At 72.8% G+C, this 56,309-nt stretch carries 59 protein-coding genes (2 of these 59 only partly in view); 28 read left to right on the forward strand and 31 right to left on the reverse strand.

Translation table 11 applies throughout. From position 1 onward, the window contains the following. The 5 genes from OG494_RS21970 to OG494_RS21990 all read right to left on the reverse strand — a co-directional run. Positions 1-252 carry the 5' portion of a DUF948 domain-containing protein gene (locus OG494_RS21970; protein ID WP_328458559.1) on the reverse strand. Its footprint begins 135 nt before the window's first position, so only the first 252 of its 387 coding nucleotides appear in the window; the start codon lies at positions 250-252; the stop codon falls past the left edge of the window. Between the two features lie 297 nt (positions 253-549). Further along, positions 550-1,395 carry an NAD(P)-dependent oxidoreductase gene (locus tag OG494_RS21975; RefSeq protein ID WP_328458560.1) on the reverse strand — a complete coding sequence of 282 codons (846 nt, stop codon included), beginning with the start codon at positions 1,393-1,395 and terminating at the stop codon, positions 550-552. A gap of 169 nt (positions 1,396-1,564) precedes the next feature. Next, entirely contained in the window at positions 1,565-1,942 is a 378-nt protein-coding gene (locus OG494_RS21980; protein WP_328458562.1) for a VOC family protein, read from the reverse strand. 148 nt (positions 1,943-2,090) lie between these two features. Continuing rightward, positions 2,091-3,764 carry a purple acid phosphatase family protein gene (locus OG494_RS21985; RefSeq protein ID WP_328458563.1) on the reverse strand — a complete coding sequence of 558 codons (1,674 nt, stop codon included), beginning with the start codon at positions 3,762-3,764 and terminating at the stop codon, positions 2,091-2,093. Between the two features lie 101 nt (positions 3,765-3,865). Then, positions 3,866-5,242, reverse strand: a complete 1,377-nt coding sequence (locus OG494_RS21990; RefSeq protein ID WP_328458565.1) for a replication-associated recombination protein A — start codon at positions 5,240-5,242, stop codon at positions 3,866-3,868. Between the two features lie 130 nt (positions 5,243-5,372). Between OG494_RS21990 and OG494_RS21995 the strand changes: the two genes are divergently transcribed. From OG494_RS21995 to OG494_RS22005, 3 genes are all read left to right on the forward strand, one after another. Then, positions 5,373-6,068, forward strand: a complete 696-nt coding sequence (locus tag OG494_RS21995) for a TetR/AcrR family transcriptional regulator (RefSeq protein WP_328458567.1) — start codon at positions 5,373-5,375, stop codon at positions 6,066-6,068. 31 nt (positions 6,069-6,099) lie between these two features. Beyond that, a complete protein-coding gene (locus OG494_RS22000; protein WP_328458569.1) occupies positions 6,100-7,311 on the forward strand; it encodes a cytochrome P450 in 1,212 nt (403 codons plus the stop codon). 62 nt (positions 7,312-7,373) lie between these two features. After that, a complete protein-coding gene (locus OG494_RS22005) occupies positions 7,374-8,108 on the forward strand; it encodes a metallophosphoesterase family protein (protein WP_328458571.1) in 735 nt (244 codons plus the stop codon). Here OG494_RS22005 and OG494_RS22010 read toward each other — a convergent pair. The 18 genes from OG494_RS22010 to OG494_RS22090 form a co-directional block, all read right to left on the reverse strand. Continuing rightward, positions 8,074-8,745: an SGNH/GDSL hydrolase family protein gene (locus OG494_RS22010; protein ID WP_442874487.1), complete on the reverse strand. Its 672-nt coding sequence runs from the start codon at positions 8,743-8,745 to the stop codon at positions 8,074-8,076. The genes OG494_RS22005 and OG494_RS22010 overlap by 35 nt on opposite strands. Before the next feature lie 15 nt (positions 8,746-8,760). After that, entirely contained in the window at positions 8,761-8,952 is a 192-nt protein-coding gene (locus OG494_RS48420; RefSeq protein WP_442874451.1) for a hypothetical protein, read from the reverse strand. 421 nt (positions 8,953-9,373) lie between these two features. Further along, complete coding sequence (locus tag OG494_RS22015; protein WP_328458573.1) at positions 9,374-10,558, reverse strand: phosphotransferase; 1,185 nt, start codon at positions 10,556-10,558, stop codon at positions 9,374-9,376. Positions 10,559-10,637: 79 nt separating this feature from the next. Beyond that, complete coding sequence (locus OG494_RS22020; RefSeq protein ID WP_328458575.1) at positions 10,638-11,585, reverse strand: DUF389 domain-containing protein; 948 nt, start codon at positions 11,583-11,585, stop codon at positions 10,638-10,640. Next, the gene (gene aspS / locus OG494_RS22025; RefSeq protein ID WP_328458577.1) at positions 11,585-13,363 is read right to left on the reverse strand and encodes an aspartate--tRNA ligase; all 1,779 of its coding nucleotides are present in this window, start codon (positions 13,361-13,363) and stop codon (positions 11,585-11,587) included. The genes OG494_RS22020 and aspS overlap by 1 nt, the downstream gene beginning before the upstream one ends. A gap of 165 nt (positions 13,364-13,528) precedes the next feature. Next, positions 13,529-14,131 carry an organomercurial lyase gene (merB, locus tag OG494_RS22030; protein ID WP_328458579.1) on the reverse strand — a complete coding sequence of 201 codons (603 nt, stop codon included), beginning with the start codon at positions 14,129-14,131 and terminating at the stop codon, positions 13,529-13,531. Positions 14,132-14,489: 358 nt separating this feature from the next. Beyond that, the gene (locus OG494_RS22035) at positions 14,490-16,409 is read right to left on the reverse strand and encodes an intein-containing Rv2578c family radical SAM protein (RefSeq protein WP_328458581.1); all 1,920 of its coding nucleotides are present in this window, start codon (positions 16,407-16,409) and stop codon (positions 14,490-14,492) included. A gap of 59 nt (positions 16,410-16,468) precedes the next feature. After that, positions 16,469-17,881, reverse strand: coding sequence for a Si-specific NAD(P)(+) transhydrogenase (gene sthA, locus OG494_RS22040; RefSeq protein WP_328458583.1), 1,413 nt, complete (start codon positions 17,879-17,881; stop codon positions 16,469-16,471). A gap of 64 nt (positions 17,882-17,945) precedes the next feature. After that, positions 17,946-19,271, reverse strand: coding sequence for a glutamine synthetase (locus OG494_RS22045; RefSeq protein WP_328458992.1), 1,326 nt, complete (start codon positions 19,269-19,271; stop codon positions 17,946-17,948). Further along, complete coding sequence (locus OG494_RS22050; protein WP_328458584.1) at positions 19,268-21,007, reverse strand: IucA/IucC family protein; 1,740 nt, start codon at positions 21,005-21,007, stop codon at positions 19,268-19,270. The genes OG494_RS22045 and OG494_RS22050 overlap by 4 nt, the downstream gene beginning before the upstream one ends. Continuing rightward, positions 21,004-22,290, reverse strand: coding sequence for a lysine N(6)-hydroxylase/L-ornithine N(5)-oxygenase family protein (locus OG494_RS22055; RefSeq protein ID WP_328458585.1), 1,287 nt, complete (start codon positions 22,288-22,290; stop codon positions 21,004-21,006). Before OG494_RS22055 ends, OG494_RS22050 begins: the two co-directional genes overlap by 4 nt. After that, positions 22,287-23,732 (reverse strand): pyridoxal phosphate-dependent decarboxylase family protein, encoded by a 1,446-nt coding sequence (locus OG494_RS22060; protein WP_328458587.1) that lies wholly within the window; start codon positions 23,730-23,732, stop codon positions 22,287-22,289. Before OG494_RS22060 ends, OG494_RS22055 begins: the two co-directional genes overlap by 4 nt. A gap of 296 nt (positions 23,733-24,028) precedes the next feature. Further along, the gene (locus OG494_RS22065) at positions 24,029-24,409 is read right to left on the reverse strand and encodes a hypothetical protein (protein WP_328458589.1); all 381 of its coding nucleotides are present in this window, start codon (positions 24,407-24,409) and stop codon (positions 24,029-24,031) included. Positions 24,410-24,471: 62 nt separating this feature from the next. Beyond that, positions 24,472-25,422 (reverse strand): LLM class F420-dependent oxidoreductase, encoded by a 951-nt coding sequence (locus tag OG494_RS22070; RefSeq protein WP_328458591.1) that lies wholly within the window; start codon positions 25,420-25,422, stop codon positions 24,472-24,474. Next, the gene (locus tag OG494_RS22075) at positions 25,419-27,518 is read right to left on the reverse strand and encodes a S9 family peptidase (RefSeq protein ID WP_328458593.1); all 2,100 of its coding nucleotides are present in this window, start codon (positions 27,516-27,518) and stop codon (positions 25,419-25,421) included. Before OG494_RS22075 ends, OG494_RS22070 begins: the two co-directional genes overlap by 4 nt. A 20-nt stretch (positions 27,519-27,538) precedes the next feature. Next, positions 27,539-28,393 (reverse strand): PPK2 family polyphosphate kinase, encoded by an 855-nt coding sequence (locus tag OG494_RS22080; RefSeq protein WP_328458595.1) that lies wholly within the window; start codon positions 28,391-28,393, stop codon positions 27,539-27,541. Positions 28,394-28,410: 17 nt separating this feature from the next. Further along, positions 28,411-28,878, reverse strand: a complete 468-nt coding sequence (locus OG494_RS22085; RefSeq protein ID WP_328458597.1) for an SRPBCC family protein — start codon at positions 28,876-28,878, stop codon at positions 28,411-28,413. Beyond that, a complete protein-coding gene (locus tag OG494_RS22090; RefSeq protein ID WP_328458599.1) occupies positions 28,875-29,204 on the reverse strand; it encodes an ArsR/SmtB family transcription factor in 330 nt (109 codons plus the stop codon). Before OG494_RS22090 ends, OG494_RS22085 begins: the two co-directional genes overlap by 4 nt. Before the next feature lie 144 nt (positions 29,205-29,348). On the opposite strand from OG494_RS22090, the gene rocD reads away from it, so the two are divergent. The 3 genes from rocD to OG494_RS22105 all read left to right on the forward strand — a co-directional run bounded on the left by rocD (position 29,349) and on the right by OG494_RS22105 (position 32,693). After that, positions 29,349-30,584, forward strand: a complete 1,236-nt coding sequence (gene rocD, locus OG494_RS22095) for an ornithine--oxo-acid transaminase (RefSeq protein ID WP_328458601.1) — start codon at positions 29,349-29,351, stop codon at positions 30,582-30,584. Positions 30,585-30,688: 104 nt separating this feature from the next. Continuing rightward, positions 30,689-32,059, forward strand: coding sequence for a DUF2252 domain-containing protein (locus tag OG494_RS22100; protein ID WP_328458603.1), 1,371 nt, complete (start codon positions 30,689-30,691; stop codon positions 32,057-32,059). Positions 32,060-32,135: 76 nt separating this feature from the next. Then, the gene (locus tag OG494_RS22105; RefSeq protein ID WP_442874489.1) at positions 32,136-32,693 is read left to right on the forward strand and encodes a phosphatase PAP2 family protein; all 558 of its coding nucleotides are present in this window, start codon (positions 32,136-32,138) and stop codon (positions 32,691-32,693) included. Here the strand turns inward: OG494_RS22105 and zapE are convergent. After that, a complete protein-coding gene (gene zapE / locus OG494_RS22110; protein WP_328458605.1) occupies positions 32,647-33,666 on the reverse strand; it encodes a cell division protein ZapE in 1,020 nt (339 codons plus the stop codon). The genes OG494_RS22105 and zapE overlap by 47 nt on opposite strands. 100 nt (positions 33,667-33,766) lie before the next feature. Between zapE and OG494_RS22115 the strand changes: the two genes are divergently transcribed. From OG494_RS22115 to OG494_RS22165, 11 genes are all read left to right on the forward strand, one after another. Beyond that, complete coding sequence (locus OG494_RS22115; protein WP_328458607.1) at positions 33,767-34,501, forward strand: pyrimidine reductase family protein; 735 nt, start codon at positions 33,767-33,769, stop codon at positions 34,499-34,501. Continuing rightward, positions 34,498-35,058, forward strand: a complete 561-nt coding sequence (locus tag OG494_RS22120) for an RNA polymerase sigma factor (protein WP_328458609.1) — start codon at positions 34,498-34,500, stop codon at positions 35,056-35,058. Before OG494_RS22115 ends, OG494_RS22120 begins: the two co-directional genes overlap by 4 nt. Further along, complete coding sequence (locus tag OG494_RS22125) at positions 35,058-35,459, forward strand: Asp23/Gls24 family envelope stress response protein (protein WP_328458611.1); 402 nt, start codon at positions 35,058-35,060, stop codon at positions 35,457-35,459. The genes OG494_RS22120 and OG494_RS22125 overlap by 1 nt, the downstream gene beginning before the upstream one ends. Positions 35,460-35,550: 91 nt before the next feature. After that, a complete protein-coding gene (locus OG494_RS22130; RefSeq protein ID WP_328458613.1) occupies positions 35,551-35,988 on the forward strand; it encodes an Asp23/Gls24 family envelope stress response protein in 438 nt (145 codons plus the stop codon). Beyond that, positions 35,985-36,236, forward strand: a complete 252-nt coding sequence (locus OG494_RS22135) for a hypothetical protein (RefSeq protein ID WP_328458615.1) — start codon at positions 35,985-35,987, stop codon at positions 36,234-36,236. Before OG494_RS22130 ends, OG494_RS22135 begins: the two co-directional genes overlap by 4 nt. A 99-nt stretch (positions 36,237-36,335) precedes the next feature. Further along, positions 36,336-36,512 (forward strand): hypothetical protein, encoded by a 177-nt coding sequence (locus tag OG494_RS22140; RefSeq protein ID WP_013224542.1) that lies wholly within the window; start codon positions 36,336-36,338, stop codon positions 36,510-36,512. Next, positions 36,509-36,859, forward strand: a complete 351-nt coding sequence (locus tag OG494_RS22145; protein ID WP_328458623.1) for a hypothetical protein — start codon at positions 36,509-36,511, stop codon at positions 36,857-36,859. The genes OG494_RS22140 and OG494_RS22145 overlap by 4 nt, the downstream gene beginning before the upstream one ends. Before the next feature lie 2 nt (positions 36,860-36,861). Continuing rightward, positions 36,862-37,398 carry a DUF6286 domain-containing protein gene (locus OG494_RS22150; RefSeq protein WP_328458625.1) on the forward strand — a complete coding sequence of 179 codons (537 nt, stop codon included), beginning with the start codon at positions 36,862-36,864 and terminating at the stop codon, positions 37,396-37,398. Then, entirely contained in the window at positions 37,395-38,003 is a 609-nt protein-coding gene (locus tag OG494_RS22155) for an alkaline shock response membrane anchor protein AmaP (RefSeq protein WP_328458627.1), read from the forward strand. Before OG494_RS22150 ends, OG494_RS22155 begins: the two co-directional genes overlap by 4 nt. A gap of 26 nt (positions 38,004-38,029) precedes the next feature. Beyond that, positions 38,030-39,109: an ATP-dependent DNA ligase gene (locus OG494_RS22160; RefSeq protein ID WP_328458629.1), complete on the forward strand. Its 1,080-nt coding sequence runs from the start codon at positions 38,030-38,032 to the stop codon at positions 39,107-39,109. A 68-nt stretch (positions 39,110-39,177) separates the two neighbouring features. Then, a complete protein-coding gene (locus tag OG494_RS22165) occupies positions 39,178-40,722 on the forward strand; it encodes an alpha/beta hydrolase (protein ID WP_442874452.1) in 1,545 nt (514 codons plus the stop codon). 133 nt (positions 40,723-40,855) lie between these two features. Here the strand turns inward: OG494_RS22165 and OG494_RS22170 are convergent, their stop codons facing one another. Further along, complete coding sequence (locus OG494_RS22170; protein ID WP_328458633.1) at positions 40,856-41,098, reverse strand: DUF2630 family protein; 243 nt, start codon at positions 41,096-41,098, stop codon at positions 40,856-40,858. Positions 41,099-41,188: 90 nt separating this feature from the next. Here OG494_RS22170 and OG494_RS22175 point away from each other — a divergent pair, with 90 nt between their 5' ends. Next, positions 41,189-41,563 carry a thioredoxin family protein gene (locus tag OG494_RS22175; RefSeq protein WP_328458635.1) on the forward strand — a complete coding sequence of 125 codons (375 nt, stop codon included), beginning with the start codon at positions 41,189-41,191 and terminating at the stop codon, positions 41,561-41,563. Positions 41,564-41,627: 64 nt separating this feature from the next. Here OG494_RS22175 and OG494_RS22180 read toward each other — a convergent pair whose 3' ends face one another. Together OG494_RS22180 and pruA are read right to left on the reverse strand one after the other, a co-directional pair. Continuing rightward, a complete protein-coding gene (locus OG494_RS22180; RefSeq protein WP_328458637.1) occupies positions 41,628-42,557 on the reverse strand; it encodes a proline dehydrogenase family protein in 930 nt (309 codons plus the stop codon). Positions 42,558-42,570: 13 nt separating this feature from the next. Next, the gene (gene pruA / locus OG494_RS22185) at positions 42,571-44,199 is read right to left on the reverse strand and encodes an L-glutamate gamma-semialdehyde dehydrogenase (RefSeq protein WP_328458639.1); all 1,629 of its coding nucleotides are present in this window, start codon (positions 44,197-44,199) and stop codon (positions 42,571-42,573) included. Positions 44,200-44,324: 125 nt separating this feature from the next. Here pruA and OG494_RS22190 point away from each other — a divergent pair, with 125 nt between their 5' ends. Beyond that, on the forward strand, positions 44,325-45,893 hold the full coding sequence (locus OG494_RS22190) for a PucR family transcriptional regulator (RefSeq protein ID WP_328458641.1): 1,569 nt from the start codon (positions 44,325-44,327) through the stop codon (positions 45,891-45,893). An 18-nt stretch (positions 45,894-45,911) separates the two neighbouring features. Further along, complete coding sequence (locus tag OG494_RS22195) at positions 45,912-46,550, forward strand: maleylpyruvate isomerase N-terminal domain-containing protein (protein WP_328458643.1); 639 nt, start codon at positions 45,912-45,914, stop codon at positions 46,548-46,550. 45 nt (positions 46,551-46,595) lie between these two features. Here the strand turns inward: OG494_RS22195 and OG494_RS22200 are convergent, their stop codons facing one another. The 3 genes from OG494_RS22200 to OG494_RS22210 all read right to left on the reverse strand — a co-directional run bounded on the left by OG494_RS22200 (position 46,596) and on the right by OG494_RS22210 (position 48,493). Next, a complete protein-coding gene (locus tag OG494_RS22200) occupies positions 46,596-46,814 on the reverse strand; it encodes a S1 RNA-binding domain-containing protein (protein WP_328458645.1) in 219 nt (72 codons plus the stop codon). Between the two features lie 257 nt (positions 46,815-47,071). After that, positions 47,072-48,052, reverse strand: coding sequence for an LLM class flavin-dependent oxidoreductase (locus OG494_RS22205; RefSeq protein ID WP_328458647.1), 981 nt, complete (start codon positions 48,050-48,052; stop codon positions 47,072-47,074). Between the two features lie 48 nt (positions 48,053-48,100). Continuing rightward, positions 48,101-48,493 carry a DUF6221 family protein gene (locus tag OG494_RS22210; RefSeq protein ID WP_328458649.1) on the reverse strand — a complete coding sequence of 131 codons (393 nt, stop codon included), beginning with the start codon at positions 48,491-48,493 and terminating at the stop codon, positions 48,101-48,103. Between the two features lie 195 nt (positions 48,494-48,688). On the opposite strand from OG494_RS22210, the gene OG494_RS22215 reads away from it, so the two are divergent. Beyond that, positions 48,689-49,336: a hypothetical protein gene (locus OG494_RS22215; protein ID WP_328458651.1), complete on the forward strand. Its 648-nt coding sequence runs from the start codon at positions 48,689-48,691 to the stop codon at positions 49,334-49,336. 1 nt (position 49,337) lies between these two features. Here OG494_RS22215 and ligD read toward each other — a convergent pair whose 3' ends face one another. After that, positions 49,338-50,363, reverse strand: coding sequence for a non-homologous end-joining DNA ligase (gene ligD / locus OG494_RS22220; RefSeq protein ID WP_328458653.1), 1,026 nt, complete (start codon positions 50,361-50,363; stop codon positions 49,338-49,340). A 100-nt stretch (positions 50,364-50,463) separates the two neighbouring features. Here ligD and OG494_RS22225 point away from each other — a divergent pair, with 100 nt between their 5' ends. The 7 genes from OG494_RS22225 to OG494_RS22255 all read left to right on the forward strand — a co-directional run. Further along, positions 50,464-51,129 carry a TVP38/TMEM64 family protein gene (locus tag OG494_RS22225; RefSeq protein WP_328458655.1) on the forward strand — a complete coding sequence of 222 codons (666 nt, stop codon included), beginning with the start codon at positions 50,464-50,466 and terminating at the stop codon, positions 51,127-51,129. 118 nt (positions 51,130-51,247) lie between these two features. Further along, entirely contained in the window at positions 51,248-52,909 is a 1,662-nt protein-coding gene (locus OG494_RS22230; protein ID WP_328458994.1) for a serine/threonine-protein kinase, read from the forward strand. Positions 52,910-52,962: 53 nt separating this feature from the next. After that, positions 52,963-53,268, forward strand: coding sequence for a hypothetical protein (locus OG494_RS22235; RefSeq protein ID WP_328458657.1), 306 nt, complete (start codon positions 52,963-52,965; stop codon positions 53,266-53,268). 19 nt (positions 53,269-53,287) lie between these two features. Then, positions 53,288-53,710, forward strand: coding sequence for a peptide-methionine (R)-S-oxide reductase MsrB (gene msrB, locus OG494_RS22240; protein WP_328458659.1), 423 nt, complete (start codon positions 53,288-53,290; stop codon positions 53,708-53,710). Positions 53,711-53,812: 102 nt separating this feature from the next. Next, positions 53,813-54,730 (forward strand): TIGR04222 domain-containing membrane protein, encoded by a 918-nt coding sequence (locus tag OG494_RS22245; protein ID WP_328458661.1) that lies wholly within the window; start codon positions 53,813-53,815, stop codon positions 54,728-54,730. A 66-nt stretch (positions 54,731-54,796) separates the two neighbouring features. Next, positions 54,797-55,702, forward strand: coding sequence for a TIGR04222 domain-containing membrane protein (locus OG494_RS22250; RefSeq protein ID WP_328458663.1), 906 nt, complete (start codon positions 54,797-54,799; stop codon positions 55,700-55,702). Continuing rightward, positions 55,695-56,309 carry the 5' portion of a DUF692 domain-containing protein gene (locus tag OG494_RS22255; RefSeq protein WP_328458995.1) on the forward strand. The gene runs 186 nt beyond the window's last position, so 615 of the gene's 801 nt are visible here — the first part of the coding sequence; it begins with the start codon at positions 55,695-55,697; the stop codon falls past the right edge of the window. Before OG494_RS22250 ends, OG494_RS22255 begins: the two co-directional genes overlap by 8 nt.

The raw sequence follows: 56,309 nt of genomic DNA on the forward strand, positions 1-56,309 counted from the left end.
CGCGGAGACGTTCCCGGTGACGGCCTGCGCGTTCGACGTGATCCCGTCCACCCGCTCGAGCTGGGTGTTGACGTGCGTGATCGTCTGGTTCGCGCCGATCAGCAGCGGGTCGGTGTTGCTGTTGGTGCGCTCGATCGCCTCGGTGGCCGCGTCCAGCGTCTTGCCGAGCTTGATCAGCGGGATCGCCAGCAGGACGACCAGCACCACGAATGCTCCTGCGGCGATCAACGCGGCGATCTGCCCTGCCGACACGGGCCCTCCTCGGTTCACGGGTATTGAGTGCTGGTGAGGTTACCGCCTGGCCGGGTCCCCGACCGTGTCACCCCGCGCGGGCCGGAAAACGCCTCGCTCCCGCGACGGGCCACGCGGTGCACCTGGCCGACGGGACACGCCGACGGGCCCGGGCGCCGGGTCCTGTCCGGGCCGGGCCGGGCGGGACGGGCGGCCGACGTACCGGCCGGGCTGCCCGGCGCCGACCCGACCTGGCCGCGACGGCCCGTTTCGAGGCGGTGACGCTCGCGCCGCTCGGTGGTGACCAGGCAAGCCGGGTCAGGTGTCCTTCAGCACCGCGCGGTAGAGCGCCGCCATGTCCTCGTCGCCGTGGCCCGCCTCCACCGCGGCCTCCAGGTGCGCGAGGGTGGCTCGGGCGCCGGCCACGTCGACGTCGTCGCCCGCGGCTTCGACCACCAGGCGGGCGTCCTTCGCCGCCAGGGCCGCCGGGAACGACGGGTCGTAGTCGCCCGACAGCATCGCGGCGCCCTTCACGTGCGCGTAGCCGACGTCGAGTCCGCCGCCCTTGATCGTCTCCAGGAACAGCGCCGGGTCCAGGCCCAGCGCGCGGGCCAGGCCGAGGCTTTCGGCCGTGCCGTTGGTCAGGGTCAGCACCCACGCGTTCATCACCAGCTTCAGCCGGCTGCCCTGGCCGGCCGGGCCGAGCCAGAGCGTGCGGATGCCGACCGCGTCGAACACCGGCGTCGCGGCCGGGCGGGCCTCCTCCGGGCCGGACGCCAGCACCTGCAGCTGGGCCTGCTCCGCCGGCCGGCGGGTGCCGAGGACCGGCGCGTCGACGAACACCACGCCCGCCTTCCCGGCCAGCTCGGCGAGGCGGTCGGTCCAGTCGAGGCCGACCGTGCTCATCTGCAGCCACAACGTGCCCGACGCGGGCGAAGCGGCTTCGAACGCCGACGCGACGGCGGGACCGTCGGCCAGCATCGTCACGAGGATGTCGGCGCCGGCCGCCGCCGCGGCCGCCGAATCGGCCACCGTCGCTACGTCGGCGAGGGGTTCGGCCTTTTCGCGGGTCCGGTTCCAGACCCGGACGTCGAGGCCCGCCTTCGCGATGTTGGCCGCCATCGCGGCGCCCATGATCCCGGTACCGAGGAATCCGATGCTCATCCCGCCATCGTGCCGAACCCCCGCCCTTCCCGCAGCCCGCAGGACACCACGGACGGCCGAGTGCCGGGTTCCGCGCCACCGAACGGTTCTCCGGGACGAACGCCGGAAAACGCCGGAACGACGGGGAAAGCCGCACGCCTGCGGTCAGGAGTCAGTGGTCAGTCAGTGGTCAGTAATCACCGAGCAGGCAGAACGGGTGGCCGGCCGGGTCGGCGTAGACGCGCCAGCCGCGGCCGCCCAGGTCGGGGTCGAGCAGCCGGCCGCCGTAGGAGAGGACCTGGTGGTGTGTCTCGGCGAGGTTGTCGACCTCGAAGTCGAGGTGGTACTGCTGCGGGTACGCCGGGTCCGGCCAGCGCGGCGGCCGGTAGTCGAAGGACCGCTGGAACCCGAGGACCACCCCGTTCGCGTGCAACGTCGACCAGTCCGCGTCCACCCGCCAGCGGGGATCCGGACGGTCGACCTCGCCCCCCATGATCGCTTGGTAGAAGTAGGCGAGCTCAGCCGGTTCCGGACAGTCCAGGACGATGCATTGCAGCGTCGCGGGCACGGGATGCCTCCTGCCTTCGCTTGGGCCGCCCCCCTTTGTTCAGGCCGCCCCAAGCCGCGAAGCTTACGAAACCCGATGATCTTGGACTCTCCGGCCCACGATCGGTGCGGGCCCCGGCACTGTCCGTGCGGGGGCCCGCCCGCGGTGCTCAGGCGTCGCCCGGGTCCGCACCCACTCCCGCCTGCGACTTTCCACCGTGGCCACCGGAACCGCCGAAGCCGCCGGTCGCGGTGTGCAGGCCCGCGGTGCGCCGCAGGGTGAACCGGTCGATCTCGGCGCCGTCGTTGCGCAGGGTCCGCACGGTGAGCGTGGTCCTGCGGCCGAACCACGCCGGTTCGACGTCGATCGCGAGGAAGGAGTAGCCGGTGTAGCGCACGCGCGACCAGCCGACGGTCTCCGTCTCCTGTCCGCCGCCCTTCACCCAGTGGTAGCTGGTGAACTCGCCGTCGAAGGTGTCGGGCACCGGAAAGCTGTAGACGCTGCGGCCGCCACCGCCGCAGGTGGCGTAGACCGTGCCGTCGCGGTCCGGGTCGACGGTGTCGCCGATCGCGACCTTCTTGGTGACGCGGCCGCCGCGCAGCGCGTCGGTCCGCTCGTAGATGTGGTTGTGCCCGTTGACGACCAGGTCGACGTGGTACTGGTCGAACAGCGGCACCCACTCCTCCCGCACGCCGCCTTCGGAGGCGTGCTGGTTGGTCGTCGAGTAGGCGCAGTGGTGGAAGAACACCACGATGAAGTCGACGTCCGGTTGCAGGCGCAGGTACCGCAGGCGCCGCTTGAGCCACGCCGTCTGGGAGCCGTGCGAGTAGCCGCGGTTGGCCGGGATCTCGTACGAGACGTCGTTGGCGTCCAAGGAGATCACGCCGACGTTGCCGTAGATGAACGAGTACACGCTCGGGCAGTCGGCCGGGCCGCTGCCGGGGAAGTCCCAGCGCTTGGTCTGGCCGCCGTAACCGTCGGGCGAGTACAGCGCTTCCATGTCGTGGTTGCCGGTGGTGACCATCCACGGCACCGACGCCGCGACGCCCTCGATCTGGTTGTAGTAGGCGTCCCAGACCTTCGGGTCGTACAGGTCGTGGCTGCCGTCGGCGACCGGGCCGGGCGGCAGGCCCGCGCCGCTCGGGTCGGCGTAGGCGATGTCACCGGCGAGGAGGTGGAAGCGCGGGTGCTGCTGGGCGACCGCGCCGTCCTGGGCCAGCGCCGTCGTGGAGACGCCCTGGTCGCCGAAGGCGGTGAAGGTGAACTTCCCCGTCGGGAAGCCGCGCGCGGGCGCGGTGGTGAACGTCGAGAGCGCGGCGGCCCCGCCGTCGCCGTTCGCCGAGTCGTAGCCGTCGTGGCCGACCGCGTAGGTGTAGGTGCGCCCCGGCGTCAGACGGCTCGCTTCGGCGTGCAGGTAGTACTGGTCGTAGGGCGCGATGACCCCGGCGACCTCGGAGTGCAGCGCGCGCGTCTCGGCCGGGATCCGGTGCCCCCACTGGTATCCGTGGCGGTCGTGGTGCTGTGCCGATGGGTTCTCGCCGGGAAAGCGTGGCTCGAACTCTGCGACGCGCAGGAACGGGTTCTTGACGCGCGTCGGGACCTGCCAGGCGACGCGGATGTCCGTGCGCGGGTTGCGGCCGAAGGCGAGGTGACGCCCGGCCGGGGCGACCTTCGCGCCGTCGGCGTAGGCGGTGCCGGGCAGCAGCATCGGGCCGGCGGCGAGCAGGGCGCCGGTGGCGGCGGCGCCCTTGAGCAGGCAACGGCGGGAGAGGTACTCGTGCTGCTCGGCCATGCTCAGGCGGGCAGCCAATGCGTCGGGAACACCGACTCTCGGGATTTCCATGGGCCGGATGCTCGCCGACGCATGTGCCCGGGTCGCGTCGCGCGGGCGAACACCAGCCGTCCACTTCCCCCGGGATGCCCCAAGGGTTTCCCAAACCGCCTTTACCGCTCGCCGCGGATGGTCCGGCGCAGCTTCGGGACGCGCTCGGCGAGCGGGCGTTCCGCGCCGCGCTGGGTCGGCTCGTAGTAGTCCTTGCCGACCAGCTCGTCCGGCGGGTACTGCTGCGCCAGCACGCCTTCCGGCACGTTGTGCGGGTAGCGGTAGCCCTGCGCGTTGCCGAGCTTCTTGGCGCCCGCGTAGTGCCCGTCGCGCAGGTGCGGCGGGACGCTGCCGGCCAGCCCGGCGCGGACGTCGGCGAGCGCGGCGTCGATGCCGGTGACGACCGCGTTCGACTTCGGTGCCGTGGCCAGGTGGATCGTCGCCTGCGCGAGCGCCAGCCGGCCCTCGGGCATGCCGATGAAACCGACGGCGTGCGAGGCCGCGACCGCCGCCTGCAGGGCCGTCGGGTCGGCCATGCCGATGTCCTCGCTGGCGTGCACGACCAGGCGCCGGGCCAGGAACCGCGGGTCCTCCCCCGCCTCGATCATCCGGGCCAGGTAGTGCAGCGCGGCGTCGACGTCGGAGCCGCGGATCGACTTGATGAACGCACTGATGATGTCGTAGTGCTGGTCGCCGTCGCGGTCGTAGCGCACCGCGGCCTTGTCCACAGTGGACTCGACGATGGGCAGGTCGATGGTCTTCGCCTCGGTGGCCGACGCCGCGTCCGCCGCGGCTTCCAGCGCGGTCAGCGCGCGGCGCGCGTCCCCGCCGGCGAGCCGGACGAGGTGGGCGCGGGCGTCCTCGGTCAGCGTCAGCTCGCCGCCGAGGCCGCGTTCGTCGGTCAGCGCGCGCTCGATCAGCCGCGTGATGTCCTCGTCGGTCAGGGGGCGCAGCTGCAGCACCAGCGAGCGCGACAGCAGCGGCGAGACGACGGAGAACGACGGGTTCTCGGTGGTCGCCGCGACCAGCAGCACCGTGCGGTCCTCGACCGCGCCGAGCAGGGCGTCCTGCTGGGTCTTGGAGAACCGGTGCACCTCGTCGATGAACAGCACGGTGTTCTCGGTGTTGTACTGCCGGCGCCGCCGGGCCTCTTCGATGACCCCGCGCACCTCCTTGACGCCCGCCGAGAGCGCCGACATCGCGACGAACCGGCGTCCGGTGGCGATCGAGACCAGGTTGGCCAGCGTCGTCTTCCCGGTGCCGGGCGGGCCGTAGAGCAGCACGGACGCCGGTGCCGCGCCCTCGACCAGCCGGCGCAGCGGGGCGCCTTCGCGCAGCAGGTGCTGCTGGCCGACGACCTCGTCGAGCGACCGCGGCCGCATCCGCACGGCCAGGGGCGAGCTCGCCGGATCCGCCTGCCGCTCGTCCGCATTCGACACGGTGCGTTCGGGTGGGGGCGCCACGTCGGCGTTCACGGTGAAGAGCTCGTCTTGTGCCACCCGGATGACGTTAACCGACGCCACCGACAGAACCCTTGCCCCGGTGTTCGAGGGCGCGCTACCGTCGTCTTGACTGATTGACCGAAAGTGCGAATCCGGTCAACAGGTCACTCTCGACGAAAGAGCGGGTATGAGCCATCCCAACCGCGAGCGCGGCGACCGCATCCTGGACGCGGCCGGCGAACTGCTGCTGCGCATGGGCTACCGCAAGGTGGCCGTCGACGACATCGCGCGCGCGGTCGGCATCGGCAAGGGCACCGTCTACCTGCACTGGCGCAACAAGGAACTGCTGTTCCAGGCGCTGATGATGCGCGAATCGGCCGATCTGACCGAGGTCATCCTGGACGGCATCAAGGCCGACCCGGCGATGATCCTGCCGCACCGGATGATCTCGTCCTCGTTCCTCGCCACCCACCGGCGGCCGCTGGTGATGGCGATGTTCCGCGGCAACGCCGAGATGTTCGGCTCGCTCGGCGACCTCGCGCTGCGCAAGCAGCAGCAGGAGCTGAGCGGGCACTTCGAGGACGCGATGCGCCGGCACGGGCTGGTCCGCACCGACGTCCCGAACCTGGACTACGCGCTCAACGCCACGGCGATCGGCTTCTACTTCACCGACGTGGTGTCCGGGAAGTTCGACGCCATCCCGCTCGAAGAGAGGGCCGACGCCCTCGCGTACACGATCCGCGCCTCGTTCGAGCCGCCCGGGGAACCCGACCCCGCGGCGGTCGCGAAGGTGGCCGCGGAACTCACGGCGGCGCTCGAGGAGCTCGTCTCGGGCTACCGGAAGGGGATCTACGCACACGATCCCACCAAGGATCCCGGCTGATCCCGGGTTCACACAGGGAAAAGGGGCGGACATGACCACCACACTCGCCGACACCTGGGGACTGCACGAATCCCAGTTCTGGCTGCGCGGAAAGCAACCGGCCGAGCGCGTGCGGCACGCGGCCGACCTCGGGTTCTGGAACGTCTACGGGCACCCGGAAGCCGAAGAGATCCTCCGCGACCCGGCGACCTACTCCTCGGACACCACCCGGCTGGTGCCGAAGGAGATGATGCAGGACGCCGACCTGGAGGCGATGTCGGCGGGCAACCTGCTGCAGCTGGATCCGCCGCTGCACAACAAGATGCGCAAGCTCGTCAGCCGCGCGTTCACGCCGAAGGTCGTCGCCGACCTCGAGCCGCGCATCGCCGCGGTGACGAACGAGATGCTCGACGAGGCCGGCGGCTCCGGCCGGCTCGAGCTCGTCGAAGACCTGGCCTACCCGTTGCCGGTGATCGTGATCGCGGAGCTGCTGGGGGTCCCCGCGAGCGACCGGCACCTGTTCAAGGGCTGGGTGGACAAGCTGTTCAGCTCGTCCGAGCAGTTCTCGCTGAAGGAGCAGAGCAAAGCCAACCAGGAGTCGGTCAAGAACTCCCTGGAAGGTCAGAAGCAGCTCATCGAGTACCTGGGCGGGCACGTCGACGAACGTCGCACGCAGCCGCGCGAAGACCTGCTGACCAAGCTCGTCGAGGCGGAACTCGACGGTGAGAAGCTGACGCGCAACGAGGTCGTCAACTTCGCGAACGTGCTGCTGCTGGCCGGGCACATCACCACCACGATGCTGCTCGGCAACGCCGTGCTGTGCCTGGACACGCACCCGGAATGGGACGAGCGGGTGCGCGCCGACCGGTCCCTGGTGCCGCCGCTGATCGAGGAGTCGCTGCGCTACCTCTCGCCGTTCGCGGCGGTCGCCCGCACCACGAACCGCGAGGTCGAACTCGGCGGCGCGACGATCCCGGCCGAGCAGATGCTGATGGTGTGGGTGGCGGCGGCCAACCGGGACGAGCGGGTGTTCGCCGAGCCGGACACGTTCAACCCGCTGCGCGATCCGAACCCGCACCTGGCGTTCGGGCGCGGCATCCACTTCTGCATCGGCGCGCCGCTCGCGCGGCTCGAAGGGCGGGTGGCGCTGGACATCCTGTTCGACCGCTACCCGGCGCTGCGCACGATCCCGGGCGAGCCGCCGAAGTTCCAGGTGAACCCGAACATGACCGGCGTGCGGGAGCTGCCGCTCACCACGGGCTGAACCGGTTGCGCTCTGGGCGAAATCCCTCGCCCGGGGCGCGTCCGTGCGGCGAAGGTGGGCGGATGCGGATCGCGGTGCTGGCGGACATCCACGGCGTGCTGCCGGCGCTGGAAGCCGTGCTGGCCGAGCCGGACGTCGTCGCGGCCGATCGGATCGTGCTCCTGGGCGACATGCTGGCCGGGCCGATGCCCGTCGAGACCCTCGAGCGGCTGGTTTCCCTGGGCGACCGTGCGGTGTGGGTGCGCGGCAACGCCGACCGCGAGCTGGCGGCGTCCGCGCGCGGCGACGGGAAGTTCGTGCCGGACCCGATCTTCCCGTGGGCGGCGCGGCAGCTGCGGCCGGCCGATCTGCCGGTCCTGGACGCGCTCCCGCTGACGGTGACGCTCGACGGCGTGCTGTTCTGCCACGCGACTCCGCGCGACGACACCGAGATCGTCCTCGTCGACAGCCCCCTCGAACGCTGGGCGGAAGTCCTGGAGGGCGTCGTCGCTCCGACGGTGGTGCTCGGGCACACCCACATGCCGTTCACGCGGCTGGCGGACCGGCGGCTGATCGTGAACCCCGGCAGCGTCGGCATGCCTTACGGCACCGGCGGTGCGCACTGGGCGTTGCTCGGCGACGGCGTCGAGCTGCGGCGCACGCGGTACGACGTCGAAGCGGCTTGCCGGTACCTCACGGCACACAGTGCCTACCCGGATGTCGAGGAGTGGGCGGACTTCTTCGTCCGCAACCCGGCTTCGGACGCCGAGGCGTTGCGCGTGTTCAGCGCGTCCGCTCGCGGAACGAGTGCCACATGATGACCGCGGCGTAGGGCAGGAACTCGCGGCCGCGGCGCCACAGCCACGGAATCCCCTTCAGCACCAGCCATCCCACGTGTCCCGTGGTGCTCGGCTCGACCCCGCCGCCGCAGGTGAGGCTCACCGGCTCCGGCACGGCGAACCCGGCGCCGGCGAGCAGCCCGGTGAAGCCGTGGGCGAGCATCCGGTGGCCGAGTTCGGACGGGTGCAGCCGGTCGACGCTCCACGACGGCAGGTCGTACGCGCCGGGCAGCCGGTCGAGGTCCAGGCAGGGCACGCCTTCGCGGGCGACGACCTCGTCGATGGCGGCGTTCAGCTCGGCGACCCGGGCGCTGAGCGCGCGCTTGAGGGCCGGCGGGAGGCGGAACACCTTGCTGTGGTCGTGGAACCGGACCGGGATGACGGTGGTGCCGACCTCGCCGAGCCGGCGGACGACCTCGGTGAGATCGGCGGCGATGCGGGCCGCGTCGAAGTCGGGCCGGAGAGTGTCGTTCATCCCGGCGACGACCAGTGCCACATCGGGCCGGTGGGCCACCGCGGCGGGCACCTGCTCGCTGAGCACGCAGTGCATCCGGGCGCCGGCGAAGGACGGGTTGAGGTAGCCGTCGGTCCCGACGCCGAGCGCCGCCGCGACCAGCGGGCCGACACCACGCTAGCCACCCCGCCGAGGCAAGGGATCACCGAGCCCGACGGCGGTCGAGTCGCCGAGCACCACGAGCCGCCGCGCCCGACGGAGCGCGGGGACGGCCTGCACCACCGGCACGGCCTGCACCACCGGCACCGCCGCGAGCGCCGGCCGGGAGGGTTCGGGAAAGGGAGTGACTTCGAGGCTGGTCACGGTCACGCCTCAGACGATCGGACACGCAAACCCACCTGCGGTGAGGACGAGGTAACGCGGCCGCGACACCGCGCCTAATTCTTGGCACTCCGCTCACGATTGTCCGAAATGTCCGCGCTCATCGCCCCGAAGCAGCCCCCACCCTCCCCGGGGGGCCGGCCCCGCATCCAGCGTATCGACAAGCCCCGACGAAAAGCCGGGAGAAGCCGGGGCCGGGCCGGCTTGTCCACATCACGGCCGAGCTGTGGACAACCGGTCTGCCGCGGCTGGTCGCGAGTGTTTGGCCGGGTTGGAGCGGACCTGCTTTTGGTGACCGCCGGGCCGCGAGCAGCCGCATGCGGACTGCGGGCAGCCGGGCGGGCAGGCAGCGGGACTGCGGACGGCCGGGCCGCGGACAGGCTGGCGGGCGGGTTGTGGAACTGGCGGGTCAGCGGAAGGCCGGGTAGAACGCCAGGTCCGCGTGTGGCCCCAACCTCGCCGCCAGCGCCGCCGCCACCTTCGACGAGAACTCCGAGACCGCCGTCATCCGGACGTAGCCCGCGTGCTTGGCCAGGTCGCGCCACCACGTCACCAAAGCCGCCTCTCGGCTCACCGGGGCCGCGTGGCGGGACAGGTCCAGCGCGCCCAGCTCTTCGCCCGAGATCAGCCAGACCCGCAGCAGCTCGCTCGTCGTCAGGTGCCCGGCCAGGGCTTCGTCGTCGGCGAACGCGGGCCACACGCCCGCCACCTCCGCGCGCCACGCCGCGATCATCGCCTCGCTCATGCCGGCGGGCAGGGCGAGCGCGTCGGGCCAGTTCGCGAACGGCAGGCGCAGGTTCGCGGCGTCGACCAGGGCCGAGCGGACGCAACCGTACTCGAAGTCGAGGAACCGCACGCCCTCGCCCGTGACCAGGTTGTTGTCGGGGCTGAGCTCCACCGGGCTGAACGCGCGGAAGGCCGACGACCGGGACTGCTCGACGGCGTAGGTGACCGCGTCGAGCACCGGGTCCGGCACCGGGATGCCCAGCCGGTCCTGGATCAGCGACGGCACCCGCGCGCAGAGCTCGTCGACGTCGCCGTGATCGCTCTTCGCCGGGCCGCCGAGGCGGCGCAGCAGGGCGTTGAAATCGGCCTCGCGCCCGGCGGTGTTCGCGTGCAGCCGGCCCAGCGACCGGGCCCACGACAGCAGCGCGCGTTCGGCGGCGCGGGAGTCGCGGGCGGAGAGCTTGTCCTCCAGGGTCGCCGTGCGGCCGAGGTCCTCCAGCACGAGCACGCGGTCGCGGCCGTCGTGGGCCAGCAGCTCCGGGCACATCCGCTCGTCCGGCGACAGGGCCGTGAACAGCTGGTAGCTGACGGCCTCCTGGGCGAACGAATCCGGCTCACCCGGCGCCGGCACCTCCGGGTAGTGCTTGATGACCAGCGTGCGCGGCAGCGCGAAGGACGACGACACCACTCTCGCCCGGACGACCGTGGCCGGTCCGCTGCCCGCGAGGTCTTCCGGCGAAACCAGCGTGATCGGACTGCCGAACCGGCGCGAGAGAACGGACTCGCCCGCCGCGACGGCTGCAGCGATGTCCTGCTCGGCTCCTGCCCCGACCCCAGCGTCGCCGGTGGAGGAGGTGTCGACTGTCATTGTCACCGACCCTACTCGTGACTGAGCAACCATGACTACTGACATCCGGACAACAAGGGGCATCCCCGCCGGATCCGGGTCACCCGCGTGAAAGCGGACGAAGCTCCTCCGGGGAACGGTGCCCATTCCGGCGCACGATCAACACAACGGCCGCGGCTGCAACGATTCCGAGAAGGTTCACGAGCAGCTGCCCGATCGACTGGAGACACCTGCTCCACTCCCCCGCCACGGCCGCGACGACCGCGTATCCCGCGGCCGGCACCGTGGTCACCGAGATGAAGACCCCCACGAGCGCGGCCGACTTCGCCGACGTCATGGCGAGCATCCCGGCCGCGCCGGCGAGCATCGCCACGACCAGCGACGGTACGCCCACCGAGAACACGAAGTCGACCTCGCTGTGCCGCTTCAGCTCGAACGCCTGCGCGCCGAAGACGTCCGTCACCCGCACCAGCAGGGCGCCGCCGAGCGTGACGACCATGGCCAGCGGGAAGCCGATCGCGAGCGCCGCGCCCGCCTGCCGGACCAGGTCCCAGCGCCGCAGCACGAGGCCGACCGCGAACGCGGCGAGCGGCCCGAACTCGGGGCCGACGACCATCGCGCCGACGATCGTCACCGCCGAGTCGGTCAGCACGCCGACCGCCGCGAGCAGGCACGCGATGATGAGGAACGCCAGGAACGTCACGTTGAGCCGCGACTCCTCGCCGGTGCGGGACAGCAGCTCCTGCCACACGACGGCGTCGGCGCCCTCCCCCGGCGCGGCTTCCTCCGCCTCGTCGGCGGCGTCGGACAGGGCCGTGTCGAGCGCTTCCAGGGTGATCCCGCCGGTGCGGTCGAGTTCGAGCACGCACAGCGCGTCCACGATCTCGTCCGCCGCTTCGCGCGCGATGTCGGCCTCGAGCAGGTCACCTTCGGGTGACACGGCGGCACCGCGGTGCACGATCAGGTGCGCGGTGCCGGCGTGGACCCGCAGGATTTCGAGCGCCTGGGCGGTCTTGTCCGGCGGGCACACGGCCCTGAGGTGCAGCACTAGTTCTGCGGGGCGGGGGCGGCCGGCTTCGCGTCGATGCCGGCCTCCTTGCGCTGCTGCGCGGTGATCGGCGCGGGCGCCGCGGTCAGCGGGTCGTAGCCGCCGCCGGTCTTCGGGAACGCGATCACGTCACGCAGCGAGTCGGCCTTGGCCAGCAGCATGACGATGCGGTCCCAGCCGAACGCGATGCCGCCGTGCGGCGGCGGGCCGAAGGCGAAGGCGTCGAGCAGGAAGCCGAACTTCTCCTGCGCTTCCTCCTCGCCGAGGCCCATCAGCGCGAAGACGCGCTTCTGCACGTCACCGCGGTGGATACGGATCGAGCCACCGCCGATCTCGTTGCCGTTGCAGACGATGTCGTAGGCGTAGGCCAGGGCGTTGCCCGGGTCCTGCTCGAACTTGTCGATCCACTCCGGGGTCGGCGAGGTGAACGCGTGGTGCACCGCGGTCCACTTGCCGGAGCCGACGGCGACGTCGTCGCCGATGTCCTCGACCGGCGCGAACAGGGGGGCGTCGACGACCCACACGAACGACCAGGCGTCCTCGTCGATCAGGCCGAGGCGCTTGCCGATCTCGTCGCGCGCGGCGCCGAGCAGCGGCTGCGTGCTCGCGGCCTTGCCGGCGGCGAAGAAGACGCAGTCGCCGACCTTGGCGCCCGCCGCGGCGGCGACGTTCTCGCGCTCGGCCTCGGAGAGGTTCTTGGCGACCGGGCCGCCGAGCGTGCCGTCCTCGTTGACGAGGATGTACGCGAGGCCGCGCGCGCCGCGCTGCTTCGCCCACTCCTGCCACGCGTCGAGCTGGCGCCGCGGCTGGCTCGCGCCGCCGGCCATCACGACCGCGCCGACGTAGGGCGCCTGGAACACGCGGAACGGCGTGTCGGCGAAGAACTCCGTCATGTCGGTGATCTCGAGGTCGAAGCGCAGGTCCGGCTTGTCCGAGCCGTACTTGGCCATCGCCTCGTGGTAGGTGATGCGCGGGATCGGCCGCGGGATCTCGTGCCCGATCAGCTTCCACAGCGCGGTGACGATGTCCTCGCCGACCTTGATGACGTCGTCCTGCTCGACGAAGCTCATCTCGATGTCGAGCTGGGTGAACTCCGGCTGGCGGTCGGCGCGGAAGTCCTCGTCCCGGTAGCAGCGCGCGATCTGGTAGTACCGCTCCATGCCGCCGACCATGAGCAGCTGCTTGAACAGCTGCGGCGACTGCGGCAGGGCGTACCAGGAGCCGGGCTTGAGCCGGGCCGGGATCACGAAGTCGCGGGCGCCTTCGGGGGTGGAGCGGGTCATCGTCGGGGTCTCGATCTCGACGAAGTCCTGGTTGTGCAGCACCTCGCGGGCGGCGCGGCTGACCTCGCTGCGCAGCCGCATGGCCGCGGCCGGGCCGCTGCGGCGCAGGTCCAGGTAGCGGTGCTTGAGGCGGATCTCCTCGCCGACGTCGACCCGGTCGTCGATCGGGAACGGCAGCGGCGCGGCCTCGGACAGCACCTCGAGCCCGGTCGCGAGGACCTCGATCTCGCCGGTGGGGATCTCGGCGTTCGCGTTGCCCTCGGGGCGCTTCGCGACCTCACCGACGATCTTGACGCAGAACTCCGAGCGCAGCGCGTGGGCGCGCTCGGCCATCTCGCCTTCGCGGAAGACGACCTGGGCGACCCCGCTCGCGTCGCGGAGGTCGATGAAGATGACGCCGCCGTGATCTCGCCGCCGGGCCACCCATCCGGTGAGGGTGACGGTCTGTCCGGCCTGCTCGGCACGCAAGGTGCCGGCGTTGTGAGTGCGGAGCACTGCGACTGCTCTCCTTCGACATGGGCGGTTCTCGCTGCCCGGAAAGGCTAACGAACCGCCCAGTTCTTTCGGGGGTCCGGGTGGCAGAGCCCCCGGCTCGGGGCGAAGCCCCGCAGGTCACAGCCTACGACGTCGGCAGGCTTGGCTTGCTCCTCGGTCCCCGCGTCAAAGAACGAACTTGGGCCGGGCCTCCAGCGCGGCCACCAACCGGTGGGCCTGGGCCAGGTAGGCGGCGACCTGGTAGATGCGGCCGCCGGGGTGCGCGACCAGCCAGTTCGCGGCCGCCGACGCGGACGCGAAGAACGGCTGCCCGGCGCACGCGACGGCTTCGACGTGGTCGAGGCCGAAGCCGAGGTCGATCGCGGCGACGACGGCGGAGGGCGGGTCGGCCTGCACGATGCCCCGCGACGTGAGCTCGATGCGGATGCGGGTGCCGGTGACCGGGCAGGTCGCGACGGCGTGCACCGGCTCGTTGGTCGCGAGGGCCAGCAGGAACATGTCGACCGAGCCGTCCGGGCCGGCGCCGAGGGTGCCTTCGGCCGGTTCGAGCCGGTGGTGGGCGCCGCGCGGCGCGGGGCCGGTCGAGACGAGGTCGCGGTGCAGGGTGAACCCGATCAGCTCGACGAGCCGCCGCGCTTCGGCGGGGGTGACACCGACGGTCCCGGCGAGGCGGTCGACGCCCACCGGGTGGCGGCCGGCCCGGGTCAGCTTGAGCGCGGCCCAGGCGAGCCGGGCCGCCGCGACACGGTCGGTCTGCGAGGTCGTCAACGTCCGGCTCCTTTCGGATCGATCCCTTCGACGTTAGGCGCCGACGAGGGGGGCCGACAACGACACGATCGGACATTTTCCCGCAAGCACCCGACTCCGCGCGCGCAAGTGCCGCCGGGTTACGGCGAACGGTGCAGCGGCGTGGTGTCCGGGGTGACGGCCTCACTCACACGGCCGCCCGGTGAGGGGATCACGTACTGAAATGGTGGCCCATAAAGGACAATCAAACCAACCGTGGCGGATCTGCGCCACGGGCGTCAGCCTAGCCGGAGTCGCCCCCCGCCCGGGTGGTCGTCCCGCTGGGTGGGCACCGGCGGCTCCCGGCCCGGTGGGTCCCGGCCGCCCCGCGCGGGCACCGTCACAACAGCCGCAGCTGCTCGGCGGGCGCGACGTCGCCCCGCGGCGCGGGCACCGGCGGTTCCGGAAGCCGCGGCTCGTACCCGGTCTTCGGGGCCAGCCCGTGCCGTCGCAGCAGCGGCGCCACGCGCTCCCCGAGCCGCTCGCGGTAGGCCTTCCGGACATAACTCCCCTTCGCGTACAGCTCCCGGTAGCGCGGGACCAGCGCCGGGTACGTCCCCGCCAGCCAGCGGCCGAACCACTCGCGGGCGCCGGGGCGCAGGTGCAGCGGGATGACCGTCACGCTCGACGCGCCCACCTCGGCCAGGCGCGCGAACAGCGCGTCGAGGGCCTCGGCGGAGTCGGTCAGCCACGGCAGCACCGGCGCCACCAGGACCGAGCACGGCAGCCCGGCCTCGCGGGCCTTGCGGACGAGCTCCAGCCGCGCCTGCGGGCTCGGCGTCCCCGGCTCTAGGCGGTGCTGCAGCTCGCGGTCGAACAGCGCGATCGACACGGCGAGGCCGACCGGGACGTCCGCCGCGACGCTCTGCAGCAGCGGCAGGTCCCTGGCCAGCACCGTGCCCTTCGTGAGCACCGACAACGGCGTGCCGGAGCGCGCGAGCACCGTGATGATGCCCGGCATCAGCCCGTAGCGGCCCTCCGCGCGCTGGTACGGGTCGGTGTTGGTGCCCATCGCGACCGGCTCGCGCTGCCAGGACGGCCGTTTCAGCTGCGCGGCCAGCACCTGCGGGGCGTTGATCTTGACGACCACCTGGGTGTCGAAGTCGTGGCCGGCGTCGAAGTCGAGGTAGGTGTGGGTGTTCCGGGCGAAGCAGTTGTGCGACACCATGCCGTCGGCGATGAAGTCGCCGGTGCCGGTGGTGATGTCGAACAGCGGGAGCTGCAGGCCCAGCGCCTCGATCGCCTCGACGCGCCGCCTGCTGGCGCCGATCACCGAACCGTCGAGCGAGCGTTTCCAGCCGACCGCCGGGTTGCTCAGGTGCAGGAACCGGAGGACTTCGCCGGCGCCGCCGAGCAGCCGGACCTCCTGGCGCGTCGGGAACTTCGGCACTTCGTCGAGCTGGTGCGCGAAGTCGAAGGCGGTGAGCGCGGCCGCGAAGGCGTCGGTGATCTCCGGCTCGTCGTGCGCGACGGACAGCAGGCCGCGGCCGTGGCTGCCGGCGAGGTCGAAGACACCGGCCAGGAACCCGCGCCGCCAGTGCGCGTCCGGGTCGGCGGGCACCTTGAGGAAGCCGACCGACGCCCCGAAGTCCGGCAGGTACTCCAGCGCCCGCGCGGCCGCGTCCGGCTCCGCGGCGAACCCGCCGGAGCGCAGCATCCCGCACAGGTAGCCGGCGCGGTACCCGAGCGTCTCGTCCGGCGTCGGCTCGAACCGGCCGACGCCGATCAGCTCCGCGCCGGGGGTCAGGTGCGGCCGCTGGGCGACGCCGAGTCTGCTGCCGGTGACGTGCTTCCAGCCCTTCGAGGTGAGGAACCGGTGATCGCCGCTCGCGACGAGCCGGGTGCCGTCGTCGAGGGTGACGCGGTAGGCGTCGCGCAGCGTCGTCCAGTGCGCGAGCACCTTGGTCGGCACCAGCCGCCGGGCCGCGCCGTGGCCGCGGGTGCCGTAGATCGCGTCGCCGGCCTTCAGCTCCGACAGCGCCCGCGTCCGGCCGTCGGCGAGCAGGATCCGGGTACCGCCCTCCAAGCAGTACGTGCAGGCGTGGGAGCAGCCGCGGTACGGGTTGACCGTCCAGCCGAACGGCACCCCGGAGCCCGCGGGCACCTTGTTCAGCACCGAGCGGGCGTTCACCTCGTGAAAGGTGACGCCGTCGAATTCCGGTGACCGCACGGAACGCACCAGGCCTTCCAGCCCGGGCAGTGCCGGCTCACCCTCCCCTGCTCGCTGCCGATCCCATCGCACTCCGGCAGTCGAACACATGTTCTATTGGGGTGTCAAACGCGTTCGCGGCGGGTGGGACGGGTGGTGCGGATGGGGCGTCAGGAGGTGAACCGGTCCAAGGCGCGGATCTTGTTGGTGGCGTCCAGCGCGGCCACCTTGTAGGCCTCCGAGAGCGTCGGGTAGTTGAAGACCGCGTCGACGAGGTAGTCGACCGTGCCGCCGCAGCCCATCACCGCCTGTCCGATGTGGACCAGGTCGGTCGCGCCCGTGCCGAACACGTGCACGCCCAGCAGCTTCCGGTCCTTCGTGGACACCAGCAGCTTCAGCATGCCGTAGCTGTCGCCGGTGATCTGGCCGCGCGCGAGCTCGCGGTAGCGGGCGATGCCGACCTCGTACGGCACCGACGACGACGTCAGCTGCGCCTCGGTGGCGCCGACGTACGAGATCTCCGGGATCGTGTAGATCCCGATCGGCTGCAGCGCGCCGAGGCCGTTCGCCGGCTCGCCGAAGGCGTGGTACGCCGCGAGCCGCCCCTGGTCCATCGATGTCGCCGCCAGCGCCGGGAAGCCGATCACGTCGCCGACCGCGTAGATGTGCGGGACCTCGGTGCGGTAGTGCTCGTCGACGACGAGCCGGCCGCGCTCGTCCGCGGCCAGCCCGGCTTGGTCCAGCGCGAGCGAGCCGGTCATGCCCTGGCGGCCGGCGGAGTACATCACGCCGTCGGCCGGGATGCGCTTGCCGCTGACCAGGGTCGTGATCGTCGCGTCGTCGGACACCGCGACGTCGGCGACCTTCTCGCCGAACCGGAACGTGACGCCGAGGTCGCGCAGCTGGAACTTCAGCGACTCGACGATCTCGGGGTCGCAGAAGTCCAGCATCTGGTCGCGCTGCTCGACCACGGTGACCCGCGAGCCGAGCGCGGCGAACATCGACGCGTACTCGATGCCGATCACGCCCGCGCCGACCACGACGAGCGACGACGGAATCGACTCGAGCCGCAGGATCTCGTCGGAGTCGAGCACGCGGGCGGCGTCGAAGTCGACGTGCCCGGGCCGCGCGGGCCGGGTGCCGGTGGCGATCACGACGTAGTCGCCGGTCAACGTCCGGCGGTCGCCGGCGTGCTTGCCGTCGACGACGACGGTGTGCGGGTCGGCGAACGAGCCCATGCCGGCGATCAGGTCGACGTGGTTGCGCATCAGCTGGGCGCGCACCACCTGGACCTCGCGCCCGACCACGTGCTGGGTGCGCGCCAGCAGGTCGGCGATGGTGATGTCCTGCTTGACCCGGTAGCTGGCGCCGTACAGCTCGCGCTGGTTCATGCCGGTCAGGTAGAGCACCGCTTCGCGCAGGGTCTTGGACGGGATCGTGCCGGTGTTGACGCACACCCCGCCGACCATGTCGTGCCGGTCGACGACCGCCACCTTCTTGCCCAGTTTCGCCGCCGCGATGGCGGCCTTCTGCCCGCCCGGGCCGGAACCGATGACGATGAGGTCGTACTCGTGCTCGCTCACGGTGTCGAGCCTGCGCACCCGGAGCCCGCCGCGCAACCCCCAGCGGGTGAAGAGGGGCGCACGCTCAGGCCCGGAGGGCGCCCCGGCGCCGCTGCCAGCCGGTCACGGCGTCCAGACCGGACTCGATCTCCTCCGTGAGCAGCGCCGTCAGCTGCGCCGCGACGTCCACGCCGAGCAGCTTGCCGACCCGGCCGTCCGAGAGCAGCGCCAGCGCCTCCCACGGTGAAGTCGCCAGCGAGCCGGCCGAGACCCCCGGGGCCGGCGGTGTCAGGCCCTCCTCCAGCCCGAACCGCCCGGCCGCCAGCAGCGCCGCGAGGACCAGGTGGGGCTGGGCGTCCGCGCCCGGGAACCGGAACTCCAGGCGGCGGTTCTCCGCGGGCCCCGCCACCCGGACCGACGCCGTCCGGTCGTCGTGGCCCCAGCGGACCTCACGCGGCGAGAACGGCGCCGTCCGCAGCCGGACGAAGCCGTTCCACGTCGGCGACCACACCGCCGTCAGCGCCCGCGCGTCGCGCAGGACGCCGGCCAGGAACCCGCCCAGCAGGTCCGGCGGCGAGCCGTCCACTGTGGACAGCGACAGGTGCACGTGCCCCGAGTTCCCCTGTCCCGGCGCGGGCGCGGCCAGGTAATCCGCGGTGACGCCGTGGCGCGCCGCGACCCGGCGGACGATCAGCTGCTGCAGCAGGACGTCGTCGCAGGCGGCGAGCGCGTCGCGGTGGCGCAGCACGATCTCGTACTGGCCCGGGTGGCACTCCGCGCGCGCCGACTCGACGCCCAGCCCGGCCTCGTCGAGCGCCACCCGCAGGTCGCGCAGCAGCGGCGCCAGGCGTTCGGTGCCGCCGACCGCGTAGTCGACGCCGTGCGCGGTGAGCGGCTCGCCGGCCGCGTCGCGGAACACCACCTCGTGCTCGATGCCGACCGACGGCACCAGCCCGAGCCCTTCGAGCGCTTCGAGCTGCCCGCGCAGCACTTCGCGCGGGGCCAGTTCCGCGACCGGCCCGGACGGCCACCCGGCGTCGCACACCACCGCCCACGTCCGGTCGCCGAGCGGGATCGCGCTCGCCGCGTCCGGCCGCATCCGCAGGTCGCCGTACCCCTCCAGGTAGCCATTCAGGTAGCCACCGAGCGCGCCGGACCCGGGCAGCGCCGCGCGCTCGGGCGTCCACGCGAAGACGTAGCTGCAGACGCCGTACCCGTCGGTGAGGACGTCGGCGGCGAACGGCGCGGCCAGCTCGACGGCGGCGAAGCGGGCGTGCGGATCGGGCACCAGCAGGAGCAGGCGCGCGCCGTCCTCGGCGAGCACCCCGCGCAGCACGGCTTCCCCGGTCACGGCCGCCGCGCGCCGGTCGGCCAGCGACCGCGGGCCGACCGGGCGCGCGAACGGCGTCACCACGCGCCGCCGGGATCCGCGGCGTGCAGCGGGTTCGGCACCCGGCCGAAGCGGACGTCGAACTCGTCGTCGCGCTCCACCTTGTCGAAGCCCTGCCCGGCGAAGTGCTCGCGGTTGAGCGTGACGCGCTCGACGTCCGGCGCGAACAGCCGGCACGCGTCGAACCGCGCGGCGACGTCCGGGTTCTCGTCGCGGTAGCGGCCGACGATCTCCCGCACCGGCGCCCAGAACTTCGCCCGCGGCAGGCCCAGCTCGTCGAGCAGCACCTCGGCCCAGAACCGGAACTGCCCGGAGAACACCGAGCTGAACAGCGACTGCGCGAGCAGGTGCGCGGGCCAGCGCAGCATGTCGGCGGCCGCCTCGGGCGGGAGGCTTTCGTAGCTCTCGAGCTGCTCGTCGAGCAGGTCGACGCCCTGGGCGAAGTCCTTGATCAGCGCCCGCTGCGGCACGCCGGCGGCGTCGACGACGAGGATCAGGTTCTGGCCGTGCGGGCAGAAGCCGACACCGTGGCGCAGCAGCCACTGCAGCAACGGCGTGAGCGTCAGGTCGAACAACCGCGTCAGCCACGCCTCCGGGTCACCGCCGCCGATCAGGTGGGCGAGCACGGAGACGCCGTCGGGGCCGCGATAAGGCAGGGCGGCGAACGAAATCGCGCGCTCGCCGTCGCCGAGGTGTGCGGTGAGGGGCTCCCGCCACAAGGCACCCAGGGTCTCGTGGAACCGGTACGGCAGCTCCTCCAGGTGCCCGAACAACGGATGCTTGACCGACACGCTCGCGACCTCGCCGAGCAGCCCGAACCGGTACTTCTCGGCCAGGAGCGGATCGCCGGCGCTGACCCGGCGCAGCCACGACGTCACGGACGGCCCGGCGAGCGTGGCCGCGGAGTTGAGCCCCCGGTAGACGAGTGTGTTCCGCACCGACACCGCGGTCTTGACGTCGTGCCGCCCGGGCGCGCTCACGTTCGCGAGCGTCCGGACCGTCTGGTGCGCGCGGTAGCCGTCGGCGCTCTCGCCGAGGTCGATCATGACACCGGTGGCGAGCTCGGCGGCGTAGAGCGTGCCGAGGATTTCGTCGGCCTGCCACGGGTGCACCGGCACCCACACGTAGTTGTCGGGCGCGCGCCCGGCGAACTCCGCTCGCAGGTCGCCGAGTTCGGCGTCCAGCAACGCGTCCCGGCTCAGTTCGCCGACACTGCGGAACTCGGCGTGGTCGGGGTGGACGGCGAACCAGCGCAGCCGGACGTCGGCCCCGGCCTCCGGCGCGTAGCGGGCGCGGTCGGCCGCCGAGAAGCCGACGCGGCCCTTGTTGAGCACCAGCCGCGGGTGCCCCGTGAGGTGCCCGTCGGCGACGTTGTAGTCCAGTGTGGACAGCTCGGCGGCGGTCGGCGCGCGGCGCAGGCGGGCGGCCTCGTTGGCGACCGTCGCGGTCAGCTCGGCCAGCACGTCGGCCAGGCGCAACCCGCTGAGCCCCAACGTCTTCCGCGCGTCCACGACGAGCGCGCGCGGGTCGGTGACCGGCTCGCCGGACCGGTGCGCGCTGCCCGGCACGACCGTCCAGGCGTCGAACGCGCCGCGCCGGGCGCGGAAGGTGTAGGTGACGTCGTCCGGCAGCTCGAGCCGGTAGCTGTCGCCGTCGGCCACCGGCTCCAGCATGTGCTCGTACGACAGCTCGCCGAGCATCTTGTGCGTGATCAGGGCACCGGCCGCGCGCCAGGCGGCCGCCTCGTCGATGCTCACTTCTCCTCCAGGCCGAACGTGGTGAAAGCGGTGCGGTCGGGCAGCTCGTGCACGGTCTTGCCGCACACGGCGTTGAGGATCACGGCCGCCCGCCAGGCCCCCAGGCCGAGGTCGGGCGCGCCCGGCCCGTGCGTGTGCCGTTCCGCGTTCTGCACGAACAGCGGCCCCGGCACGTCGAGGGCGACCCGGTGGTCGGGGCCGACCACGAGCCGGCCCCGGTCGTCGCGGCGGACGGCGTCACCGAGGCCGGCGAGCAACGGCCCGGTCGGCGTTTCGCGATAGCCGGTGGCGGCGACGACGGCGGCGGTGCGCACGGTCCCGTCGCGGCCCTGCTGCGCGTGCCGCAGTCCCAAGTCGACATAGCCATCCACAGTGGACGCCGAGACGACCTCGACGCCCGGGCTCAGCACCGCGCCGGGCCAGCCGCCGCCGATGCTGCGGCGGTAGAGCTCGTCGTGGATCGCGGCGATCGTCTCGGCGTCGATCCCCTTGTACAGCTGCCACTGTGTGGGCAGCAGCCGGTCGCGGACCGCGCCCGGCAGGCCGTGGAAGTAGGCGGTGTAGTCCGGGGTGAACTGCTCCAGCCCCAGCTTCGAGTACTCCATCGGCGCGAACGCCGGGGTGCGCGCGAGCCAGCGCAAGCCGTCCACAGTGGATCGCGCGCGCAGCAGGTCGAGGACGACCTCGGCGCCCGACTGCCCGGACCCGACCACTGTGACGCTCTCGGCGGCCACCAGCGCGTCGCGGTGGGTGAGGTAGTCCGCGGCGTGCAGCGCGAGGGTGTCCGGGTCCGAGACCAGGTCCCGCAACGGTTCCGGCACCGACGGCACCGAGCCGACGCCGAGCACGACGGCGTCGGCGAGCACCGGTTCGGCGCCGGCGACCGTCAGCTCGAACGCCGCTTCGGCCGCGTTCCAGCGGACGTCGGTGACCTCATGGCCGAACCAGCACGACGGCAGCCGCGCGGCGGCCCAGCGGCCGTAGTCGTCGTATTCGGCGCGCGGCAGGTGGAACCGCTCGGCGAAGTAGAACGGCAGCAGCCGGCCGCGGTCGCGCAGGTAGTTGAGGAACGACAACGGGTTCGTCGGGTCGACCAGCGTCACCAGGTCGGCGAGGAACGGCACCTGCAGGCTCGCGCCCTCGACCAGCAGGCCCGGGTGCCACCGGAACTCCGGGCGGGCGTCGAAGAACACCGCGTCCAGCCCGTCGACCGGGGCGGCGAGCGCCGCGAGCGAGAGGTTGAACGGCCCGATCCCGATGCCCGCCAGGTGGTGGCGCCTCACGAAGCGACCGGGCTTTCCCGGTTCGCGACGAGCTCGGCACCCGCGGTGGCGGCGATCCGGTCCAGCAGCGGGCGGTAGTCCTCGACGGTGGTGCCGGGGTGCAGCAGCGTCAGCTTGAGCCACAGCTGCGGCGCGCCGCCGGGGCCGGTCGGCAGCGCGGCCCGCCCGATCACCGCGGTGCCCGCCTCCAACAGCGCGCGGCGCACCCGGGCGACGAGCTCGTCGGCTTCGGGGTCCGCGAGGTCGTCGGCGACGACCGGGCGCAGGACCACGGTGGACAGCTCCGGCGCGCCCCAGAGCCGCAGGCCGGGGTGGGCGTCGACGACCGCCGCGACGCCCTGGGCGGTGTCGCAGCAGTGCTCGACGAGCGCGCCGAGGCCGTCGGTGCCCAGCGCTCGCACGGTGACGGCCATCCGGAACGCGTCCGGGCGCCGCGACGTCCGGATCGAGCGGCCGAGCAGGTCCGGCAGGCCGGCCTCGGTGTCGTCGTCGGCGTTGAGGTACTCGGCCCGCACGGTCAGCGCGCCGAGGTCGGCGGCCTCACGGGCGGCGAAGAGCCCCGCCGCGACCGGCTGCCAGCCGAACTTGTGCAGGTCGAGCGCGACGGAGTCGGCCAGCTCCAGCCCGGCGAGCCGCTCCCGCAGGCCGGCGCTGCACAGCACCATCCCGCCGTACGCGGCGTCGACGTGCAGACGGGCCCCCGCCCGCCGGCAGACTTCGGCGATCTCCGGCATCGGGTCGATCGTGCCGGTGTTGGTCGTCCCGGCGGTCGCGACGACGACGGCGGACGCGCCCAGCTCGCGGAGGGCGCCGGCGAGCTCCCCGGGCAGCAGGCGGTCGCCCTCACAGGCGACGACGACCGGCGCGGGCAGGCCGAGCAGCCAGGCCGCGCGGGCCACGCTGTGGTGGGCGTTGACGCCGCAGACGGGCCGGACGTGCGGGTCCCGCTCGCGGGCCAGCAGCAGGCCGAGCAGGTTCGATTCGGTGCCGCCGGTGGTCACGACGGCGTCCGGCGCGGCGGCGTCCGGGTAGCAGAGGCGGGCGATGCCGGTGGTGAACTCGCGTTCCAGCTCGCTGGCCACCGGCGCCTGGTCCCAGGAGTCCATCGACGGGTTGAGCGCGCTCGCCACGACGTCGGCGGCGACGGACACCGCGAGCGGCGGGCAGTGCAGGTGCGCCGCGCAGGCCGGATCGGCGGGATCGGCCGAGCCCGCCGCGAGCAGCCGGCTGAGCTCCTCGAGCGCAACCTCGGCGCCGACACCCCGGCGTGGCAGAGCGCCCCCTTCGGCGGCGAGCGCCGCGGCCACCGCCGCGGGTCCACCGGCCGGCACCGGCCCGCCGCGCTCGGCGACGCCGGCCGCCATGCCGCGCAGTGCCGCCGGGATCAGCTCCCCGAGCCGGTCCGCGCCGCCTTCGCCCCCGGCCAGCCCGTCTCCCCGCATGTACCCCGCCTTCCTTAGGGTTGCCTTGCCTACGCTGGGCAACAGTACGGCGACCGAAGGCTGCGTGTCACCCGGCCCCGTTCCAGCATGCGCGACCGACCGGCGGGAACGCGTCGGCCATCGGGAGTAGGTTCGGCCACGAAGGTGATCGACTGTGACGACGGGCTGCGAGTACGGATCGCCCGCCCGTGTGGGCCACTCCGGGCATCGTGTTGGCCGTTCGGGAACGGCCGGGCCGCCCGGCAACGGCCGACACAGTGACCGGAGTGGCCAACACGGCGACCGGAAAGGCCGGGCTAGTCCGAGTCCGGGCGGCCGAGGCGCCGGCGGACGCGGTCGCGGGCCTCGATCAGGCGGGTCGCCCGGCCGTCTTCGCGGCCGGCGCGGCGGTCGAGCTTCCAGTCGAGGTAGTCGGCGAGCGCGCTGTCACCCCACTTGCGCTTCACCCGGCGACGCCGGGAAAGCAGCCGTTGTTCCGCCGCCTCCGCGCGGACGTCGTCGGGGTTGCCGGTCGCCGCGCGCAGGGTGAGGCTTTCGTGCGCGCGGTTGGCCCGCCTCGCGAAAGCCTTGCTGCGCGGCAGGTTCTTGCGCGACGACTTGGCGTTCTCGCCGTAGTCGTCGCGCCGGTCCTTCAGGTAGCTGAGCCGCTTCTTCTCCTGCGGCGTCTTCCGTCTCACCCGCCCAGGGAACACCCGGTCACCGCCGTACGGCAACCGGGTTTCCCCGGGTCGTCAGCGGGTCAGCGCGGCGCCAGCGCCCGGACCTGCTCGAACGGGTCGCCGCCGGTCGGGAGCAGGGCGATGATCGGCGTGGTCAGGCCGTTGTCCACATAGGACTGGACCTGTTCGCGGCACGAGTCGAGGCTGCCGTGGACGATCAGGTCGTCCACCACCGCGTCCGGGATGACCTGGTTGGCCTTCTGCCGGTCGCCCGCCGCCCAGGCCTCGTGCATCGGGGCGAGCGCCTCGCCGCGGCCGAGCCACTCGTGGAACGCCGCGTACACCGGGACCGTCAGGTAGCTCGAGATCAGCATCCGGCCGAGACCCCGCGCCGCCGCGGCGTCCTCGGTGGGGCAGACGAAGATCCGGGCCGCCAGCTCGACGTCCGGGCCGATGACCGAACGCACCTTGGGCACGTCCGTGGGCGCCAGCCAGTTCGTGATGGCGCCGTCCGCCTCGCGGGCCGCCAGCTTCAGCATGCCGGGGCGCAAGGCGGCCAGCATGATCGACGGCGGCGGGTCGGCCGGGCGCTCCAGGCGGAACTTGCTGACGGCGAACGTGTCGTACTTCTCGCTGACCTTCTCCCCCGTCAGCGCCGAGCGCAGGAACCGCAGCGTGTCCCGCGACCGCGCGAACGGCTCTTCGAACGGAGCCGCGTTCCAGTTCTCCACGATCACCGGGGACGACGCGCCGATGCCGAGCACGAACCGGCCCGGCGCCAGCTCGGCGACGGTCGCCGCCTGCATCGCCAGCAGGCCCGGGCCGCGCGTGTAGACCGGCACGATCGCGGTGCCGAGCCGCAGCTGCGGTGCCCACTGCGACGCGAGCACGAGCGGCGTGAACGCGTCCGTGCCCGCGGTCTCCGCCGTCCACGCGTCGGTGTAGCCCAGGTCCGGCAGCTGCTCGACCAGCTCGCGGTGCGCCGTCAACGGCACCCCGGTCAGCGGGATCGTGAGGCCCCAGCGGCTCATGCGTTCTCCTTGTCCACGACGGAAAGCTCACGCAGGATCCAGTCGACCTGGGTGCGCATCAGGTTCTCCGCGACCTCTTCGGCCTGCGGCGTCATGTGGGTGGCCCCGGCCAGCGGCAGGAACACGTGCGAGCGGCCCTTCGCCAGCAGCGCCGACGACAGCCGCAGCGAGTGGGCGACGAACACGTTGTCGTCGGCGAGCCCGTGCACGATCAGCAGCGCGCGGCTCAGCTCGCCGGCGCTCTCGATCAGCGAGTTGTGCGCGTAGCTTTCCGGATCGTCCTGCGGTTTCCCGAGGTAGCGCTCGGTGTAGTGCGTGTCGTACAACGACCAGTCCGTGACGGGCGCGCCCGCGACCGCCGCGTGGAAGACGTCCGGGCGGCGCAGCACGGCCAGCGCGGACAGGTAACCGCCGTAGGACCAGCCGCGGATCGCGACGCGCTCGACGTCCAGCTCCGGGAACCGCGCGGCCGCGGCCTGCAGCGCGTCGACCTGGTCCTGCAGGGTGACGTCGGCGAGGCGCCCGTGGATCTCGCGCTCCCACACCGCGCCGCGCCCGGGCGTGCCGCGGCCGTCGGCGACGAGCACCGCGAAGCCCTGGTCGGCCAGCCACTGCGACGTCAGGAACGCGTTGCGGCTCTGCAGCACACGCTGGGCGTGCGGACCGCCGTACGGGTCGAGCAGCACCGGCAGCCTGCCCTCGCTCGGCTCGTACCCGCGCGGCAGCAGCAGGGCGCCGCGCAGGCCGCGCTCCCCCAGCGTCAGCCAGGTCAGGTTCGGCACGATGTCCGGGTCCACAGTGGACGACTCGATCGACGCCACTTCCGCGCCGTCGCGCAGCACCGAGACGCGCGGGCCGCTGTGCTCCAGGCTCCACGACGACAACACCGTGACGCCGGCGTTTCCGGCACCGTGGTGCACGCCGTCCACAGTGGACAGCCGGTGGATCGACCCGTCTCCGGTGCGGTAGACGTGGATCTGCGTCGAGTCCTCATCCGACGCGCTGAACAGCAGCTCGTCACCGACGTCGAGGACCGCGCGCAGCTGCAGCCCGGCCGGGGTGATCGCCTCGTCGCCGACGTAGAGCCGGTGGTCGCCGTCGACCATCCGCTCGGTGACCAGGCGCCCGTCGGGTGTCCACGCGGGGACGCCGCCGACGATGTCGATCCAGTGCTGGTCGGCGGTGGTGTGCACGACCGACGTCGAGCCGTCGGTGACGTCGAGGGCGAGCACGTCCAACCGCGTCTGGTCGCGCGGCTCGACGGCCAGCAGCGGCGCGCCGCCCGCCGACCAGTGCACCGAGGCGAGGTACTCCCACTCCCCCGGCGCGACGTCGACGCGGGAGCCGTCCAGGCCGAGGATCGCCAGCGTGACGAGGGCGTTCGTGGTGCCCGCGGCCGGGTAGGCGACGACGTTGGCCGGGTTCTGCGGGTTGGCCGGGTCGGCGATGGTCCAGCGCGGCACCGGGCCGCGGTCGGCGCGCTCGGCCAGCAGGGCCGTGCCGTCCGGGGCCCACCAGTAACCCCGGTTGCGGTCCATCTCCTCGGCGGCGATGAACTCCGCGAGACCCCACGTGACGTCTTCGCTGTCCTCCCCGGCCAGCACCCGGTCGTCGCCGGTGGCCAGCTCGATGACGTGCAGCCGCCGGTCCTGCACGTACGCGACGTGCGTGCCGGCCGGGCTCGGCCGCGGGTCGATGACCGCACCGTCGACCCGCAGCGTCACCTCGCCGGACGCGAGGTCCAGGGTGTACAGCTTGCCCGAGAGTGTGAAGGCCGCGACCGTGAAGCCCGCGTCGACGCCGTAGTGGACGACCCCGCCGCCGGTCTCGCGGGCCCGTTCACGCCGCGCCCGCTCCTCGGCGGGCAGCTCCTCCTCGCCGGGCAGCAGCTCGGCAGCGTCGACGACCTTCGTCTCGACGCCGCTCGCGAGGTCGGCCGACCAGAGGCTGTGCCGCGGGTCGGTGCCCGACTCCGCGCGCAGGAACAGCACGCGCGAACCGTCCGGGGCGACCCGGAACGCCTTCGGCGCGCCGAGGGTGAAGCGCTGGGTACGGGCCTGTTTGCGGAGGAACGGGAGATCGTCGACTTCGGTCACGCCCGCACTCTTCCAGACGCTCAGGCCGGTACGCCAACACCCTTCAGCTTCGCCAGCTCGGCGTCGACGTCATAGTCCGGCTGCGGGAACTTCGGGTCCAGCTCGGCGAGCGTCTCGATGAGCAGCTCGGCGACCGCCCAGTTCCGGTACCACTTGTGGTCGGCCGGCACGACGTGCCACGGCGCGTGGTCCGTCGACGTCTTCTTGAAGATGTCGGCGTAGGCCTTCTGGTAGGCGGGCCAGTGCGAGCGCGCCTCGAGGTCGCCCGGGTTGTACTTCCAGTGCTTCTCGGGCGTCTCCAGCCGGGCCTTCAGCCGCTTGAGCTGCTCCTCGGGCGAGATGTGCAGGAACACCTTGACCACGGTCGTGCCGGCGTCGGCCAGCTCCTGCTCGAACGCGTTGATCTCGCTGTAGCGGCGGCGCCGCTCCTCGGCGCTGAGCAGCCCGGACACCCGCGGCACGAGGATGTCCTCGTAGTGCGAGCGGTCGAACACGCCGATCTGGCCGGCCACCGGCAGCTGCTTGCGGATCCGCCAGAGGTAGTGGTGGCGGCGCTCGGCCGCGGTCGGCGCCTTGAACCCCGCGTAGTGGACGCCCATCGGGTTGACCAGGCCCAGCACGTGCGAGACCGTGCCGCCCTTGCCCGAGGTGTCCATGCCCTGCAGCACCAGCAGCACACTGCGGTTCCCGCCGCCGACACCCTCGGCGTAGAGCGCCTCCTGCAGCGCGGACAGCCGCTCGCCCGCGGTGTCGAGCTTGGCGAGGGCCTTGGGCTTCTTGCCGGGCCCGACCGGCGCCGAGCCCGGCTCCGGCAGCTCCCCGGTGATCCGCAGCGCGTCCCGGACCCGGCTTCCCTCGTCCTTCTTCTTGGCCATCCCGCGAGGTTAACGACTCAGGCGGCGGCTTTCTCGGCGAAGCGCTTCAGCAGGCCGCCGTGTCCGCCGTCGGACGAGACGCCGTCACGGACCTTCGCCGCGGTCTCGCCGTGCCGTTCGAACCCGCGGTGCTCCAGCTCGACGCGCGTGCTGCGCGGCCCTTCCTCGACGAAGCGGACGTCGATCTCGCTGGCGTGCGCCGGGTCCGGGTCGATCTTCCAGTCGCCGTCGATCCGCCACGACAGAACCACTCGGGCGGGTGGCTCCCAGACGAGGACCTCGCCCCAGTCGCACTCGGAGCCGTCGGTCAGCCGCTCGTACCAGCGTCCGCCCGGCTTCGGTTCGAGCACGGCTTCGGCGAGGCCGGCGGCGCCGAGGTGGTGCTCGCGCGGCCACCAGCTGTCGAAGGCCTCGGTGTAGGTCCTGAACGCGTGTTCGCGCGAGCACGCGACGGTGATCGTCTTGCGGATGGGCTCCAGCGTCATGGCTGCTCCTCGTGCCGGGACTCGGTGGCCTCCGCCAGGTCGGCGAAGGACTTCAGCGCGTCGGACCACATGCGGTCGAGGTAGGCGCGCACCGCGGCGATGCCGTCGGGTTCGAGGCGGTAGAGCCGCTTCGTACCCGCCGCCCGGTCGGCGACCAGGCCGGCCTCCTTGAGCACCTTGAGGTGCTGGGAGACGGCCGGGCGGCTGATCGGCAGGTCCGCGGCCAAGTCGCCGACCGCGCGCGGCCCGGCCCGGAGCGCTTCGACGATCGCGCGCCGCGACGGGTCGGCCAGCGCGGCCAGCTGGTCGCTTCCGTAAGTCGCCACGAACCGTAAGTTATCACTTACCAAAGTGGACGTCCACCGCGTCGCAGCGATTCGGGGGTCCGAGCCGCGGATTGCGCAACGAACAACGGGTGAAAGCAACGATTCCCGGCTGAACTCCGCGTCCTCGGTCTCTAACCTGAACGCATGACGACGTTCGCCGGCCGGGAAACCGCCGCCCCCTCCGCCGCGACCTTCATCGAGCTCGACGAGCAATGGAGCACGCACAACTACCACCCGCTGCCCGTCGTGATCGCCGAAGCCTCCGGCGCGACGGTCACCGACGTCGAAGGCCGGTCCTACCTGGACTTCCTGTCCGGCTACTCGGCCTTGAACTTCGGCCACCGCCACCCGGACCTGATCGACGCCGCCGTCGCGCAGCTCGGCCGCGTCACGCTCACGTCGCGGGCGTTCCACCACGACCAGCTGGGCCTGTTCTGCCGCGAGCTGGCCGAGCTGACCGGCACCGAGATGGTGCTGCCGATGAACTCGGGCGCCGAGGCCGTCGAGTCCGCCGTCAAGCTCGCCCGCAAGTGGGCGCACAAGGTCAAGGGCGTGCCGGACGGCACGGCCGAGATCATCGTGGCCGGCTCCAACTTCCACGGCCGGACCACCACGATCGTGTCTTTCTCGACCGACGAGACCGCGCGTGCCGACTTCGGCCCGTTCACCCCGGGCTTCGTCACGGTGAAGTACGGCGACGCCGCCGCGTTGCGCGACGCGATCACCCCGCGCACGGCCGCTGTGCTGCTCGAGCCGGTGCAGGGCGAGGCCGGCGTCATCGTGCCGCCGGAGGGCTACTTCGCCGACGTCCGCGCGGCGTGCGACGAGCACAACGTCCTGCTGATCGCCGACGAGATCCAGTCCGGCCTGGCCCGCACCGGCACCGTGCTGGCGCTGGACCACGAGGGCGTCCGCGCGGACGTCTACACCCTGGGCAAGGCCCTCGGCGGCGGCATCCTGCCGGTGTCCGCGGTCGTCGGCAGCCGGGACGTCCTGGGTGTGCTGAAGCCCGGCGAGCACGGCTCGACGTTCGGCGGCAACCCCCTGGCCTGCGCGATCGGGCGCGCGGTGGTCAAGCTCCTGCGGACCGGCGAGTTCCAGCAGCGCTCGGCGGAACTGGGCGCCCACCTGCACGCACGGCTGACCGAGCTGGTCGGGAGCGGGCTGTCCGAGGTCCGCGGCCGCGGCCTGTGGGCGGGCATCGACATCGCCCCCGGCGGCCCGTCGGGACGCGAGGCGTCGGAGGCCCTGGCCGCTCGCGGTGTGCTGTGCAAGGAAACGCACGACCACACGCTGCGCGTCGCCCCGCCGCTGGTGATCACCCGCGAAGAGCTGGACCGCGGCGTCGACGCGATCGCCGAGGTGATCCGCCCCGCCTGACCCGCTCGACTGTCCGTGAAGGCCTCCTTGAGGGACTCTATGTCCGTGAAGGGGGCCTTCACGGCGTTCGGGAGCGTTTGCCCGGGATGGGGCGTTGGGTGGGTATGGGATCAGGGGAATGGGTGGAGCGGCCGCTGGCCGGCGCGGACAGCGTGACGCCGGCCGAGCTGTACGAGCGGGGGAAGCGGCTCCGGGAGAAGACGCCGGTCACCGCGCACGATCACGACGTCGCCGCGGACGACCGGCCGACGCCCGCGCGGTACTTCGAGGCCAGCAACGCCGGGCGGCTGCCCGAGCTGGCCGAGCTGCGCCGGGAACGCATGCTCGCCTCGCCGTTCACCTTCTTCCGCGGCGCCGCCGGGCTGATGGGCGCCGACCTCGCCGGCACGCCGGACTCCGGGCTCACCGCGCAGCTCTGCGGCGACGCGCACGCCGCGAACTTCGGGCTCTACGGCACGCCCGAGGGCAAGATCGTGATGGACATCAACGACTTCGACGAGACCGTGCCCGGCCCGTGGGAGTGGGACCTCAAGCGGCTCGCCGCGAGCCTGGTGCTCGCCGGGCGCGAGGGCGGCATCGGCGAGTCCGGCTGCCGGGAAGCCGCCGAGGACGCGGCGAAGTCGTACCGGCGGACCATCCGCGCGCTCGCCGAACTGCCGTTCCTGCGGAGCTGGAACGCGCTGCCGGACTCGTCGGTGCTGTCGAAGGCCCGCGCGGACGAGCTGATCGACGACTTCGCCGACGCCGCCGAGAAGGCCCGCAAGAACGACAGCGCGAAGGTCGTCGCGAAGTGGACCGAACGCGTCGACGACCACCGGACCGGCTTGGCACGGCACCGGTTCGTCGAAGACCCGCCGGTGCTGACGCACGTCGGCGAGGCGACCGCGGAAGCCGTCGCCGCCGGCCTGACGTCCTATGTGGACACCCTGCGCGAGTCGCGGCGGACGCTGATCTCGCGCTACCGCATCGCCGACGTCGCCTTCCGCGTGGTCGGCACCGGCAGCGTCGGGCTCCGCAGCTACGTCGCACTGTTGCACGGCAACGACGACGAGGACCTGGTCCTGCAGGTGAAACAGGCGGCGTCACCCGCGCTCGGGCCGTACCTCGGCCTGCCCGCCGCCGAGCACGAAGGCCGCCGGATCGTCGACGGCGCCCGGCTGGTGCAGGCCGAGACCGACATCCTGCTCGGCTGGACCACGATCGACGGCGTCCCGTACATCGTCCGCCAGTTCCGCAACCTCAAGGGCGACATCGACCCGGCGGAGCTGGAGAAGGACCACCTCGACGACTACGGCCGGCTCGCCGGCGCGCTGCTCGCCCGCGCCCACACGCGGTCGCTGCACCCGCAACTGCTGTCCGGCTACTTCGCCGACGACTCCGAGCTGGACGAGGCGATCGGCGCGTACGCCGTGCGTTATGCCGACCGCACCGAGGCCGACCACGCGGCGTTCTCGGGTTCGACCACATCCGGATGACGCTGCCGACGGCGACGCGGCATCACCGAAGTCATCGAACCCGCCGGTCACGGCTACCCTCGCACGGGTGAGGACGATGTGGGTGCTCGCCGCGGTCTGCGGCCTGCTGGCCCTGCTACTGGGGCTCCCGTTCGCCGGTGGGGACACGCCCGGCGCGCTCGACTCGGCCGCCGCGGCCGCCGTCGCGCACCTGGGGCCGGGCGCGGCCGCGGTACTGGTGCTGCCGACCGAGCCGTACGTGGTGTTCGCGCTGGCCGCCGTCGCCGTCTTCTATTGCCTGCGCGCCGGGCGGCGGCTGGACGCCGCGCTGGCGCTGGGCGGGCCGGTGCTGGCCATCCTGCTCAACACCTGGCTGCTCAAGCCGCTGTACGACCGGTGGAAGAACGACACGCTGGTCTACCCGAGCGGCCACACCGTCGGCCTGGTCTCGGTGCTGACCGTGCTGGTGCTTCTCACGCGCAAGACCTACGTCGTCGTGCTGAGCGCCCTCGCGTTGCTGGCGGCCACGGCCGGCCTGATCGGCATGGGCTACCACTACCTCACCGACGTCGTCGGCGGCACGCTCTTCGCGGTCGCCGTCGTGCTCGTCACGTGGTCTGTGCCGCGTCGCGTGCCAGTGCCGTCAAGCGGCTGATCGCGCGCAGGTACTTCTTGCGGTAGCCGCCCTCGATCATCTCTTCGGTGAACAGGGACGGCAGCGGGTCGCCCGAGACGACGACCGGGATCGCGCGGTCGTAGAGGCGGTCGGCCAGGGCCACCAGCCGCAGCGCGACGTTCTGGTCCGGCGCCGGGTGGATACCGCGCAGGTGCACCCGCGTCACGCCGTCCAGCAGCCGCCCGTAGCGCGACGGGTGCAGCTCGCCCAGGTGCTCGCACAGCGCGTCGAAGTCGTCCACAGTGGACCCTTCGTGGGCCGCGACGGACTCCTCGAGTTCTTCGGGCGAGACGGGCGGCGGCGCGTCCGGCAGGCCGCGGTGGCGGTAGTCCGGGCCGTCGACGCGTACCACGCCGAACCGGGCCGACAGCGACTGGATCTCGCGCAGGAAGTCCTCGGCGGCGAAGCGGCCTTCGCCGAGCTTCTCCGGCAGGGTGTTCGACGTCGCCGCGATGTGCACCCCGGCGTCCATCAGCTCCTGCAGCAGCCGGGTGACCAGGGTGGTGTCGCCCGGGTCGTCCAGCTCGAACTCGTCGATGGCCAGGATCCGGTGCTCCGAGAGCCGCCGGACGGCCTCGGGGAAGCCGAGCGCGCCGACCAGGTGGGTCAGCTCGACGAACGTGCCGTACGCCTTCGGGGACGGCGCCGCGTGCCACGCCGAGGCCAGCAGGTGGGTCTTGCCGACGCCGAAGCCGCCGTCGAGGTAGAGCCCCATCGGCCCGGACGGCCCGGGCGAGCCGCCGAAGAGCCGGAACTTCTTCTTCTCCGGTCGCGCGCCGATGCGCTCCGCGAACGCCGAGCAGGCCTCGACCGCGGCGGCCTGGCTGGGCTCGTCCGGGTTCGGGAGGTACGTGTCGAACCGCACCGCGCCGAAACGCGGCGGCGGCACCAGCGCCGTGATCAGCTCGTCGGCGCCGAGCACGGGACGGCGGTCGGTCAGGTGCGCGGGCATGGTCGCAGAGCCTATCCGCCGCCCCGGTGGCCCAGGATCACCGGTGAGTAGCCATATCCCCCGGTGGAGAACGGGTTCCGGGGCGTGCTGGGATGGTCGGGTGCGAAGTGTGTGGCCACCATCACCGGGCGAGCTGACCGGGGCCGACCTGGAGGCGATCTACGCCTACCCGGCGACCCTCGAGCGTGCCTGGGTGCAGGTCAACTTCGTCGCCTCCGCCGACGGCGCGGTCGAGGTCGACACGACGTCCGCGGGCCTCTCGCACGCCGCCGACCGCGAGGTCTTCCTGCTCGGGCGCGACCTCTGCGACGTCGTCCTGGTCGGCGCCGGCACCGCCCGCGCCGAGAACTACCGCGGGGTCCGGGCGAGCGCGAAACGGCTGGAGCGGCGTCGCCGCCTGGGGCTGGCGGACGTCCCGCCGATCGCCGTCGTGACCCGCACCGCGGACCTCGACCCGCACTCTCCGTTGTTCACCGACACGGTCGTGGCCCCGATCGTGGTCACCACGACCGGCGCCGACACCGCGCACCTCGACGGCGTCGAGGTCGTGCGCGCCGGCGACGACGACGTCGACCTCGCGCTCGCGCTGCGCCTGCTGGCCGAACGCGGCCTGCGCCGCGTCGACTGCGAAGGCGGGCCGCGCCTGTTCGCCGGGCTGATCGCCGCCGACCTCGTCGACCAGCTCTGCCTGACCGTCGCGCCGCTGCTCGTGGCGGGCGGCGCCGGGCGCATCGCCGCGGGCCCGTCGCCGGTCGCACCGCGGGCGCTGGCGCTGGCCTCCGTGCTCGTCGAGGACGGCTTCACGCTCCTGCGTTACCGCCGGGGTGCCGGATGAGCGACGACGTCACGCTGGTCGAACGGGCCGCGGGCGGCGACGAAGCCGCGTTCGGCGCCCTGGTCCGGCGGCACACGCCCCGGATGTACCGGGTGGCGCTGCGGATCACCGGGAGCGCCGCCGAGGCCGAGGACGTCGTGCAGGAGGCGTGGCTCGCCGCGTGGCGCTCGCTGGGCGGGTTCCGGCACGAGTCGGCCGTCTCGACCTGGCTCTACCGCGTCGTCACCAACGGCGCGCTCGCGATCCTGCGCCGCCGGAAGCCGACGATCTCCCTGGACTCCCCCGAACCCGAGGGGAAGTCCACTCTGGACAGTGCGCTGCTGGCGGCGGCCGAACCCGGGCCGGAGGGCCGCGTCGTGCGCGCCGAGGAGGTCGACGCGGTGCTGCGCGCGATCGGCCGGCTGGAGCTGTCCCAGCGGGTGCCGCTGGTGCTGCGCGAACTCGAAGGGCTGAGTTACGAAGAGGTCGCCGAAGTGCTCGACGTGAACGTCGGCGCCTTGCGCTCCCGCCTGCACCGGGCCAGGGTGGCGCTGCTCGCCGAGCTGAGGGAGCGGTGATGGACCCGGAACAGGACCCCCGCTGGGACGCCGTGCGCGCGGCCGCCCGCCGCCGGGTGCCGACGCCGCCCGGCCTGGTCGAACGCGTGCTGCGCACGGTGGCCCGCGGCCGCCGGACGGCGGTGGACGTGCCCGGCGAGGAAGGCAGCCTGCGTGTCACCGAGCGGGTCGTCGGCCGCCTGGCCTCGGCGATCGCCGAGGCGCGGGCGCCGGCGGGCGTGCGGATCTCGGCCGTCGCGGTCGAGGACGAGGTGGTCCAGGTGCTGGTGTCGGTCCGCTTCGGCATCACCGCCGACGAAGCCGCCGAGACGCTCCGGCGGGAGATCACCGCGGAGCTGTCGCGGCAGCTGGGCGTGGCGACGGCGGTGAACGTGCACGTCGTCGACGTCCACGACGACTGAACCATTCCCCCGAATGGGTGACCTTGCGTGAGAGCCCCGTGGTCGCGGGCATCGTAGGGACGACAAGACCGCTCGAGAGGAGCTTGCAGGCATGCATCCGGAACGGACCGAAAGCCCCGGCACGGTGACCCCGCTCAACGAGGAGGGCGCCGCCGGCCGCACCACGATCTCGTCGCTCGTGGTGCAGAAGGTGGCCGGGATGGCCACCCGCGAGGTCACCGGGGTGTACGCGCTGGGCGGCGGCATGTCACGGGCGTTCAGCGCCCTGCGCGAGCGCATCCCCGGCTCCGGCACGGTCACCACGTCCGGCGTGTCGGTGGAGGTCGGCGAGAAGCAGACCGCGATCGACCTCGACGTCGTCGTCGAGTACGGCGCGCGCATCGCCGACGTCGCCCGCGCGGTGCGGCGCAACGTGATCACCGCCGTCGAGCAGATCACCGGCCTCGAGGTGATCGAGGTCAACATCGCCGTCAACGACATCCACCTGCCGGGCGAGGACGAGCCCGAACTCCCGTCGCGGGTGGAGTGACCGCGCGGGGTGCGCGGGAGGACCCGGAGGCCCGCGCGGCCTTCCGGGAGTTCGTGCGCACCCACCACCCCGACGTCGGCGGCGATCCGGCCGAGTTCGCCGCGGGGCTGGCCCGGTTCCGCGCCGGAAAGTCCGCAGTGGACGACACCCGGTTCGACGCGCCGATCCGCTTCGTGGTGAACCGCCGCGGGGTGGCCGCCGTGCTCGCGAAGTTGCGCAAGCGCCGCCGCCCGCCCCGCGTGCAATGACTCCCGCAGTGCCATCCGGGGCCTGGCCCCGGGCCGGAGGCTCCGCCACCCGGACCCCGTAAGAAGGGGTTTCTCCCCCGCCTGTCCTAGGAGGACGAAGTGAACGCAACGCAGACCGGGCTCCTGGCCGGGCTCATCCTCGGCCTGGCCGCGACCCAGGGGTTCACCGCGTTCCTGGTGACCCTGGCCGTCGGGATCATCGGGCTGGTCGCCGGCCGGGTGCTCGACGGCGAGCTCGACCTCGGCGAGCTGTTCGGGAAGGGCCGCGACAAGTGAGCCGGCTCCTCGACGTGCCGCGCGAGCTCGCCGAACCGGCCGAGCGCGGCACCCTCACCATCGGCCACTCGGTGGTGCGCAAGGTCGCGCAGCACGCGGCCGATCAGGTGCCCGGTACCGCGCGGGCCGGCAAGAAGGGCGCGAACGCGCGGGTCGGCGGCCACGACGACGAGGTGGATCTGGCGCTGGAGCTCGCCCTGAACTACCCGGTGGCGGTGCGCGCGGTCGTCGGCGCCGTCCGCGAGCGGGTCGTCGAAGAGGTCGAGCGGATCACCTCGTACCAAGTGCGGGCCCTGGCCGTGACGGTGTCGGCGCTGCTGCCCGACGTCGCGCCGAGGGTGCGGTAGCCGTGCGCCCGATCGTCCGCCTCCTGTCCACCATGCTCGGCCTGGCCTTCGCCGCCGCCGGGGCGCTGCTCGCGCTCGAGGTCGGCTGGCACTGGTGGCGCCCGGGGTCCGGGCCGCTGCTGGTGCCGTGGCCGCGCTGGCAGGCCGAACTCACGGCCCTGGGCTGGGACGCCTACACCGTGCGCGTCGGCGCCGTCGTGCTCGCCGTCGCGGGCCTGGTGCTGCTGCTGTGCGCGCTGGCCGCCGGCAACCGCGCGGTCCGGTTGACCGACCCGGCCGACGACGTCAGCGTCTCGACGTCCCCGCGGTCGCTGGCCCGGCTCGTCGGGCTCGTCGTGCGGGCGCAGGAGAACGTCGCCGGCGCGACGGTCACCGCCAGCGCCCGCCGGGTCCGGGTCCGCGCGACCAGCCGGCTCGAGACCGAGGGTGAGCTGCGGCCGCGCCTGCTGGAGACCGTGGCCACGCTGCTCGACGACGTCCCCCTGGCCCGGCGGCCGAAGGTCAGCGTCGTCGTCGACTCGCCGAAGGACCGCCGATGAGCAAGTCCGGCAACTCCACTGCCACGAAGGCGCTTTCCCGGTCGTACGCGGGCGAACGCGCGCTGACGTTCCTCGTCGGGCTGCTGGCCCTGCTCGGCGGCGCGCTGGCGCTGGTCGTCGGCGCCGGCTGGCTCGGCGAGTTCCGCGGCCGCCGGCCGCTGCTCGACCCGATCGCCGTCGGCTGGCTGGGCGAGCACGCCACCACCGCCCGCATCGCCGCGATCGTGCTCGGCGTGCTCCTGCTCGTGCTGGGCCTGCGCTGGGCGCTGCGGTCGTTGCGCCCGGAACCGCGGCCCGACCTGGCCCTCGACGACGCGGTGGGTGCCGAACTCGTCGTCACGGCGGGCGCGATCTCGGGCGCCGTCCAGGCCGACGCGGAGCAACTCGACGGCGTCAGCCGCGCCCGGGTCCGCGCGGTCGGCTCCCGGACTTCTCCCGCGTTGCGCATCACCCTGTACCTGCACGAGGGCACCGACCTCAAGCGTGTCTGGGAAGACCTCGACCTGCGCGTGCTGACCAGGGCGCGCGAGTCGCTCGGCCTCGACGTCCTGCCCACCGCCGTGCGCCTCGAACTCGACACGAGCCAGGCCAAACGCGTGCGCTGAGCGGCGTCGTTCCGCAGAATGCCGTCATGCCCCTACCGCTGCAGCCGCCGCTGAAGCCGATGCTCGCCAAGCCCGCCAAGGCCATCCCGGACTCCGGCGGGCTGCTGTTCGAGCCCAAGTGGGACGGCTTCCGCTGCATCGTCTTCCGCGACGGCGACGAGCTGTACCTGCAGTCCCGCGCGGAGAAGCCGCTGAACCGGTACTTCCCGGAGGCGGTCGCGCGGCTGCTCGAGATCCTGCCGCCGAAGGTCGTGCTCGACGGCGAGCTCGTCGTCGCGCGGGACGGGCGGCTCGACTTCGACGCGCTCACCGAGCGGATCCACCCCGCCGAAAGCCGCGTCACGCTGCTGTCGGCCGAGCAGCCGGCCGAGTTCGTCGCGTTCGACCTGCTCGCCCTCGGCGACGAGTCCTTCCTGGACGAACCGACGTCGGCCCGCCGCGAACGGCTCGAGAAGCTGGCCGACGGGCGGATCTCGCTCACCCCGGCCACCACCGACGCCGACACCGCGCGGCACTGGTTCGAGCTGTTCGAGGGCGCCGGCCTCGACGGCGTCATCGGCAAGCCGCTGGAGGAGCCCTACTCCCCCGGCAAGCGGGTGCTGCTCAAGTACAAGCACCTGCGCACGGCCGACTGCGTGCTGGCCGGGCTGCGCTGGCACGTCGACGGCGGCCGGGGCGACCTCGTCGGCTCGTTCCTGCTCGGCCTGCACGACGAAGCAGGCGTGCTGCACCACGTCGGCACCATCGGGTCGTTCCCGAAGGAACGCCGTCGCGAGCTGGCCGAGGAGCTGTCGCCGCTGATCACCGACGGCGAAGACCACCCGTGGGGCGGCAAGGCCACCGGCGAGGCGCAGCGGATCCCCGGCGGGATCACCCGCTGGCGCGCCACCGAGCACGAATGGGTGCCGTTGCGGCCCGAGCGCGTCGTCGAGGTGGCCTACGAGAACACCGAGGGCGGTATGCCGTCGCGGTTCCGGCACAACGCGCGGTTCGTGCGGTGGCGCCCGGACCGCGAGCCCGCGTCGTGCGACTACAGCCAGCTCGACGAGCCGGCCCGCTACGACCTCGACGCGGTGTTCCGCGGCCAGGTGGTGCGCACCCGCTAACCCGCGTCCCACACCGGACGTGGAAAGCTCACGGTGTTCCGGCCTTGATCTACGTGAGGACTTCGCCCGTGCGCCGCCGTTCCCGTCTCCTGGTCGCGCTGCTCGCCCTGGCCTCCGCCGCGGGCTGCGCCGCGGGGCCGTCGGTGCGCCCGGCCCTGGTCGAGAACGACGGCCCGGCGAAGTCGACCGCGCCCGGCGCCACGCCGTCGGTGCCGCTACCGCCGCTGGGCGAGCCGCAGTCGTCGTCGCTGAAGTGGTCCGACTGCGACGACGACACCCGCCAGCGGATCGGCACCCCGCCCGTCCCGGACACCCTGCACTTCACCTGCGCCCGCGTGCCGACCCCGGTCGACGCGCCGGACGAGCCGCGCCGCTCGGTCATGCGCCTGCTGGCGCTCAAGGTCGGCGCCGGGCCGGTGCCGCTGGTCGTGGTCAACGACGTCGACGGCGAACCGGGCACGATCTACGCCGCCCGCCTCGCCGCCACGCTGCCCCCGGCGTTCCTGGAGAAGTTCTCGCTGATCGGCCTGGACCGGCGCGGCACCGGGATGTCGGGCGCGGTGCAGTGCGTGCCGGCCGAGATCCGGCACGACCTGATCGACGCCGACCCGGCGCAGGGCGGCCTCGCCGACGTCCTGGACGCCGCGCGCAAGGCCGGTCAGCAGTGCGCCATCGAGCTGGACGACACCCAGACGGCGCTGGACAGCTGGCGCGCCGCGGGCGACCTCGACGAGCTGCGCAAGCAGCTGGGCATGGAGCGGCTCGACGCGCTCGGCCGCGGCGACGGCTCGAAGGTGCTGTCGGAGTACGCGGTGCGCTTCCCCGGCCAGGTCGGCCGGATGGTGCTCGACGGCGTGCCCGACCCGGGCCCGGACACCGCCGCGGTGCTCGACGCCGTCGCGGCCGGCGCACAGTCCACTTTGGACGCTTTCGCGGCCGATTGCACGGCGCGCGGGTGCTCGCTCGGCGACCCGAAGGCCGCCCTCGCCACCCTGACCGACCAGCTGCGCGCCGCGCCGCCGTCGACCGACGACGGGACCGCGTTCGGCCCGGGCGTCGCGATGTTCGCCGTCTACTCGGGACTCGCGCAACGCTCGCGCTGGCCCGAGCTGGCCGACGCGATCACGGCGGCCAAGGGCGGGACCATCGCGCCGCTCGCCGCGTTCGCCACGCCGGCGTTGCACGACTCGCGGGCCCAGCCGTCACGGCTCGACTCCGCCATCGCGACGCACTGCAACGACAGCCAGACGCGCCTCTCGGCCGACCAGCTCGACCAGATCGTCGCCGGGATGCGCGCCAAGTACCCGCAGTTCGGCGCGGTCGTCGCCCAGCAGCTGGCGTGGTGCGGCCCGTGGCCGGTGCGGACCGAGCCGCTGCCCCCGGCGGGTGCCCCGGGCGCGCCGCCGATCCTGGTCACGGCCACCGCGGCCGACCCGGTCACCCCGCAGGTCGGCACCACCCGCGCGGCCGACCAGATGCCGTCCGCGGTCACGCTGACCTGGCAGGGCGCGGGCCACGGCGCCCTGGGCGCGTCCCCCTGCGTCACGGACGCGGCCCGCGGCTTCCTCATCGACGGCAAGATCCCCGCCGACGGCACCCTCTGCCCCGCCTGACCCCCGTACCCGGAGAGTCGGCCCGCGTACCCAGACAGTCGGCTCACGTACCCAGACAGTCGACTCACGAGCCGACCCTCCAGGTACGCGAGCCGACCCTCCAGGTACGCGAGCCGACCCTCTGGGTACGTCGTTACTGGCGGTAGGACTCGACCTCGGAGACCGGGCGGGCCTGGGCGTCTTCCGGGTTCTCGTGGAACTCGGTTTTCGCCCGGCGCTGCCGGAGCAGGTCCCAGCACTGGTCCAGCTGTTGCTCGACCGAGGTGAGCCGGTCCTTGTCGGCGCCGGCCAGGCCCACGCCCACCGAACGCGAGCGGAGCTCGTGCTCCTCCGCGATCAGCTCGTCGATCCGGCCCAGGATCTCCCTGTCGGCCATGTGTCCTCCTCGGGTCACGCGGGGTTTCGCTCGTGCAGACGCTACCGCGCGCCCGGGAATTCCCGCCGGGCCCGAGTCGTTGACCTGGTCATGAGCACCGTTGAGCTGACCGCCGAGAACTTCGACCAGACCCTCAATGACCACGAGTTCGTCCTCATCGACTTCTGGGCGAGCTGGTGCGGCCCGTGCCGTCAGTTCGCGCCGGTGTACGAGAAGGCGTCGGAGAAGCACGAGGACATCGTGTTCGCGAGCGTCGACACGGAGGCGCAGCAGCAGCTCGCGGCCGCCTTCGACGTCCGCTCGATCCCGACGCTGGCGATCATCCGCGACAAGACGCTGATCTACTCCCAGCCCGGCGCGCTCCCGGAGCCCGCCCTGGAGGACCTGATCAAGCAGGCGCGTGACATCGACATGGCCGAGGTCAAGCGCAAGGCCGCCGAAGCCGAGGCTTCCGAGCAGGCGTAACGCCGAAAGCCGTGAAGGCCTCCTTACCGGCCGTAAGAGCCGGTAAGGAGGCCTTCACGGCTTTTCAGGACCGGGTGGCCAGGCCGCGCAGGAAGAACCCGAGGTTGGCCGGGCGTTCCGCGAGACGGCGCATGAAGTAGCCGTACCACTCGTCGCCGTAGGGCACGTAGACGCGCATCCGCGAGCCCGACGCCGCGATCCGGGCCTGCTCCTCCGGCCGGATGCCGTAGAGCATCTGGAACTCGTGGTCGTCCGACGACCGGGTGTTCTCGATCGCCAGCGCGGCGGCGATCTCGATCATCCGCGGGTCGTGCGACGCCACCATCGGGTAACCCTGCCCGGCCATCAGGACGCGCAGGCACCGCACGTACGACTTGTCGACGTCGCCCTTGTCCTGGAAGGCGGCCGACTCCGGCTCGGCGTAGGCGCCCTTGCACAGCCGCACCCGCGAACCCGGGCCGGACAGGTCGCGGCAGTCCTGCTCGGTGCGCCGCAGGTACGCCTGCAGCACCGCGCCCACCCACGGGTACTCGCCGCGCAGCTCGCGCAGGATGCCGAGCGTCGAGTCCGTGGTGGTGTGGTCCTCCATGTCGAGCGTCACCGTCGCGCCGACCGCGTCCGCCGCGGCGCAGATCTTCCGGGCGTTCTCCAGCGCGACGTCCTCGCCGTTCGAAGGCAGGAACTGCCCGACGGCCGACAGCTTCACCGACACGTCCGCTCCCGAGGCGAGCCCCTCGGACGCCAGGGCCGACAGCACGGCTTCGTAGGCCGCGACCGTCGCCGCCGCCTGGGCGGCGTCGGTGGTGTCCTCACCCAGGTGGTCGAGGGTGATCCGCCGGCCGTCAACGGCCAGTTCCCCGGCGACGCGGACGGCGTCGGCGGTCTCGGACCCGGCGACGAAGCGGCGCACCACGGATCGCGTGGCGGGCACCGCTTCGACGAGCCGCCGGATGCCCTTCGAGCGGGCGGCGGCGAGCAACGGGGCACGCAGCATGACGGTCTCCCTCTCAGCCCTGGTGCGGGTAGCGGACGCTGGTCGGCGGGACGAAGGTCTCCTTGATCGACCGCGGGCTCGTCCAGCGCTGCAGGTTGAAGATCGAGCCGGCCTTGTCGTTGGTGCCCGAGGCCCGCGCGCCGCCGAACGGCTGCTGGCCGACGACCGCGCCGGTCGGCTTGTCGTTGACGTAGAAGTTGCCGGCGGCGAACCGCAGCGCCTCGGACGCCTTCGCGACGGCCGTGCGGTCGTTCGCGATGATCGCGCCGGTCAGCGCGTAGGACGCCGTCTCGTCGACGAGCTTCAGCACGGCGTCGAAATCGCCGTCCTCGTAGACGTGCACCGACAGGATCGGGCCGAAGTACTCGGTCGAGAAGATCTCGTGCTTCGGGTTGTCCGAGACGAGGATCGTCGGCTGGACGAAGAAGCCGTCGGTGTCGTCGGCCGTGCCGCCGGTGAGGATCTCCACCGAGGCGTCCCCCTTGACGCGGTCGAACAGCGAAGCGTGCTTGTCGAACGCGCGCCGGTCGATCACCGCGCCGCCGAAGTGCGACAGGTCGGTGACGTCGCCGTAGGACAGGGCCTCGGTCTCCGCGACAAGACCGTCCTTCACCCGGTTCCAGACGCTGCGCGGGATGTAGGCCCGCGAAGCCGCGGAGCACTTCTGGCCCTGGTACTCGAACGCGCCGCGGACCATCGCGGTGCGCAGGACGTCGACGTCGGCCGACGGGTGCGCGACGATGAAGTCCTTGCCGCCGGTCTCGCCGACCAGCCGCGGGTAGGAGCGGTACCCGGCGATGTTCGCGCCGATCGTGCCCCAGAGGTGCTGGAACGTCGCGGTCGAGCCGGTGAAGTGGACGCCGGCCAGGTCGCGGTGGGTCAGGGCGACCTCGGAGACGGCCTGGCCGTCACCCGGCAGCAGGTTGATGACGCCCGCGGGCAGGCCGGCCTCTTCGAGCAGCCGCATGGTCAGGTGCGCGGCGAACGACTGCGTCGGCGACGGCTTCCACAGCACGGTGTTGCCCATCAGCGCGGGCGCGGTCGGCAGGTTGCCGGCGATCGCGGTGAAGTTGAACGGCGTGATCGCGTAGACGAAGCCTTCCAGCGGCCGGTGCTCCAGGCGGTTCCACACGCCCGGCGAGCTGATCGGCTGCTCGGTCAGCACGCGGCGGCCGAACTCGACGTTGAAGCGCCAGAAGTCGGCGAGCTCGCAGGCGGAGTCGATCTCGGCCTGGGTCGCGGTCTTGGACTGGCCGAGCATGGTCGCGGCGTTGATCGTCGCGCGCCACGGGCCGGTCAGCAGGTCGGCGGCGCGCAGCAGGATCGCGGCGCGGTCGTCGTAGGACAGCCCGCGCCACTCCGGCGCGACCTTCGCGGCCGCGGTGACGGCGTCGGTCGCGTCCTGCTGGGTGGCGCTGTGGATGGTGCCCAGCACGTGGCGGCGGTTGTGCGGCTGGACGACGTCGATCTTCTCGCCGCTGCCGGGACGCTGCTCACCTCCGACGGTGACCGTGAGGTCGACGGGTTCCGCCTGGCCCAGCCGCTTGAGCGCACCCTCGAGTTCCGCGCGCTCGGCGCTGCCCGGCGCGTACGTCAGCACCGTCTCGTTCTTCGGGGCGGGGGTCTGGGTCACGGCGTCCACGGCGGCTCCTCTGCAGCGCTGCTCTAAGTCCTGATGCCCCGAACGGTAACCCCGGACACGTGTTCTGGGTTTGTCCGAACGGCTAAAATCACCGACATGAGCTTGTCCGATCGGCTTACCCGCAGGTGACGGCCGGGACGTCGCTGCGGCACGTGCTCGCGACCCTCGGCGAACCGCTGGTCGAGGTCGTCGTGGCCCCGCACGGCCTCGGCGTGCCGGTCTCGGACGTCGTCATCCTCGACCCCGAGGACCCGCTCGAAGCGAGCCCCGGCGACCTCGTGCTGGTCATCGGCGCGCGCGGGCGGGCCGCGGCGCCCGCGATCCGCGCGGCCGGCCGCGGCGGGGCGGCGGCCGTGGCGGTCAAGGGCACCGGCGCGGGAAGCGCCGAGGTCGCCGCCGACGCCGGCGTCGCCCTGCTCACCGTCGGCGCCGAAGCCCGCTGGGAGCAAGTGGAGTCACTCGCCCGTGGTGTCGTCGAGGCCGCCCGCGCGGGCGGCGAGGCGGCGAGCGGCGAGGTGCTCGGTGACCTGTTCGCCCTGGCGCAGACGATTGCGACCCTCACCGGCGGGCTCGTCAGCATCGAGGACACGGCGAGCCGCGTGCTCGCCTACTCCCGCGCCGGCGACGAGGTCGACGAACTGCGGCGGCTGTCGATCCTCGGCCGCGAAGGCCCGGAACGCTACCTCGCCCTGCTCCGCGAATGGGGTGTCTACCAGCGGCTTCGCGCCGGTGAGGGGATCGTGCGGGTCGACGAGCGCCCGGAGCTCGGCATCCGGCGGCGCATCGCGGCGGGCATCCACGCCGGCACGCAGCCGCTCGGCACGATCTGGGTCCAGGAGGGCGCCCAGCCGCTCACCGAGCAGGCCGAGCTGGCGCTGCTCGGCGCGAGCCGCGCGCTCGCCCCGCAGCTGATCCGCGCCCGCACTCTGCCCAGCCCCGAGCTGCGGCTGCGGGAGGACCTCCTGGCGAGCCTGCTGGAAGGCAAGCTGGACGCCGAGTCGGTCGCCGACGACATCGGCGCCGACCCGTCGCGGCCGGCCCAGGTGCTGGCGTTCGCGTTGAGCCGGGCGGAGAACCGTCAGCTGCGCCGCGCCGAGCTCGTCCACCTGATCGCCGTGCACACCGCCGCCTACCGCCGCAGTGCGCTGGTCAGCGTGATCGGCGGCCGCGTCTACGCCCTGCTGCCGGACCTGCCAGAGCACTCGGACGCCGCCGTCCTGGCGCTGGCCCGCGAGATCGTCGGCGCGGCGCGGCGGCACCTCGAAGTCCCGGTGCGGGCCGCGCTCGGCGGCGTCGTGCCGCGGCTGTCCGACGCCGTCGCCTCCCGCGGTGACGCCGACCGCGTCCTGGCCACGATGGCGCGCGGGCACTGGCCGTCCGACGTCGCGTCGCTGGCCGACGTCCGCGCCGAGGTGCTGCTGTCGGAGGTGCTGGCCTACCTCGGCGACCAGCCGCGGATCCGCGACCCGCGGCTGACGGCGCTGGTGGAGCACGACGCCGAGCACGGCGGCATCCTGGTGCCCGCCGTGCTGGCGTGGCTCGACGCGTTCGGCGACGTCCGCGCCGCCGCGTCGGCGTTGAACATCCACCCCAACACCGTGCGGTACCGCGTCCGGCGCGCCGGCGAAGTGTCCGGTGTGGACTTCGGCGATCCCGCGCAGCGCATCCTCACCCAGCTGCAGCTGAGGCTCTGAATCACTACGTTGGCCGTCGTGGACCTCTTCTCGCGTTCGTGGACGGCGTTGCTCACGGCGGTCGCGACCCTGCCTGGCGAAGACTTCGCGAAACCGTCGGGCTGCCGGGGCTGGCTGGTCCGGGACCTGGTGTGCCACTTGGTGATCGACGCGCAGGACGTGCTGATCACCCTCGTCACACCGGCCGAAGCCGAGCCCACGGCCGACGCGATCACCTACTGGAAGGTCGCCGAAACCCCGCCGGCCGGTGACGATCCCCTGGACGCGTTGATCGTCCGGCTGGCCGCCGCGTACGAAGACCCGGCGCTGCTGAAGTTCCACCTCGACGACGTGGGCTCGGCGGCGGGCCGTGCCGCCGGCCTCGCCGATCCCGGGGTCCGCGTCGCGACCCAGGACATGGTCCTCACCGCGGGCGACTACCTCTCGGCCTACGTCCTGGAGTGGACGTTGCACCACCTGGACCTGGTCGCCGGGGCCCGGCCGCCCGGCCTCGCCCGCACGCGCGAGATGCTGGAGAAGATCGCCGGGACGCCGTTCCCGGCGTCGTTCTCCGACACCGACGCCCTGCTGATCGGCACCGGCCGCCGCGCCCCGAGCGACGCGGAAACGGCGGCACTGGGCGACCTCGCGGCCCGGTTGCCCCTGGTCCTCGGGTGATCGCCGCGCAGACCGGGCCGGGCGCCCGGCCCGGTCCGCTTCCGGCTAGACCCTCACCAGGCTGAACCGGCGGTGTCCGACGTCGATCCGCTCGACACGGACCGGAAGCCGGGTGCCGGCTTCCGGCGCGCCGGTGGTCACCAGCAGGCCGTGGAGCCCGGGCCCGACCTCGACGAACGCACCGAACGGCAGCACCTTCACGACCACGCCGTCGAGCACGTCGCCCTCGGCGAGGCCGGACAGGCTCTCTTCGTCACGGGACATGCGATTTCACCTCCTTCCCGCGCACGTTCCGATGGACGGAAGACGTGCGGGAGGCGGGCCACGCGCCCGCCCGGAGGTCAGGACGTGGCCGGGGAACCCGTCTGCTCACGGCTCATGGCCGACCCGGCAGTCATGCGAGAACGGTACCGCCGAATCGTCGCGGCACACACCGGAAATAATTCGACGCGTTATATCGGCACCCGGATATTGATTTACCGACGTGAAGACCGGAGAATTGGTCGGCGGATCACGGAAATTCAGGCCGGAACGCGAAGATCGGCCAACTCGGCGAGAGCCGCGAACGAATCCAGCCGCGCGGACTGGTCGTAGGCCGCCGTCGTCGCGAGGACTTCGTCGGCTCCGGTGGTCTCGACCAGTGCCCCCAGCCGATCGCCGACCTCGGCCGGCGTCCCGGAGATCTGGCCGTCCAGGGTCTCCTCGAGCCGCCGGCGCTCGCGGCCGGTCATCGGCAGGGCCAGGACCTCCGCGGGCGGCGACAGGGGCGGGAAGACGCCGTGGGAGCGCGAATACACCGTCGCCCAGGCCTCCGGGACGAGCAGGCGCCGCGCCGCCTCCGCCGGCTCCGCGACGGCGATGGCCGTCGAGACCACGACGTACGGCTCCCCCGCCCACTCCGACGGCCGGAACCCGTCGCGATAGCGCGTCACGGCTTCCTTCAGCGCCTGTTCCCCGCGTACGGGCGCGATCACCAGCGGCAGCCCGAGCTCGGCGGCGAGGTCCGCGCCGGAGCCGGTGGCCAGCAGGAACGGCGGCACGCGCAGACCCTCGGCCGGATACGCGTGGACGCCCGGGTAAGCGTGGTCGCCGGTGAAGAACCCAAGCAGCTCCCGCACCTGCGCGCCGAAGTCGTCGGCGGCTTCCTTGCCGTGGCCCAGCGCCTCCCGGACCCCGCCGGTGAACCCGACGGAGCGGCCCAGCCCCAGGTCGATCCGGCCGGGGTGGAGCGCTTCGAGGACCCCGAACTGCTCGGCGACGACCAGCGGCCGGTGGTTCGGCAGCATCACCCCGCCGGTGCCGACGCGGATCTTCGACGTCGCCCCGGCGACGGCCGCGGCCAGCACGGTCGGCGCGGACCCGGCGACCCCGGGTACGCTGTGGTGCTCGGACACCCAGAACCGGTGGTAGCCCAGCCGTTCGACGCCGGCGGCGAAGGCGACGGTGTCCCGCAGCGCCCGCGCCGGGGTGCTGCCGCGCCGCACGGGCGAACGGTCGAGCACGGAAAGCTTCACACCGGGTGCAACGCCCGGCGCGCGACGGGATTCCCGTCAGGGGCGCCAGCGCTCGCTGTAGTCCGAGTGGTCGGCGTAGGGCAGCGCCAGCAGGCGCAGGGTGAGGCACCAGTTCGAGCCGGCCTCGTCGGCGGGCACGTGGCAGGTCTCACACCAGTATTCGCTGCCGTAGAGCGGAAACCCGGGGACCTTCTCGGACACCGTCGTGCGGTGGGCGAGCAGGATCCGGCGCGTCGCCTCGATCTCGTTGATCATCTGGTTGACCACGTCGAGCTCGAGGTCGACCAGCCCGCGCACCCGCTGCTCCACGGCGACCTTCGTCTCCCCGCGGTTCATCGTCTCGCCGGCCTTGGCCTTGTTGACGGCCTGCATGATCAACGCCTGCCGCGCGCCCACGCGCGCGGCGAGGAATGCGATCAGGTCGTCCACGAAGGGCCTCCCTCTGGTCGAGCCCGCCCCCGGCATTGTCCCGGGGAGTCGTCGATTCGGGACCGCACGTTACGCCGTTCGAGTCCATGATCGTGACGCTGAACTCGGCCGTGCAACATTTGTGACCCTATAGGCGACACCGCGCGCTTGGGTGATCACTCCGCGTTCTTTTCGGGCGGGAAACCGATAAAGGTTTTGACCACTTTCGCCGAGCGCGAGTGGCGCCCGGCACGCCTGTGGCGATGGTTACAACCCCGCGCGAGACGCCGCGAGTGCCGAAGCCGCCGCGCAAGACGGGGCGTCGCCGCGCTGGTCGCCCTGCCGCCGCTGGTGGCCGGCATCGTCGTGGTGGTCGTGGTCGTGGTCGGCAAGGCCGCGTCCGGTCCGTGCCTGGACAAGTCCCAGCAGGTGCCGTGTGCCGGCCCCGGCGGGACGTGGGTGTCGGCCGACGGGCAGGTGCGCCCGCGTGACGCCGCCGCGCCCGCCACCACCAGCCCGTCGATCCCCGAATCGGTCGCACCGACCACCACCGGACCACTGCCGCCCGAGCCGACCGCGAAGGACTACTCCGTCGCGCTCAGCGTCGTGTCCAAGCAGTGCTTCGGCTCGGCCGGCTGCAACGTCGTCGTCGAACCGAAGCTCAGCATGCTCGGCGCGAGCACCCTGCTCCGGGACTGCGACATCACCTACGACATCCCGGGGGACGACTCCGGCGAACTGATCGAGACCGCGTACTCCGAGGGCGGCTCTTCCTACCGCGTCGACCGCACGGTCATGTCCACCAAGAGCACCAAGGTCGTGCCGAAGGCGGCCGTGACCGCCGTCAGCTGCCGGAAACCGTGAGTCAGGCTTCCGGCTCCGGGCGGGCCTTGCTCGGCTGGACCCGCTTCGGTTCCCCCGGCATCTTCGGGTAGTCCGGCGGGTACGGCAGGTCCCCGAGCCCGTGGTCGCGCAGATCACGCTCGTACCACTCCAGCGCCGTCTCCAGGCCGAACGCCTTGTCGTCCATGCGGGCGTGCAGGTCGCCGTGTTCGGTGAGGAAGGCCGGGACCGTCAGGACGTCGAAGTCGTCCGCGTCGACCTCGGGCAGCAGGTCCCACGTCAGCGGGGTGGAGACCGTCGCGCGCGGGGTGCCGCGGACCGACCAGCTCGAGGCCACCGTGCGGTCGCGGGCCGCCTGGTTGTAGTCGAGGAAGACGCGGCCGCCGCGTTCCTCCTTCCACCACGAGATCGTCGCCCGGTCCGGGATCCGGCGCTCGACCTCGCGGCCCAGCGCGATCACCGCGTGGCGCACCTGGACGAAGTCCCACTCCGGGCGGATCCGGACCAGCACGTGCACGCCGCGGCCACCCGACGTCTTCGGGTAGCCGGTCAGCCCGGCGGCCTCCAGCACCTCGCGGACGACCTGGGCGACCGCGACCGCGTCGGCGAACCCGGCGCGGTCCGGCGGGTCGACGTCGATCCGCAGCTCGTCCGGGTGATCGACGTCGGGACGCCGCACCGGCCACGGGTGGAAGTCGAACGTGCCGAGGTTGGCCGCCCACGCGAACACGGCCGGCTCGGTCGGGCACACCTCCGCGGCCTTGCGGCCCGACGGGAAGGTGATCTCGGCGGTCTCGACCCAGTCCGGCGCGCCCTTCGGCAGGCGTTTGGCGTAGAACCAGTCGCCTTCGACGCCGTCGACGTAGCGCTTCAGTGTCGTCGGCCGCTCGCCGATCGCGCGCAGCAGTGGTTCGCCGACCGCCAGGTAGTACTCGACGACCTGCCGCTTGGTGATGCCGCGCTGCGGGAAGTACACCTTGTCCGGGCTCGAGACGCGGACGCTGCGCCCGCCGACGTCGTAGGTCACCGGGTCACCGTGCTTGGGCATGCGGCCACGCTAGCGGTGATCGCGCCGCCCGGCTCCCGCGAGAATGCCGTCACCCTCGGGAGAAAGCCGACCGGGAAACCGACGCTGTAGCGTTGAGCGGGTGTCCGGCCGCACCAAGATGATCGTCGCGCTCGCCCTGTTCGCGGCGGCCGCGGTGCTGCTGCCGATCCCGGGTCCGGCCGACCTGCGGGCCTGGGCGGCGGCCACCGGCCCGGCCACGCCGCTCGTCCTGTTCGTCGCGTACTCGCTGCTCACGGTGATCCCGATCCCGCGGACGGTGTTCAACCTCGCCGCCGGCCTGCTGGTCGGCACCGCGGCCGGGATCGCGATCGGCCTGGTCGCCACGACCATCGCGGCCGGCCTGTCGTTCGGGCTGGCCCGCCTGCTCGGCCGGGACCTCGTCACCCGGCACCTGCACCGCACGTCGGTGCGGGCGGTCAACGACCGGCTCTCCGACGGTGGCGTCCTGGCCATCACGTCGCTGCGGCTCATACCCGTAGTGCCGTTCGCGCCCTTCAGTTACCTCTGCGGGGTGTCGTCCGTACGGCTGACCCCGTATCTGGCGGGTACGCTGCTGGGAAGCGTGCCCGGCACCGTCGCGGTGGTCGTGCTCGGGGACGTCCTGACCGGCGACACGCCGCCCGCGCTGCTCGCCTGTTACGGCGTCTTCGCGCTGGCCGGGGCGATCGGGCTGGTCAGGGTGTTCCGGAAACGGGCGCCGGTGGCACCGGTACCCGAACCGGAGCCCGCCGGTCCGGCTGGCTGACGCGAACAGCACCCGGCCGCCCGCTACACTCGATCGGGTGCGCGAAGCGGATACGCGCTGAGCAGGGTCACCACCACCGGGAATTTCGTCAGGAGCAGTCGCCATCGACACCGGTCAGCTGATCGCGGGGCACTACCGCCTCGTCGAGCACATCGGAAGCGGTGCCATGGGAGTCGTGTGGCGCGCGACCGACGTGCGCCTCGAGCGCACCGTGGCGATCAAGCAGATCCTGCCCCAGCCGGGCGTCTCCGAGACCGAGCGCGACAACATGCGCCAGCGCGCGATGCGCGAGGCGAAGAACGCCGCCCGGTTCCAGCACCCGAACGCCATCGTGGTGTTCGACATCGCCGAGCACAACGGCGACCCGTGCCTGGTGATGGAGTACCTCAACGGGCCGAGCCTGTCCACCATCCTCTCCGAGGAGGGCACGCTGCCCCTCGGCCGGATCGCGCGGATCGGCGAGCAGGTGGCGTCGGCGCTGGTCGCCGCGCACCGCGCCGGGATCGTCCACCGCGACGTCAAGCCCGGCAACATCCTCATCGACGAGACCGGCACCGCGAAGATCACCGACTTCGGCATCTCGCGCGCGGCCGGCGACATGACGCTGACGGCGACCGGCCTGATCGGCGGCACGCCCGCGTACCTGGCGCCCGAGCTGGCGCGCGGCGCCGACCCGGTGCCCAGCTCCGACGTCTTCGCCCTCGGCGCGACCCTCTACCAGGCCATCGAGGGCACCACGCCCTACGGCAACACGACCAACCAGCTCGCGCTGCTCTACGCGGCGGCGAACGGCCAGATCAACCCGCCGGTGCAGGCGGGCGGGGCCACCGCGCTGCTGATGAGCCTCCTGCGCAGCGAGCCGGGCGAGCGGCCGTCCATGGCCGAGGCCCGCGAGCGGCTGGCCGCGCTGGCCCGGACCGAACCGGGCGGCATGTCGGCGTCACCGCCGCTGCTCTCGGGTGGCGGGGGCCGCAAGCCCGCCGCGCCCCCCGCGGACAGCGGCGACCGCCCGCCGTGGCAGCGCTCCGAGCAGCAGGCGCCCTCGTCGCCGCCGGCCGGCACGCCGGTGGGCGCGGGCAAGGCGCCGTCGAACCCGCCGCGCCCGACCGCCGCGTTCATGCCGATGCGGTCCCCGGCCGCGCCGCCGAACACCCCGCCCAGACCGGTGCCCGCGGCTTCGGCCCCGTCGGCGAGGGCGCCGCAGTACTCGACGGGCACGGCCAAGCCGGACAACAAGCGCAAGTACGCGATCTTCGCCGGCGCGGGTGCCGCGGTCGTCGTGGTCGCCGTGATCGTCTTCCTGATGGCGAACTCCAGCGGCGGCGGCACGGGCGGCGACCAGACCGCCCAGTCCCCGGGCGCGGCGACCAGCGCCCCCGGTACCGCGCCGAAGAGCAGCAGCAGCGGCGCGCAGAGTGCCACGAACGTCCCCGCGGATCTGGGCAAGACCGCGCCGGAAGGCAAGATCAGCGACTACGGCGCCGCCGGCCGCGCGCTCACCGCGTTCTACGACAGCCCGTCGAGCGGCTGGTCGAAGCTCACCCCGGCCGCGCAGCAGGTGTACGGCAGCGAGCAGGCCTTCACCGACTACTGGGCGAGCAACAAGGCCCCCAGCTACAGCACGGCCCGCGCCGACAGCGGCGGCGCCAACTCCGACGGCTCGATCACGATGAACCTGACGGTCAACGGGGTCCGCGGCGGTTACCGGATCGTCACGGTCGGCGGTCAGATGCTCATCGACGCCGACACCAGGCTCCCCGGCTCGGCCTCCCGCCAGTGAGACTTAACGCGCCGCTGGTGGGCTGAGCGGGTCCGATGGCCTACCGTGGTGGTATGGCCGAGAGCGGAGCTTCGCCGCCGGGCGGGAACCCTCGCTTCCACGAGGACCTGGTCGGGCTGGACCCGTTTGACCCGGAGGCGCGCGCGTTCGCCGAGCACCTCGACCGGATCGAGCGATCCGGTCCGAACTACACCATCGAAGCCGCTCTCGACGGCGTCGCCGACTTCGCCGATTCCAGCAACCGCCTCGGCGGGCTGCGCTACTGGGTGTCGGCCTTGATCGTGGTCCTCATCGTGCTCGGCGTGATAGTCGCCGCATGGGACATCGTGGTGCACGCCCTCGCGTGGCTCGCGGCGTAACGTGGATCGGGTGAAAGGTATGAAACCCGTTGTCGGCGCCACCCCTCGCGTCGTGAAGTCCGAGCAGGAATGGCGGGCGGAGCTGGGCCCGGAGGAGTACGCCGTACTCCGCCAGGCCGGCACCGAACGGCCGTTCACCGGCGAGTACACCGACACCAAGACGACCGGCGTCTACGCATGCCGCGCCTGTGGTGCCGAGTTGTTCCGCAGTGACACGAAGTTCGAGAGCCACTGCGGCTGGCCGTCGTTCTACGACCCGGCGGACTCCGACGCCGTCCTGCTCCGGGAAGACCGGGCCATGGGCATGAAGCGGATCGAGGTGCTCTGCGGCTCCTGCCACAGCCACCTCGGGCACGTCTTCGAAGGCGAGGGGTACGCGACCCCGACCGACCAGCGCTACTGCATCAACTCGATCTCGCTCAAGCTGGTGCCGCAGTCCTGAAATCGCGATCCTGAAATCGCCGTCCTAAATCCTCCTTAAGCCGGCAACCCTCCGCCCTTCCTCGAACGTAGTCTCCGCACACGGACGAGGGAGGGCGGAGTCATGACCGACACGTGGGGCATTCCCGGACCGCTGTTCACGGGCCTCTACCTGGGCCTGCTTCTCATTCCCCTGCTCTACGCCGTGGTGCGCACCAGTGTGCTGGCGCGCGGCCACGCGGGCGGGGCACCGCAGAGCGTCGAAGAGCTGGCCCTGCTGGCGGGCGGGCCCGACCGCGTCGGCGAAGTCGTCGTCGCGGGGCTGCTGGACCAGCAGCTCGTCCGGATGGACGGCACCGGCCGGCTGCACCGCGTCAAGGGCCGGCCGGCGGACGAACTGGGCCGCATCGCGGTCGACCGCGTCGGGAAGACCGGCAGCTCGGTCGACCGGGTGCGCACAGCCGTCTCCCAGCACCGGTCGGTGACCTTGCTGGCGGCCGGGCTGGTCGGCCGCGGCCTGCTCGCCGACACGCGGAAACTGCGGCTGACCTGGACCACCACGTCGATTGCGTATTGGGTGCTGATCGCGCTCGGCATCGCGCGGCTGGTCGCCGGGGCGAGCACCGGCCACGCCGTCGGCTACCTGCTCGGTCTGCTCGTGCTGAACGTGGTCGCGGTGGTCGCGGTCACCGTGCGGGCCGCGAACGCGCCGGAGGCGAAGGCCACCGTCGCCGGGCGGACGGCCGTCGAAGAGGCCCGCCGGGCCGGGACGCTGCTCTCCGGCGCGACCGGCGCCGTCGCGAGCGGCGGCCTCGCCGCCCACCCGGACCAGGACGTCCGCGCGGCCGTCACCCAGGCCGCGCACGCCGCCGCCAAGACGTACGACCGCCGGGCGGCCCGCTCACGCTGGACGAGCGCCGGGGGCGGCGCGGCCGTCGGCTACTACGGCGGCAGCTCCTGCGGCGGGGGCGGCAGTTCGTGCGGCGGCGGTGGGGGTGGCAGCTCCTGCGGCGGCGGTGGCGGCGGGGGCTGCGGCGGTTGAAACGCCGACGCGACCTGCTGCGTCTCACAGCTACGGTAACCGGCATCAACTGAGGGGAGACGGGCGATGGACGACCCGTGGGGCATCTCCGGACCCGATTTCGTGGTCCTGTACATCGCGCTGCTCGGCGCGGTCCTGCTGATCCGGCTCGTCGTGTCCGGCGTCATGGCCAGCCGGGCGATGCGCGCCGACAACGCCCGGCCCGGCCCGACACCGAGCGTCTACCAGCTCGCGTTCCTGGCCGGCGGCCCGGACCGCGCGACCGACGCGGCGATCGCGGCGCTGGTCGAACGCGGTCAGCTGCGCGTCAACAGCTACCGGCAGATCAGCCAGGCCGGCGCCCGGCCGGTCGAGCCGCTGGAGCGGGCGGTCGCCGACGTCGCGCAGCTGAAGACGACCGCGACGATCCGGGCGAAGGTCCGCGGCTCCGCGGCGATGAAGGCCCTGGAGGACGGCCTCGACCAGCGAGGGCTGCTGACGTCCGCCGCGGCACGGCGCCAGGCCCGCACGTTCGGTCTGGTCCTGCAGCTGGCCGTGCTCGCGCTCGGCGTGATCCGGCTGGTCAACGGCATCTCACTGGGCCGGCCGGTCGGTGTCCTGGTGTTCCTGGTGCTGATCGCGGCCGTGCTGACGATCGTGGCCGCGGTCCGGCGCACCAAGGCCGGGATGCGGCAGCCGTCGGCCGCGGGGAACCGCCTGCTGGGCCAGGCGCGCGCGGCGGCGTCCGGGCCGGTGCCGGCCGGGGCCCTCGCGGGTGGTGTGCTGCTCGGCGGCGCGGTCGCCGCGGTCGCCCTCGGCGGCCTGGCGATGTACCCGGACGAGGAACTGAGCGCGGCCCTGATGCCGCCCCCGGGCTCGTTCGGCGGCGGCGGGTCGTCGGGTGGGTCGTCGTGTTCGAGTTCGTCGTCGTGCAGCAGCGGTTCTTCGTGCGGTGGCGGCGGTGGCTGTGGCGGCGGGGGCTGTGGTGGGTGAGCTCGGCATCGGGATCGGCTGGCGGCACGAGCTCGACCTGTCCATCGCCCGGCTCCCGGGTGTGGACTGGGTCGAGGTCGTGGCCGAGAACCTGCACCACGACAACCTCCCGGAGACGCTCGTCGCGCTGCGGAAACGTGGTCTGCCGGTGCTGCCGCACGCCGTCTCGCTCTCGCTCGGCGGGGCCGAGCCGCTCGACACCGGGCGCGTCCAGCACCTCGCGGAGGTCGCGCGGGCGCTGGACGCGCCGCTGGTCAGCGACCACGTCTGCTTCGTGCGCGCGGGCGGCCTCGACTCCGGGCACCTGATGCCGCTGCCCCGCACCCGCGAGGCATTGGACGTGCTGGTCGCGAACGTCCGGCTCGCGCAGTCCATTGTGGACGTCCCGTTCGCGCTGGAGAACATCGCGGCGGTGCTGGAGTGGCCCGGCGGTGAGCTGACCGAACAGCAGTTCCTCACCGAGCTGACCGAGCGGACGGACTGCCGGCTGATCATCGACGTCGCCAACCTGTACGCCAACGCCCGCAACATCGGTACCGACCCGGCGGCGTTCCTCGACGGCATCCCGTGGGAGCGCTTGGCGTACGTGCACATGGCGGGCGGTATC

The organism is Amycolatopsis sp. NBC_00438 (genome assembly GCF_036026695.1).
Taxonomy (GTDB): domain Bacteria; phylum Actinomycetota; class Actinomycetes; order Mycobacteriales; family Pseudonocardiaceae; genus Amycolatopsis.

Bases quoted from the DNA above. Each gene is read 5' to 3' on its own strand.
- OG494_RS21975 (WP_328458560.1), bottom strand. From the start codon at position 1,395: ATGAGCATCGGATTCCTCGGTACCGGGATCATGGGCGCCGCGATGGCG.
- OG494_RS21985 (WP_328458563.1), bottom strand. From the start codon at position 3,764: ATGGAAATCCCGAGAGTCGGTGTTCCCGACGCATTGGCTGCCCGCCTG.
- OG494_RS21995 (WP_328458567.1), top strand. From the start codon at position 5,373: ATGAGCCATCCCAACCGCGAGCGCGGCGACCGCATCCTGGACGCGGCC.
- OG494_RS22000 (WP_328458569.1), top strand. From the start codon at position 6,100: ATGACCACCACACTCGCCGACACCTGGGGACTGCACGAATCCCAGTTC.
- OG494_RS22005 (WP_328458571.1), top strand. From the start codon at position 7,374: ATGCGGATCGCGGTGCTGGCGGACATCCACGGCGTGCTGCCGGCGCTG.
- OG494_RS22015 (WP_328458573.1), bottom strand. From the start codon at position 10,558: ATGACAGTCGACACCTCCTCCACCGGCGACGCTGGGGTCGGGGCAGGA.
- OG494_RS22035 (WP_328458581.1), bottom strand. From the start codon at position 16,409: ATGTGTTCGACTGCCGGAGTGCGATGGGATCGGCAGCGAGCAGGGGAG.
- OG494_RS22060 (WP_328458587.1), bottom strand. From the start codon at position 23,732: ATGCGGGGAGACGGGCTGGCCGGGGGCGAAGGCGGCGCGGACCGGCTC.
- OG494_RS22070 (WP_328458591.1), bottom strand. From the start codon at position 25,422: ATGAGCCGCTGGGGCCTCACGATCCCGCTGACCGGGGTGCCGTTGACG.
- OG494_RS22080 (WP_328458595.1), bottom strand. From the start codon at position 28,393: ATGGCCAAGAAGAAGGACGAGGGAAGCCGGGTCCGGGACGCGCTGCGG.
- OG494_RS22085 (WP_328458597.1), bottom strand. From the start codon at position 28,878: ATGACGCTGGAGCCCATCCGCAAGACGATCACCGTCGCGTGCTCGCGC.
- rocD (WP_328458601.1), top strand. From the start codon at position 29,349: ATGACGACGTTCGCCGGCCGGGAAACCGCCGCCCCCTCCGCCGCGACC.
- OG494_RS22100 (WP_328458603.1), top strand. From the start codon at position 30,689: ATGGGATCAGGGGAATGGGTGGAGCGGCCGCTGGCCGGCGCGGACAGC.
- OG494_RS22105 (WP_442874489.1), top strand. From the start codon at position 32,136: ATGTGGGTGCTCGCCGCGGTCTGCGGCCTGCTGGCCCTGCTACTGGGG.
- zapE (WP_328458605.1), bottom strand. From the start codon at position 33,666: ATGCCCGCGCACCTGACCGACCGCCGTCCCGTGCTCGGCGCCGACGAG.
- OG494_RS22120 (WP_328458609.1), top strand. From the start codon at position 34,498: ATGAGCGACGACGTCACGCTGGTCGAACGGGCCGCGGGCGGCGACGAA.
- OG494_RS22125 (WP_328458611.1), top strand. From the start codon at position 35,058: ATGGACCCGGAACAGGACCCCCGCTGGGACGCCGTGCGCGCGGCCGCC.
- OG494_RS22130 (WP_328458613.1), top strand. From the start codon at position 35,551: ATGCATCCGGAACGGACCGAAAGCCCCGGCACGGTGACCCCGCTCAAC.
- OG494_RS22155 (WP_328458627.1), top strand. From the start codon at position 37,395: ATGAGCAAGTCCGGCAACTCCACTGCCACGAAGGCGCTTTCCCGGTCG.
- OG494_RS22160 (WP_328458629.1), top strand. From the start codon at position 38,030: ATGCCCCTACCGCTGCAGCCGCCGCTGAAGCCGATGCTCGCCAAGCCC.
- OG494_RS22170 (WP_328458633.1), bottom strand. From the start codon at position 41,098: ATGGCCGACAGGGAGATCCTGGGCCGGATCGACGAGCTGATCGCGGAG.
- OG494_RS22175 (WP_328458635.1), top strand. From the start codon at position 41,189: ATGAGCACCGTTGAGCTGACCGCCGAGAACTTCGACCAGACCCTCAAT.
- OG494_RS22180 (WP_328458637.1), bottom strand. From the start codon at position 42,557: ATGCTGCGTGCCCCGTTGCTCGCCGCCGCCCGCTCGAAGGGCATCCGG.
- OG494_RS22200 (WP_328458645.1), bottom strand. From the start codon at position 46,814: ATGTCCCGTGACGAAGAGAGCCTGTCCGGCCTCGCCGAGGGCGACGTG.
- ligD (WP_328458653.1), bottom strand. From the start codon at position 50,363: ATGCCCAAGCACGGTGACCCGGTGACCTACGACGTCGGCGGGCGCAGC.
- OG494_RS22235 (WP_328458657.1), top strand. From the start codon at position 52,963: ATGGCCGAGAGCGGAGCTTCGCCGCCGGGCGGGAACCCTCGCTTCCAC.
- msrB (WP_328458659.1), top strand. From the start codon at position 53,288: ATGAAACCCGTTGTCGGCGCCACCCCTCGCGTCGTGAAGTCCGAGCAG.
- OG494_RS22245 (WP_328458661.1), top strand. From the start codon at position 53,813: ATGACCGACACGTGGGGCATTCCCGGACCGCTGTTCACGGGCCTCTAC.
- OG494_RS22250 (WP_328458663.1), top strand. From the start codon at position 54,797: ATGGACGACCCGTGGGGCATCTCCGGACCCGATTTCGTGGTCCTGTAC.